Source organism: Enorma phocaeensis, from assembly GCF_016901575.1.
GTDB lineage: Bacteria > Actinomycetota > Coriobacteriia > Coriobacteriales > Coriobacteriaceae > Limicola > Limicola phocaeensis_A.
This window is the reverse complement of record NZ_JACJKQ010000006.1, coordinates 1-57513: the sequence shown is the minus strand read 5'-3', so window position 1 is coordinate 57513 and position 57513 is coordinate 1. Positions and strand designations below refer to the sequence as shown.

General features: G+C 64.7%; 51 protein-coding genes, 3 tRNA genes and 1 pseudogene (1 of these 55 only partly in view). 15 read left to right on the top strand and 40 right to left on the bottom strand.

The window, feature by feature from the left end:
* From H6A15_RS05495 to H6A15_RS05475, 5 genes are all read right to left on the bottom strand, one after another.
* On the bottom strand, window positions 1-83 hold the 5' portion of the coding sequence (locus H6A15_RS05495) for a twin-arginine translocase TatA/TatE family subunit (protein ID WP_204672748.1). It extends 565 nt beyond the left edge of the window; 83 of the gene's 648 nt are visible here — the first part of the coding sequence; its start codon is at window positions 81-83; its stop codon lies beyond the left edge, outside the window.
* A gap of 122 nt (window positions 84-205) precedes the next feature.
* Window positions 206-520: an STAS domain-containing protein gene (locus H6A15_RS05490; protein WP_204672747.1), complete on the bottom strand. Its 315-nt coding sequence runs from the start codon at window positions 518-520 to the stop codon at window positions 206-208.
* A 76-nt stretch (window positions 521-596) separates the two neighbouring features.
* Window positions 597-1304 (bottom strand): tetratricopeptide repeat protein, encoded by a 708-nt coding sequence (locus tag H6A15_RS05485; protein ID WP_204672746.1) that lies wholly within the window; start codon window positions 1302-1304, stop codon window positions 597-599.
* A gap of 8 nt (window positions 1305-1312) precedes the next feature.
* Complete coding sequence (locus H6A15_RS05480; protein WP_204672745.1) at window positions 1313-1816, bottom strand: hypothetical protein; 504 nt, start codon at window positions 1814-1816, stop codon at window positions 1313-1315.
* Window positions 1816-3102, bottom strand: coding sequence for an aminotransferase class I/II-fold pyridoxal phosphate-dependent enzyme (locus H6A15_RS05475; protein ID WP_204672744.1), 1287 nt, complete (start codon window positions 3100-3102; stop codon window positions 1816-1818). Before H6A15_RS05475 ends, H6A15_RS05480 begins: the two co-directional genes overlap by 1 nt.
* 321 nt (window positions 3103-3423) lie before the next feature.
* Here H6A15_RS05475 and H6A15_RS05470 point away from each other — a divergent pair, with 321 nt between their 5' ends.
* Entirely contained in the window at window positions 3424-3678 is a 255-nt protein-coding gene (locus H6A15_RS05470; protein WP_204672743.1) for a hypothetical protein, read from the top strand.
* A gap of 37 nt (window positions 3679-3715) precedes the next feature.
* Here the strand turns inward: H6A15_RS05470 and nhaA are convergent, their stop codons facing one another.
* The 5 genes from nhaA to brnQ all read right to left on the bottom strand — a co-directional run bounded on the left by nhaA (window position 3716) and on the right by brnQ (window position 10405).
* Window positions 3716-5002, bottom strand: coding sequence for a Na+/H+ antiporter NhaA (gene nhaA / locus H6A15_RS05465; RefSeq protein WP_428840694.1), 1287 nt, complete (start codon window positions 5000-5002; stop codon window positions 3716-3718).
* Window positions 5003-5154: 152 nt separating this feature from the next.
* Window positions 5155-6162: a calcium/sodium antiporter gene (locus H6A15_RS05460; protein ID WP_204672741.1), complete on the bottom strand. Its 1008-nt coding sequence runs from the start codon at window positions 6160-6162 to the stop codon at window positions 5155-5157.
* A gap of 509 nt (window positions 6163-6671) precedes the next feature.
* A complete protein-coding gene (locus H6A15_RS05455) occupies window positions 6672-7616 on the bottom strand; it encodes a DHH family phosphoesterase (protein WP_204672740.1) in 945 nt (314 codons plus the stop codon).
* A gap of 163 nt (window positions 7617-7779) precedes the next feature.
* Complete coding sequence (locus tag H6A15_RS05450; protein WP_204672739.1) at window positions 7780-8736, bottom strand: ROK family protein; 957 nt, start codon at window positions 8734-8736, stop codon at window positions 7780-7782.
* Window positions 8737-9064: 328 nt separating this feature from the next.
* The gene (gene brnQ, locus H6A15_RS05445; protein ID WP_204672738.1) at window positions 9065-10405 is read right to left on the bottom strand and encodes a branched-chain amino acid transport system II carrier protein; all 1341 of its coding nucleotides are present in this window, start codon (window positions 10403-10405) and stop codon (window positions 9065-9067) included.
* Here brnQ and H6A15_RS05440 point away from each other — a divergent pair.
* From H6A15_RS05440 to H6A15_RS05430, 3 genes are all read left to right on the top strand, one after another.
* On the top strand, window positions 10404-10571 hold the full coding sequence (locus H6A15_RS05440) for a hypothetical protein (protein ID WP_204672737.1): 168 nt from the start codon (window positions 10404-10406) through the stop codon (window positions 10569-10571). The genes brnQ and H6A15_RS05440 overlap by 2 nt on opposite strands.
* Before the next feature lie 307 nt (window positions 10572-10878).
* On the top strand, window positions 10879-11841 hold the full coding sequence (locus tag H6A15_RS05435) for an FHA domain-containing protein (protein WP_204672736.1): 963 nt from the start codon (window positions 10879-10881) through the stop codon (window positions 11839-11841).
* Window positions 11842-11918: 77 nt separating this feature from the next.
* On the top strand, window positions 11919-13916 hold the full coding sequence (locus H6A15_RS05430; protein WP_204672735.1) for a DUF6273 domain-containing protein: 1998 nt from the start codon (window positions 11919-11921) through the stop codon (window positions 13914-13916).
* A gap of 95 nt (window positions 13917-14011) precedes the next feature.
* Here the strand turns inward: H6A15_RS05430 and H6A15_RS05425 are convergent, their stop codons facing one another.
* From H6A15_RS05425 to H6A15_RS05400, 6 genes are all read right to left on the bottom strand, one after another.
* Entirely contained in the window at window positions 14012-14941 is a 930-nt protein-coding gene (locus H6A15_RS05425) for an ATP-binding protein (RefSeq protein WP_275060834.1), read from the bottom strand.
* 28 nt (window positions 14942-14969) lie between these two features.
* On the bottom strand, window positions 14970-17741 hold the full coding sequence (locus tag H6A15_RS05420; protein WP_239462379.1) for an ATP-dependent helicase: 2772 nt from the start codon (window positions 17739-17741) through the stop codon (window positions 14970-14972).
* Window positions 17742-17862: 121 nt separating this feature from the next.
* Window positions 17863-19065 carry a phosphopentomutase gene (locus H6A15_RS05415; RefSeq protein ID WP_239462378.1) on the bottom strand — a complete coding sequence of 401 codons (1203 nt, stop codon included), beginning with the start codon at window positions 19063-19065 and terminating at the stop codon, window positions 17863-17865.
* A gap of 421 nt (window positions 19066-19486) precedes the next feature.
* Entirely contained in the window at window positions 19487-20203 is a 717-nt protein-coding gene (deoD, locus tag H6A15_RS05410) for a purine-nucleoside phosphorylase (protein WP_204672732.1), read from the bottom strand.
* Window positions 20204-20454: 251 nt separating this feature from the next.
* The gene (gene deoC / locus H6A15_RS05405; RefSeq protein WP_204672731.1) at window positions 20455-21126 is read right to left on the bottom strand and encodes a deoxyribose-phosphate aldolase; all 672 of its coding nucleotides are present in this window, start codon (window positions 21124-21126) and stop codon (window positions 20455-20457) included.
* 111 nt (window positions 21127-21237) lie between these two features.
* Window positions 21238-21519: a hypothetical protein gene (locus H6A15_RS05400; protein ID WP_204672730.1), complete on the bottom strand. Its 282-nt coding sequence runs from the start codon at window positions 21517-21519 to the stop codon at window positions 21238-21240.
* Here H6A15_RS05400 and H6A15_RS05395 point away from each other — a divergent pair.
* Window positions 21499-21828, top strand: coding sequence for a hypothetical protein (locus H6A15_RS05395; RefSeq protein WP_239462377.1), 330 nt, complete (start codon window positions 21499-21501; stop codon window positions 21826-21828). The genes H6A15_RS05400 and H6A15_RS05395 overlap by 21 nt on opposite strands.
* Here the strand turns inward: H6A15_RS05395 and H6A15_RS05390 are convergent.
* Together H6A15_RS05390 and H6A15_RS05385 are read right to left on the bottom strand one after the other, a co-directional pair.
* Window positions 21807-22136 carry a hypothetical protein gene (locus H6A15_RS05390; protein ID WP_204672729.1) on the bottom strand — a complete coding sequence of 110 codons (330 nt, stop codon included), beginning with the start codon at window positions 22134-22136 and terminating at the stop codon, window positions 21807-21809. The genes H6A15_RS05395 and H6A15_RS05390 overlap by 22 nt on opposite strands.
* 51 nt (window positions 22137-22187) lie before the next feature.
* Window positions 22188-23159 (bottom strand): undecaprenyl-diphosphate phosphatase, encoded by a 972-nt coding sequence (locus H6A15_RS05385; protein WP_204672767.1) that lies wholly within the window; start codon window positions 23157-23159, stop codon window positions 22188-22190.
* Window positions 23160-23421: 262 nt separating this feature from the next.
* On the opposite strand from H6A15_RS05385, the gene H6A15_RS05380 reads away from it, so the two are divergent.
* Window positions 23422-23859 carry a universal stress protein gene (locus tag H6A15_RS05380; RefSeq protein WP_204672728.1) on the top strand — a complete coding sequence of 146 codons (438 nt, stop codon included), beginning with the start codon at window positions 23422-23424 and terminating at the stop codon, window positions 23857-23859.
* A 183-nt stretch (window positions 23860-24042) separates the two neighbouring features.
* On the opposite strand, the gene H6A15_RS05375 is transcribed toward H6A15_RS05380, so the two are convergent.
* The 5 genes and pseudogenes from H6A15_RS05375 to purH form a co-directional block, all read right to left on the bottom strand.
* A complete protein-coding gene (locus H6A15_RS05375; protein ID WP_204672727.1) occupies window positions 24043-25116 on the bottom strand; it encodes a sensor histidine kinase in 1074 nt (357 codons plus the stop codon).
* Window positions 25117-25123: 7 nt separating this feature from the next.
* On the bottom strand, window positions 25124-25789 hold the full coding sequence (locus H6A15_RS05370; protein WP_204672726.1) for a response regulator transcription factor: 666 nt from the start codon (window positions 25787-25789) through the stop codon (window positions 25124-25126).
* Between the two features lie 44 nt (window positions 25790-25833).
* Window positions 25834-26052 (bottom strand): fructose-bisphosphatase class III, encoded by a 219-nt coding sequence (locus H6A15_RS10730; RefSeq protein ID WP_239462383.1) that lies wholly within the window; start codon window positions 26050-26052, stop codon window positions 25834-25836.
* 10 nt (window positions 26053-26062) lie between these two features.
* Window positions 26063-26356: pseudogene (locus tag H6A15_RS10725) on the bottom strand (fructose-bisphosphatase class III); the annotation flags it as partial.
* 186 nt (window positions 26357-26542) lie between these two features.
* Complete coding sequence (purH, locus tag H6A15_RS05355) at window positions 26543-28177, bottom strand: bifunctional phosphoribosylaminoimidazolecarboxamide formyltransferase/IMP cyclohydrolase (RefSeq protein WP_204672725.1); 1635 nt, start codon at window positions 28175-28177, stop codon at window positions 26543-26545.
* A gap of 276 nt (window positions 28178-28453) precedes the next feature.
* On the opposite strand from purH, the gene H6A15_RS05350 reads away from it, so the two are divergent.
* Entirely contained in the window at window positions 28454-29107 is a 654-nt protein-coding gene (locus H6A15_RS05350; protein ID WP_204672724.1) for a GNAT family N-acetyltransferase, read from the top strand.
* Here H6A15_RS05350 and H6A15_RS05345 read toward each other — a convergent pair.
* Window positions 29104-31041 carry a DUF2207 domain-containing protein gene (locus H6A15_RS05345; protein ID WP_342635820.1) on the bottom strand — a complete coding sequence of 646 codons (1938 nt, stop codon included), beginning with the start codon at window positions 31039-31041 and terminating at the stop codon, window positions 29104-29106. The genes H6A15_RS05350 and H6A15_RS05345 overlap by 4 nt on opposite strands.
* A 440-nt stretch (window positions 31042-31481) precedes the next feature.
* Between H6A15_RS05345 and H6A15_RS05340 the strand changes: the two genes are divergently transcribed.
* Together H6A15_RS05340 and gluQRS are read left to right on the top strand one after the other, a co-directional pair.
* Window positions 31482-32000: a ferritin gene (locus tag H6A15_RS05340; protein WP_204672723.1), complete on the top strand. Its 519-nt coding sequence runs from the start codon at window positions 31482-31484 to the stop codon at window positions 31998-32000.
* Window positions 32001-32243: 243 nt separating this feature from the next.
* Window positions 32244-33245, top strand: a complete 1002-nt coding sequence (gluQRS, locus tag H6A15_RS05335; protein ID WP_342635819.1) for a tRNA glutamyl-Q(34) synthetase GluQRS — start codon at window positions 32244-32246, stop codon at window positions 33243-33245.
* Between the two features lie 313 nt (window positions 33246-33558).
* Here the strand turns inward: gluQRS and H6A15_RS05330 are convergent.
* The 4 genes from H6A15_RS05330 to H6A15_RS05315 form a co-directional block, all read right to left on the bottom strand.
* Window positions 33559-33649: transfer RNA gene (locus H6A15_RS05330), tRNA-Ser, on the bottom strand.
* A gap of 61 nt (window positions 33650-33710) precedes the next feature.
* Window positions 33711-36047, bottom strand: a complete 2337-nt coding sequence (locus H6A15_RS05325) for a tetratricopeptide repeat protein (RefSeq protein ID WP_204672721.1) — start codon at window positions 36045-36047, stop codon at window positions 33711-33713.
* A gap of 253 nt (window positions 36048-36300) precedes the next feature.
* Window positions 36301-36377: transfer RNA gene (locus tag H6A15_RS05320), tRNA-Arg, on the bottom strand.
* Window positions 36378-36505: 128 nt separating this feature from the next.
* Entirely contained in the window at window positions 36506-36901 is a 396-nt protein-coding gene (locus tag H6A15_RS05315) for a hypothetical protein (RefSeq protein ID WP_204672720.1), read from the bottom strand.
* Between the two features lie 98 nt (window positions 36902-36999).
* Here H6A15_RS05315 and H6A15_RS05310 point away from each other — a divergent pair, with 98 nt between their 5' ends.
* The gene (locus H6A15_RS05310; protein WP_204672719.1) at window positions 37000-38001 is read left to right on the top strand and encodes a dipeptidase; all 1002 of its coding nucleotides are present in this window, start codon (window positions 37000-37002) and stop codon (window positions 37999-38001) included.
* 122 nt (window positions 38002-38123) lie between these two features.
* On the opposite strand, the gene serS is transcribed toward H6A15_RS05310, so the two are convergent.
* Complete coding sequence (gene serS, locus H6A15_RS05305; protein ID WP_204672718.1) at window positions 38124-39413, bottom strand: serine--tRNA ligase; 1290 nt, start codon at window positions 39411-39413, stop codon at window positions 38124-38126.
* A 122-nt stretch (window positions 39414-39535) separates the two neighbouring features.
* Between serS and H6A15_RS05300 the strand changes: the two genes are divergently transcribed.
* Both H6A15_RS05300 and H6A15_RS05295 read left to right on the top strand, forming a co-directional pair.
* Complete coding sequence (locus H6A15_RS05300; protein ID WP_204672717.1) at window positions 39536-39709, top strand: DUF6724 family protein; 174 nt, start codon at window positions 39536-39538, stop codon at window positions 39707-39709.
* Window positions 39710-39813: 104 nt separating this feature from the next.
* Window positions 39814-40983 carry a hypothetical protein gene (locus H6A15_RS05295; protein ID WP_204672716.1) on the top strand — a complete coding sequence of 390 codons (1170 nt, stop codon included), beginning with the start codon at window positions 39814-39816 and terminating at the stop codon, window positions 40981-40983.
* A gap of 233 nt (window positions 40984-41216) precedes the next feature.
* Here H6A15_RS05295 and H6A15_RS05290 read toward each other — a convergent pair whose 3' ends face one another.
* The 3 genes from H6A15_RS05290 to H6A15_RS05280 form a co-directional block, all read right to left on the bottom strand.
* Window positions 41217-42182, bottom strand: a complete 966-nt coding sequence (locus H6A15_RS05290) for an SPFH domain-containing protein (protein WP_204672715.1) — start codon at window positions 42180-42182, stop codon at window positions 41217-41219.
* Between the two features lie 127 nt (window positions 42183-42309).
* The gene (glyA, locus tag H6A15_RS05285) at window positions 42310-43560 is read right to left on the bottom strand and encodes a serine hydroxymethyltransferase (protein WP_204672714.1); all 1251 of its coding nucleotides are present in this window, start codon (window positions 43558-43560) and stop codon (window positions 42310-42312) included.
* A gap of 159 nt (window positions 43561-43719) precedes the next feature.
* On the bottom strand, window positions 43720-43914 hold the full coding sequence (locus H6A15_RS05280) for a hypothetical protein (protein WP_204672713.1): 195 nt from the start codon (window positions 43912-43914) through the stop codon (window positions 43720-43722).
* Window positions 43915-44428: 514 nt separating this feature from the next.
* On the opposite strand from H6A15_RS05280, the gene H6A15_RS05275 reads away from it, so the two are divergent.
* Window positions 44429-44746, top strand: coding sequence for a YbjQ family protein (locus H6A15_RS05275; protein ID WP_239462376.1), 318 nt, complete (start codon window positions 44429-44431; stop codon window positions 44744-44746).
* Window positions 44747-45456: 710 nt separating this feature from the next.
* On the opposite strand, the gene H6A15_RS05270 is transcribed toward H6A15_RS05275, so the two are convergent.
* From H6A15_RS05270 to H6A15_RS05240, 7 genes are all read right to left on the bottom strand, one after another.
* Window positions 45457-45533, bottom strand: a tRNA-Met gene (locus tag H6A15_RS05270).
* 198 nt (window positions 45534-45731) lie between these two features.
* The gene (locus H6A15_RS05265) at window positions 45732-45926 is read right to left on the bottom strand and encodes a CcmD family protein (RefSeq protein WP_204672712.1); all 195 of its coding nucleotides are present in this window, start codon (window positions 45924-45926) and stop codon (window positions 45732-45734) included.
* A 2-nt stretch (window positions 45927-45928) separates the two neighbouring features.
* Window positions 45929-46954 (bottom strand): cytochrome c biogenesis protein, encoded by a 1026-nt coding sequence (locus H6A15_RS05260; protein WP_204672711.1) that lies wholly within the window; start codon window positions 46952-46954, stop codon window positions 45929-45931.
* Window positions 46955-47053: 99 nt separating this feature from the next.
* Entirely contained in the window at window positions 47054-47782 is a 729-nt protein-coding gene (locus H6A15_RS05255) for a heme exporter protein CcmB (protein ID WP_204672710.1), read from the bottom strand.
* Window positions 47783-48529 carry an ABC transporter ATP-binding protein gene (locus H6A15_RS05250; RefSeq protein WP_204672709.1) on the bottom strand — a complete coding sequence of 249 codons (747 nt, stop codon included), beginning with the start codon at window positions 48527-48529 and terminating at the stop codon, window positions 47783-47785.
* A 2-nt stretch (window positions 48530-48531) separates the two neighbouring features.
* Window positions 48532-50700 carry a heme lyase CcmF/NrfE family subunit gene (locus H6A15_RS05245; RefSeq protein ID WP_204672708.1) on the bottom strand — a complete coding sequence of 723 codons (2169 nt, stop codon included), beginning with the start codon at window positions 50698-50700 and terminating at the stop codon, window positions 48532-48534.
* Window positions 50701-50853: 153 nt separating this feature from the next.
* On the bottom strand, window positions 50854-51519 hold the full coding sequence (locus tag H6A15_RS05240; protein WP_204672707.1) for a cytochrome c maturation protein CcmE: 666 nt from the start codon (window positions 51517-51519) through the stop codon (window positions 50854-50856).
* Between the two features lie 132 nt (window positions 51520-51651).
* Between H6A15_RS05240 and H6A15_RS05235 the strand changes: the two genes are divergently transcribed.
* Window positions 51652-52422: a type III pantothenate kinase gene (locus tag H6A15_RS05235; protein WP_204672706.1), complete on the top strand. Its 771-nt coding sequence runs from the start codon at window positions 51652-51654 to the stop codon at window positions 52420-52422.
* Window positions 52423-52539: 117 nt separating this feature from the next.
* Here the strand turns inward: H6A15_RS05235 and folP are convergent, their stop codons facing one another.
* Window positions 52540-54345 (bottom strand): dihydropteroate synthase, encoded by a 1806-nt coding sequence (folP, locus tag H6A15_RS05230; protein ID WP_204672705.1) that lies wholly within the window; start codon window positions 54343-54345, stop codon window positions 52540-52542.
* Between the two features lie 267 nt (window positions 54346-54612).
* Between folP and H6A15_RS05225 the strand changes: the two genes are divergently transcribed.
* Window positions 54613-56727 carry a S8 family peptidase gene (locus H6A15_RS05225; protein WP_204672704.1) on the top strand — a complete coding sequence of 705 codons (2115 nt, stop codon included), beginning with the start codon at window positions 54613-54615 and terminating at the stop codon, window positions 56725-56727.
* The last annotated feature ends 786 nt before the right edge of the window (window positions 56728-57513 follow it).

The following is a 57513-nucleotide window of genomic DNA, read 5'->3' as shown; positions in this document are numbered from 1 at the left end:
ATCTGCGGGAGCTTGTCCGGTCCAAACAGAAGAAAGGCGAAGACCACGATGATCAGCAGCTCGCCCTCGCCGATTCCTAGCACGCGAAACCTCCAAGGGGATTCGTTTCTTGAGCCATGCGTACGGGGCCGCATGGCGATGATGAGCACATAACCGTATGAGTATACCGCCCAGCCCGAGGCCCGGGCGGCACGACGGGCAGTCTTTACAGGGCCGTGATGGAAATCTCCTGATCGACGCCCAGCAGCTGCGCCACCCTCATGACGCCGGGCTGAGCGTTGACCACCGCAAAACGAAGGCCGCGCTCCGCCGCATGGTGCGCCGCGCCCACCAGCACGCCGACGCCGGTCGAATCGATGTAGGCGACCTGCCCGAAGTCGAGGCAGACCTCCTCGGTGGGCTGCTCGAGCGCAAGGTCGATGGCGTCGCGAAGCTTGGTGGCGTTCGAGATGTCCACCTCGCCGACGACGGCGATGGTATAACGCTCGGGCGCGGGGTTCGTGGTGATCGTGAGTTCCATGGTCGCTCCTTCTCTATGGGATGGGGCGCGGCGTCCTGCGCGGCCCCGCTGGGATGACCCGGAGGCGGACGCGGGTCTAGTTGGACGCGTTCAGGGCGTCCAGGCGTTGCTGTGCGTAATCGACTACATTGTACGCGTCGTCGTCGCCCGCGACGTCAATCGCGCGCTGGTAGGCAGTCGCGGCGTCCTCGACGCGTCCGTCGTTCTCGTAGAACATGCCGAGGTTTGCCCAAGCGGGCGCAAAGGTGTCGTCCTCGGCGAGCAGGTCTTCGAGCGCCGAGATCGCCTCCTCGTGCTCGCCGGTGTAAAACACGCAGATGGCGCGATCGACTACGACCGACTTCGAATCGGGGTTGCCGTCGAGATACTCGTCGTAATACTCGATGGCGCGGGTAAAGATCTCGCGCGCATGCGCCTCGTCCTCGGTGCCGTTTGCGTGATTGAGCGCCGCGACGCCCCAGTCAAAGTAGCCGTTTGCCAGATTGAGCAGGGCAGAGGGGTTGGATGGGTCCGCCTCGTACTGGGTGCGAAGCGTCTGGGCAGCCGTGCCATACTGCGCATCGACCGTCTCCATGACGTCTTCGTCCTCAGCGGACGCCCCAGAGCCTACGTCCGACCCGGCAGCATCGGCCTGCGTCGCATCGGACGCAGCCTGCGACGATGTCCCGGGCTGCGGGGCGGCAAGCTGAAGCACGAGCACCACCACGATGACCGCCACCACGACAAGGGCGGCGATGACGATCGCGACGCGGGCGCGCCCCGTCTGTTGCGCGTTAAACGCCATGGCTCCTCCTATTCGGTCGAGGCGGCATCGGCGCTCGAAGCGTCGCTGGAGGCAGCGTCGCCGTCCACGTGCGCGGTGCCGTCCTCGTCAACGGTCACGTCGGGGTGCCCCTCGGGCAGCCCATACGATTCGTCGACGTCGCTCGTCCCCTCCGAGCTCTGGTATTGCGCCTGCTGCTGCTCGAGCGCCCCCAAGGTTGCGGAGGAGCCCAGCAGGTAGCCGATCACCACGCCCAGCACGAGCGCGATGGCGGCGATGGCGAGCACCATCCAAAAGGGCGGCGGGTCGCGTCGCTGCGGCCCCTCCCCCTCGGCGGGGCGGGCGCCTCCCTTCGAGGGCGACGCCTTGCCGCGCCTGCGCGGCCGGGAGCCCTCCGCGTTCCGCGCATCCTTGGCCGCGCGGGAGGAGCCCTCGCCAGAATCCGCAGACGAGTCCTGCTCGCGCAAAGACACGGAAGCGTCGACGGACGCCTCCATCAGCTCCTGCTCGTCGTCAAAGAACTCGTCGGCCATTACGCGCGCTCCTCGGCGGCGAGCTGAGCGCACACGAGCTTGGTCGCGAGCACCAGGATATCGAGCGCGGCGCCCAGCTCCTCAAGCGAAGGATAGGTGGGCGCGATGCGGATGTTGGTGTCCTCGGGATCGATGCCATAAGGCCAGGTGGCACCGGCGGGCGTGAGCTTCACGCCCATCTGGAGGCACAGCGCGACGATGCGCTTCGCCGAGCCCGGCTGGGAATCGAACGAGACGAAATAGCCGCCGTTGGGGTTCGTCCATGTAGCGCACCCGGTCTCCCCGAGGCCGTCACGCAGCTTCTCCTGCACGAGCGCGAAGCGCGGGCGCAAGAACTCGGCATGCTTTGCCATGTGGGCGTGCAGCGCATCCATGGTGGGAAGGAAGCGCGCGTGCGCAAGCTGGTTGAGCTTGTTGGCGCTGATGAGGCCCACCTGCAGGGTGCGCGAAACCTCGGCCATGTTGGCAAACGACGAGCCGAAGAAGGCGACGCCGGCACCCGGGAAGGTGATCTTCGAGGTGGAGGCAAACTCGAGGACGCGGTCCTCGTTGCCGGCCTCGAGCGCGACATCGTGGATGTTGAGCAGCTTGTCGCCATGATCGGTCAGGTCATGCACGCAATAGGCGTTGTCCCACACGATGCGGAAGTCGGGGGCGGCGCACTTCATGGTCGCCAGGCGGCGGACCGTCTCATCGGAATAGGTGATGCCGGTGGGGTTGGAATACTTAGGAACGCAGAACATGCCCTTGATGGAGCTGTCTTCAGCGACGAGGCGCTCGACCTCGTCCATGTCGGGGCCGGTGGGCGTCATGCGAACAGGGATGTTCTCGATGCCCAGGTCCTGGGTAAGACCGAAATGACGGTCGTAGCCAGGCACGGGGCACAGGAACTTCACGCTCTCAAGCTTGCGCCACGGGGTGTAGCCGGGCACGCCCTTCTCCCAGTAGTGCACGAGCACCGACTGCATGATGTTCAGGCTCGAGGAGCCCAGCACGATGGTCTGGCCGGCAGGCACGCCCAAGAAGGAGCCTGCGAGACGACGAGCCGAGGGGATGCCCTCGAAGCAGCCGTAGTTGCTGCAGTCAACGCCCTCGTCCATGAGGTCGGCAGAGCTGCTCAGCACGTCGAGCAACGGGCGGGAGATGGCCACTTGCTCCGGGCTCGGCTTGCCGCGCGCCATGTCGAGCTTGAGGCCCTTTGCCGTCACCTCGGCAACCTCTGCCTCGAGCGCGGCGATCGCCGCCGCGAGCTCCTCAGCTCCCATGCGCTGGTATATCGTCTCCATGTTGTTCCTCCCCATCACCATGACCGGGGCAGCGCCCTGCCGCGCTACGCTCCGGGCCCACGCCGGCATGCAGGAGCCAGCGGGACGGTACGTCAATCTCGCCTAGTATACCTGCCGCGCCGCTCGCGGCAGCGACGGAGTCGCGTCGCAACAGAACCTACGCCGAACAGATGCGGGCACCCATGCCCCGGTCGTACGACGCCGCGGGGGGGGACATGTCGGGCCCTGTGCTGGTAGCATAGGCGAGGACTGCACTTCACACTCAACCGACAGCCGGCGCGGGACACCGATGTCGACGCCGGCATCGATGGAGGGAGCCCCATGGATATGGATATGTTTCAGGCGGAAGCCTTCGGCGAGCTCCAGCGTCTGGTCGACAGCCTGTACCTCGGCAAGACTGCCGTCGACCGGCTGGACCTGGTCGTCCAGGCCGAGATTCTCGACCTCGACCGCGACCTGCAGGAAATCGTGGAGCTCGTGCCCCCTGGGGTCTACGAGCGACAGCGGCTATGCGACCAGCTGAACTCGGCGCTCGCCGCGCACGGCTGGAGCAGCGCCTACGGGACCGTGGAATAACGGGTGGGCTGCGCCTAGCGCGGGATATCCGCACCCCCTAGGCGCACTTCTTGCATGCGACCTGCATATATCCCAGGCCGATGAGCGCGGCGGATACCGAACCGGCAAGGATGGCGGTCTTCGCCGCGAGAAGCTCCGCTGGGATCTCCGTGAACGCCAGCCCCGAGATGAGGATCGACATCGTGAACCCGATGCCACCGAGAATGCCGACCCCCAGGATATGCTTCCACTGAACCCCCGTCGGTAGCTCGGCAAGACCGAACCTGACCAGAAGAAACGTCACGCCAAAGATGCCCGCGGGCTTTCCAAGCAGCATGCCAAAATAGGTGCCCAGCGCAACCGGGTCCACCACAAGTGCGCCCAAATCGACGCCCACGAGCCTTACCTGGGCATTCACAAAGGCGAACAAGGGCAGAATGACGAAGTTGACCGGCGTCGAGATATAGTGCTCAAGACGCTGCAGCGGAGGCGTCACCCGGTGCACGACACGCTCGACGCCGCGCACGGCATGGGTGAAGTCGTGCTGGCCGAGAATGTGCGCCTCGTCATCAAAGCGGTCGTCAAGCTCGGGAAGCTTGGACCCGAGCCACTCCACCAGGCTGCCCGCATGGATATCCGAGCGCGCGGGAATCGTAAACGCCAGGATCACGCCGGCGAGCGTCGCATGCACCCCCGACTGGTATAGGAAAAACCAAAGCACCAGGCCAAGCGCCAGGTATGGAGCGAGCCGGAAATGACGGCGTCGGTTCAGAAGAGCCAGCAGAGCCGTGGCCACCGCCGCCCCCGCGAGCCATCCCAGATGGGGAGCGTGTCCGTAGAACAGCGCGATGGCGGCGATGGCAAGCAGGTCGTCGGCGATGGCGAGCGTCGAGAAGAACACCTTGATCGCCGGGGGCACGCGGCTACCCACAAGCGACAGCACGCCAAGCGCAAAGGCGATGTCGGTCGCCATGGGAATCGCCCAGCCGTAGACGGCGCCGCCGCGGTTGACCACCGCATAGATCGTGGCTGGCATCACCACGCCGCCCACCGCGGCGAGCATGGGCAGCATCGCCTGGCGGGGCCGGCGCAGCTCGCCCACCGTCATCTCATACTTGAGCTCGATGCCCACCAGCAAGAAGAAGACCGCCATCAAAAAGTCGTTCACAAACAGCTCAAAGGTGAGCGAGAACTCCCAGCCACCGACCACGATCGCCACGGGCTGCATGGCCCAGTCATGGATCGCATAGAAGGCGTCGGTGTTGGCGCACACCACCGCAGCGGCTGCGGCGAGGATCATGACGCAAGCCGAGATGGTGCCGTTGCTCGTAACGTTCTCAAGCATGCTGCGGCGCTCGAGCCGGCGGCGCTGGTGCTCGCTGATGATCGACCTCGAGCCGCCGTCCTCCACCAGACCCGCCTTCGCCTGCAATGAATCGCGCCCTGCCATCGGATATGCCTCGCTCCCCTTGCCGTGCCCGAAAACTTCCCGCCATCCTATCGCAGCATCGATGCCACGATGTAGGAGACATACAAAAACGTGAACGCGATGCCGTCGATGCGGCCCACGCGGTTGCGCGGAGCGCGCCTCGCGCAGACAAGCAGCGCCACCGTGAAGATGAGCAGCAGGACGAAGTCGAAGTTGTACGCCGCATCGTAGGGCACGGGCGAGAAGAGCGCCGGCGCGCCGACCACGAGCAGCACGTTTGCCACATTCGAGCCGATTACGTTGCCCACGGCTATCTCGGTGTTGCCCTTGAGGGCGGCGACCACGCCGGTCACCAACTCGGGCAGGCAGGTGCCAAGCGCCACGACCGTGATCCCGACCACGCGCTCGCTTACGCCGAGCCCGCTCGCCACGACCACCGCGTTATCGACCACAAGGTCCGCGCCACATTTGAGCAGCACGACGCTTACCGCAATGACCAGAACATCGATGAGGATGTTCGGATGGCGGCCCGGCGCGGCCTTCTCAACGCTCAAAGCGGGCCGCTCCTCAACGGGGGCGCCCAGCGACTCGACGTCGTCCATGTCGACGGAGCGCTTTGCCCGCATGCCAACCATGCCGGAGCGGATCATGAACGCCGCGAACAGGACGAGCATCGCCGCGCCCTCGAGCACAGAGATCGACCCGCCCGTGTTCGCACATACCAGCAGCACGGCCACCGAGGCGATGCTTGCCGGAATCTCAAAGCGACGAGTGCTGCGCGCAAGCGGAATGGGGGCGATCAGCGCAGAGATGCCGAGGATGAGCAGGATGTTTGCAAGACAGCTGCCGACCACATTGCCAAAGACCATGTCGGCATGGCCGGCAACACCCGAGGTGACGCTCACCACGAGCTCGGGCAGAGACGTTCCCAGCGCGACGATGGTGAGGCCGATGACGCGCTCGGGCATGCCGAAACGCGCGGCGATGTTGCTCGCCGCCTCGACGAGCTTGTCGGCACCGACCACCAGCAGCACGAAGCCGACGAGAATGAGGAGAAATTCAACAAGATAGGGCATGGGCAACCTCCAAGGAGCCAAGCTAGGGCGATTGAGCTTACGGTAGGGCCAGCAGGCAGCGACCGGCGACTCGTCGCCGAACAGCTACCCTATGCCACAACCGCCTTGCGCTCGACCGCCTTTGCAGCCATACGCGCATCGCGGGCGCTACGCTTGCCGCTCGCCATCGTGATGCTCCTTGGAATTCCTCGAGTGCGCGGCGCCGGCAACCTTGCCGAGCAGCCTCGCCCTCCCCCATGACAAGGCGAAGCGCCCCCGGGCACCTCGCCGACTGTTTCTGTACTATCTTTGCCCAAATCGGCCCGTGTCTGCTGCGAGCGCCCCACGAATCCACAGCTCCTCCGCGACAGCAGGCATGGCGTCGCGATGGCGCCCCACCGCTCGAACGGGGCGCCGCGGCACCTGCCGCCACGTCCGGCATGTCGGCAACGCCTAGGTTTGCAGCGAGCCCGGGCCGCGCCATGCAAGCGCAAACCCGGGCTCGAATTCAAATGCTATATGTCAGGCGACTACTCGGCGGCCGCGATGATGGGAGCCGCGACCTGCTTCTTGCGCGAGAGCACGCCGGGGCACCAAACGCCCTCTGCCACGTCCTCGATCTTGAGGCCCTTCTGCGCGGCAGCGGTGTCGCCCTCGAGCAGCACCTGGGAGCCCTCCTCCATGATGTCCGTGATGCACAGCACGATGCCGTCGGCACCCTTCTTCTTCATGTAGGCGCCCATGGCCTTGCGGATCTCGGGGATCATGCCGAGCGCGCGCGACTTATCGACCGTCTCGTACTGACCGATGAGCAGCTTCTTGCCGCCGACCTCGAACAGCTTGATGTCGTTGCCGACCATCTGCTCGGGGGTGAAGGAGCCGGACGGACGCGACAGGAAGACCTCCATGCCGAACTTCACGGGGTCGACGCCGAGCTTGGCGCCCAGCTCCGCGGCGATGGCGCGGTCCACCTCGGTGGTGGTAGGGCTCTTGAGCATGAGGGTGTCGGTCATCATGGCCGAGAGCAGCAGCTTTGCCTGCGTCTCGGTGGGCTCGACGCCAAGAATGTCGAAGAGCCACGTGACGATCGTGCAGCTGGAGCCCCAAGGAAGCGCCACGATGTGCAGCGGGGCGGCGGTGGTGAGGCCGCCGAAGCGGTGATGGTCGACGATGCCGGCGATCTCGGCGTTCTCGAGTCCCTCGACCGACTGGCCGGCCTCGTTGTGGTCGGTGAGCACCACGCGCTGCGGAGCCTTGTTGCCTGCGAGCGCCTTGATGCCCTTGAGCAGGCGCGGCTTGTCGACGCCGTTGTCGGCAAGCAGCTTCGCAGACTCGGCAGGCAGCGGGCCGAGGCAGCGGGCCTCATAGGTGTCGCCGTTATAGTTGAGCTGATTCAGCAGCTGGGCCAGCACGACAGAAGACATGATGGCGTCGTTATCGGGATTCTGATGTCCAAAGACGAATACGGTGCTCATAGGGGCTCCCTTTCGCACGAAGAGGCAGGGCATATGTCCCGCCAACGGATTGAGCACACAGTATCGTAGCACGAACGAGCTGCGTCTTTCTTATTTGAGCGCCCTCGTGCATGAACGCGCCGCCCCGTCTTGCGCAGACGCGGGGCGGCGCGCTCCCATCTGCCTACTTCCCAGCGGCCTGAAGCGCCACGTAAGCGGCTCCGAAGATGCCGGCGTCGTTGCCCAGCGAGGCGACCTCGATGGGCGTCTCGGTGCACACGGCAAGCGCATAGCTCTTGTAGCGCTCTACCAGCCGGTCCATAAACATGTCGGACGAGTTGGAGGTGCCGCCGCCCAGCACGAACGCCTCCGGGTCGACGACGCTCGAGATGAGGGCGAGGGCGCGGCCGAGATAGTCGCACATGGTGTCGATCGCCGCCCATGCGGCCTCGTCCCCGTTCTTTGCCGCCTCGAAGACGGAGCGCGAGTCGCTCGTCCCCGTAAGCTCGACAGGCTCCACCCCGCGGGCGGCGCATTCCATCTTGTAACTCGTGACGATGCCCGTAGCGGAGGCATACTGCTCGAGATGGCCGCGGCCGCCGCAGCCGCACACACGCGTCTCGTCGGGATTCATGCTCATATGGCCGATCTCGCCGCCGGCGCCCACCACGCCAGAGACCACGCTGCCGTCAATGACCACGCCGCCGCCGACGCCCGTGCCCAGCGTGACGAACACAAAGCTGCGGTTGCCGCGGGCGCTGCCCGCCCACAGCTCGCCCATGGCGGCGGCGTTGGCGTCGTTTTCCACCTTCACCGTCGCGTTGCGACAGCGCGCCAGGAGCGCCTCGGAAAGGCCGGGGACATCGAGCTGGATATTGGCCTGGAGCTTGACGTTGCCGTCGGCGGGCACGGGGCACGGGATGGCGGCGCCGATGCCCTTCACGTCCAAAATGGCGACGCTCGCCTTGCCCACCAGCTGCTCGATGCCTCCGGTCACCGCGGCATATCCGGCGGCGTCGATCAGCGGGGGCGTGGGCACGCTGTGCTTTGCGAGAAGCTCGCCGTCCTCGGTAAACAGACCCATCTTGACCGATGTACCGCCCACATCGAGGCCCACGTAGTAGTTCTTCGTCTCAGGCATGATGTCCCCTTTCGCATAGGCTGCTTGGGCGGCCGCATATGCGGCCGCATCACGCGAGGAAGCATTTCCGCTGGGCGCCTTCCGACGTCCGGGCGAGCCCGGCCGCCGGCCACGCGAGAGTGCACCGCCGCGTTGGTATCCGAGCAGAGAGTATATGCCGTGCGAGAAGAGCCCACCACCACGACCGCGCGAGAGTCCCCGGCGCGTCGGTGAGCGCACAGGGCCCGGCAGGAAGGCCCGCTGACGAGCCGCCCGAATTCCTCGGACAGGCAAGCCGGGGCATGGGGCAACGGGACGCTCGGAGCAGGCGGATGCGGCCTTTCGGCCGCTACGCGTTCCCCGGATCGCGTTCGGCGTAGGCATGCGCCACGCCGATGACCGCCGCCACGATGGCGGGAATCACCCATCCGAGCCCCATGGACGCAAAGGGCAGCGCATCGAGAGGCATCCACGCGCCGGGTGCCAGCGCGTCGCGAAGGCTCGTGACAACGCTCACCACCCCCGTGACGCCCACCACCCACGGCCACACGTGCGGGACCGCGTCGCACGCCCGGTGCAACATGCCCATGACGACCATGACGATGGCCATGGGGTAGAGCGCCCCCAGAAGGGGCACGGAGAACGCCAGGATGGCATCGAGGCCAAAGTTCGAAATCGCGCATGAGAACGCGGCAAAGCCCGCCGCCCACACCCGATAGGAAGCCCGGGGAATCTCCTGCGCGAAATAGGTGCCGCAGCAGCTGATGAGGCCAATGCACACGTTGAGGCACGCCAGCAAGAAAATCGCCGCGACGACCACCGTTCCGGCGACACCAAAGTGGAGCGTCGCCGACGCGGTGAGCACCGTGGCGCCGTTTGTGGCGCCCGCAAGCGACGAGCACAGGCGAACGCCCACGACCGCGAGCCCGCCGTACAACAGCATCATGAGAGCGCCCGCGATGACGCCGGCACGACACACCTCGCGCATGACGCCGCCGGGCTCGGTGACCCCCATGCCACGAATGTTGGTCGCTATCACCAGGCCGAAGGTGAGCGACGCCAAAAGGTCCATGGTCTGATATCCGGTAAGGAAGCCCTGCACGGCAGCGTTGGCGTCGTAGGGCGCCTGCGCCGGCACGAGCGGCTCGCCCGCAGCGAAGAGCGCCGAGCCAACGACCGCCGCGATGAGCACGATGAGCGCCGGGCCCGTGATGCGCCCCAGCAGACGCGTGATGCGCCCAGGATGCATGGCGAGCACATAGGCGGCCACGAAGAAGCACACCGAGAATACAAGGCGCGCGACGTCGGCAGAGACGCCCTCGGGCAGCAGCGGGGCGAGCATCTCAAACGCAGTCGACGACGTGCGCGGAATCGCCAGGCAGGGGCCGATGGACAGGTATACGGCCGCCACGAAAATGCGTGAAAACAGGGGATGCACGCGCGCGGCGAGCTCGCGAACGGTGCCGGCGAGCGCCACCGCAACGATGCCGAGCACCGGGAGGCCGACACCGGTCACAAAGAACCCGACGATCGCCGCGGGGGTATCGGCCGCAGCCTGAACGCCCAAAAGCGGAGGCAGGATAAGGTTGCCCGCACCGAAAAACATCGAAAACAGCGCGATGCCCACCGATGCCAGCTGACGGGGCGAAAGGCTCGCGCGACCGCGCCCGGCATCGGCGCCCCTATTCATGATTTCTTCCACGTCTCCCCCCATCCCATGGCATATCGAGTTCATCCACCATAGCAGAAGACGAGAAGGGCGGCTCGTCGAGGCGCGCGTGTCTTTCGTCGATCGCGCCGAATGGGAGCTCGCCCGCGACGACATACTCGCCGGCTATCCGCCTGACCTTCGCTAAATCAACAACAGGAGGAGATCGCTTCCGGGAGGACGGCGGCCGGGACGCATCGCCACATGCAAGCTGTCGTGCATGGATCTGCCCATCGTGGCGCGCGGCATGCGTCCCGGCTCTCCCCCGACATGGCGGCGCTGACGCCGCCTGCCCACCCCCACGTTTCCAGCATGAAGCAGGCAGCGAGCTGAAAGTTGCGCAACTTCTACCGGCTCGCAGCATTCAGCGCCGTAACACATGCATCGCGCATGGCACGCAGGGCCAGCCCGTATGCTAAGGTTGATGGGGGCGACCAATTGCGGGGAGGGGGTGCATGATGGGCGAGACTCCGAGCTCGGCCATGTTCGGTGACCTGCGAAGGTTCTGCGGCATCGCCCATCGCGACGCCGCGCGCCTGCTGCTCAACCGCACCGCGCTCTACGGAGGCAAGTCGCTTCAGCAGCGCATCGACGACAAGACCTTCCTTTCTCGCGAGATTGTCCATGCGCAGCCCTTCGCCCTGCCGCACGAGCTCTTCGCCGACCTTGCCTCCAGCGCGCAAACCGTCGCCGCCCGCGCCATAGCGGCTCACGGAGGCGGCAGGGGCGGCTGCTCGGAGGTCATCGCGCACTATCGCGACACCGCGGCGCTCGCCATGCAAGAAGCGCTCGAGGCGAACGGCATCGACCCCATGCCTTACGCCAACGTGGTGCAGAAAATCATGTCCTTCACCATGAGACAGGAGAGCGATCGAGCGCTCTTGCTAGTCATGCAGTTCATCGCAACCGGCTGTCTCACCAGCCCCCAAGCCGCTGCCGAAAAAGTCGATGCCTTCGCCAGCTCCTCGCTCTCGTTGTCGCTTGACACCATGGTCGCCACCAACCCGTCGCCGCGGCAGGCGTCTTCGACCGCCAGCCCTCTGCCCCAGCTTGGTCTCATCCGTTTGGTGGACGGGGCCTTCCGCCCGCCCATCCACAAGCTGTCCTGCGAGGACACGGGAACCGTTCTGGGGTGCTTGCCCACAGGCACGTCGGCCATTGCCGACGTGGACCCCGACGTGTCGCGGCAGCACGCGCGCATCTGGCGCGACGGAGGGCGTTGGTACCTGGTCGATCTAGGCTCCACCAACGGCACGTGCGTCATTTCGGGAGCAAACAAGGCCATCTACCGGCTCCGCGATTCCGCCGATGAGGCCCCCGGCGACAACGCCGTATCGGAGCCGTTCGAAATACGCAACAGCGACATCATCTGCCTGGGCGCCACCACGCGCTTCTTGGTCATGAAGCTCGCCCCCTGAGGTTGCGCAACCACCACCGCAAAGCGCGGCATACAATGCCGATGCACCACCTCTGGCCCAGGTGAAAGGGTATCACCATGGAGCACTTCGACATACAGCCTTCGCAGCTCATAGAGCTCGCCTCGTTCGACGCAACCTTTGCCGTGGCGCCCGGGGAAGAGGAGGACGTCAAGCGACGCTACACCACCCTGCTTGCCGACGATGCCGGCACCAAGCGGCTGGGCACCTCCAGCACCGTCTATCGTGTGAGCAACACCGAATGCGAGACATTCGCCCTCAAAGTCCTCAAGGCAGACGACCTGGAGGGTGAGGAGCGCGGCCGCATGCTGCCCCTTCGTATCCAGACCTTCATCGAGGAGTACCGCACGCAGGCAGCCGTCTCGCGTCTGGCGGGCTTTCCCAAACTCTATGGCCTGGGCATGATCGATGATGTTCCCGCAATCCTCATGGAGTGGATCGAGGGCTTCACGCTCAAGGAGGCCGTCGCCCAGCTGCCCGCCGATGTGTACGGACGCGTCGGCGCGACGGCGGTAGCGGGCATCGGCATCGGCGTGCTCGAGGTGCTCGCGCGGGCAGGGGCGCTCGACGAACATTTTGTGCACCGCGACCTCTCGCCTAAAAACATCTTGCTGCGCTGCGACTGTGTCCCGCTTGAACGGCAGGCGGCCGAGAACATCTACGACGTCTGCCTCATCGACCTGGGCAGCGCCACCGTTGAGCCAGCAGATACCTCGCTCACCATGGTCTCCAACATTTGGCGCAACGGAACGCCCGATTACGCCCCGCCCGAGATGCTCGCAACCGACATGCCAGACATCGCACGGCTACGCACGTCGCGATCCATCGACGTCTATGCGCTCTGCAGCGTGCTCTACGAGCTCTACGCGCAAGCGACGCCTTTTGGCCACGGCATGACGCTCGCCGTGTCGCCTTATCGCATGAAGACGGAGCATGACCCCATGCCCCTCGTGCCGCGCTGCGATGCAGACGAGCCCCTTGTAGAGGCGATCATGGCCGGCATCCGACGCCAACAGGACGAGCGCATCGGCAACGAGGAGCTGCTCTCACGCCTGAAGAGCTGGGCCAAGGGACACGAGGCACCGCCCCGGCAGGCAAGCCCATGCGAATGCCCCCGCGCGAGCAACGCCGGCACCGCCCCGCAGCCAAGAAGATATTCCCGTCGCGCATTTGTCACCGGAATCGTCGCCGGTGCCGTCATGGGGGCGGGCGCGGTCGCGCTCGGCACCGCGGCGGTCGCCACCAAGGGATTCGGGCTTTTCGCCCCGCGCAGCCTCGACGACTACTCCTGGGACGAGCTGGCCGACCTCTCGGCACGCATCTCGGCCGCCGAGTCTGACGAGGAGGCGCTGGGCATCGCACGAGAGGCGGCGCTCGTCGACGGGGACGGGCACATCGATGGCAGCCGGCTGAAGCGCGTGACGTACAACGGCATCCCCGCGCACGTACGACTCGTGGGCATCGCGCACGACGACCTCGCCGATGGCACGGGCAAGGCGGGCCTCACATTCATGTTTGACGAGGTGGTGGCCACCAAGCCCATGAATGACAGCACGCTTGCAACGGGCGCCTGGAAAGACTCCGACATGCGGGCCTGGCTCGGCGGCTCCTTCATCGACCATCTAGACGCGGACCTCGCCGCCGTCATAAAGCCGGTGATCAAATACACCAACAACGTCGGCGGCAGCGAAGACCCCGCCTCGGTCACCACCACCGAAGACAGCGTGTGGCTTTTAAGCTATTGCGAGCTGGTGGGCGCGCGCGAACGCCTCTCGTTCTCAGACGGGTTCCGTTTTCTCGCCGACATCCTCAATACGGAAGGCAGGCAGTACGCCTACTTCCGCGAACAAGGGGTCATGCCCCAGTCCAACCATCCGGCGCTCATTCGCAATCAGGAGGACGAGCCAGATTACTGGTGGCTCCGTACGCCAAGCCCGGACGTATCGCTGTCGGAGGGCGCCGTGAACTTCAACCGCGTAGGCCCTAACGGCGACCCCTTCCATTTCGCCACCGCCGCCACCGATGAGGCGGGCGTGGTCCCAGGATTCTGCATCTAGGCGGACCGATTCGGGATGAATGGGGACGGGTTCGTTTCATCCATGTTCCGGATGAAACGAACCCGTCCCCTTCTATCCCATCTCGGCCGCCAATTCTACCGTCCGTACCGCGCGAGAATCCTATCCTTGTTCCTCTCGAGATATTCCTTCATACGCGGCATGGAAAACGCCACGTACCCCGGTGCAGTCGCTTCTATGATTTGGCGTGCAATAAGGATGCGACGATATGAGTTGGCGTCGGCGGTCGGCTTTCCCATGCGCCGAGCTATCTCTCCCGTCGATGAGGCGCCCTCGTCCACACACATTGACAGCAGGTACTGAACGCTCGGCAGGGTAAGGTCCGCTAGGGCCGTATCGAGCACGGCGCGCTCATACTCGTCACGCGCAACCTGCACGCCCTCCTTCACATCATGCTGAGAAATAATCAACGATGTCGCCGCATGTCGTCGCGCAACACGCCACACGCTGTGTCCCACGAGCTGCGTGAGATACGCATAGCCCTCAGTGGCACGGGCTGCGCAGGCAAGGGCCTCGTCTTCAATATGCAGCCCCGAGCGTTCAATACTCGCCTTGAGTGCAACAGCGACTTCATCAATGGGAATGCTCGCCGGCTCTTCGCGCTTCGTGTAACGGCGCACCTCGTACTCAAACACCTCGCGAAACGTCGCGTCGGCGGGCAGCTCCGCAACATCCACCTCCGCCGATACGAACGGCAGGTTGGCAGTGACCGCGGCACGCGCCACGTGCAACGACCTAAGCAGCTGGCGACGAATCGAATCGAGCACATCCTCGTCCGAAACAACGTTGACCACATTCCAGCCTTGCTGTGCGACGAGCTCGCCCAGCTCGGTGAGAAGAACCGTCTTGCCTGAGCCGCGCGGACCGGTTATGCGCATAAGACGGCCCATCTTTCCCCGACTATACGTTTGCAGAAGCTGCAGAATTTGCAGAAGCTGCAGAAAACGCAGAAGGGCTTTGAGGGGGGCAAATAAGGGCGAGACGAGATGAAACGGCCCCGTCCCCATCCGTCCATCGCCCGCCCCGCGGCGTCGGCTACTCGACCTTCACGATGGGGGCGAAGCCCTTCATGAGCTTCTTGGTCTGGCCGGTCTTCTCGAAGGTGACCTCGATCATGTCGCCCGCAACGCCGATGACCTCGCCGGCGCCGAACGTCTTGTGGCGCACCTTGTCGCCGACCGCAAATGCTTCGGCAGCCTTGGCGGCGTCTGGACGGCGGCGCTCGACAAGCGATCCGTTGCGCTCGCGCGCGGCCCGCGGCGCCCCGCTGCCAAAGGTCGCCGGCTTGCGACCTGCCTCAGGGCTGATGCCCGTGTGACGCGACACGCCGCCCGTGGAGCGCGTGTAAGACCCGAAGACGTTTCCACCGTACATGTCCGAACCCACGCCCGAGCCATAGGTTCCGCGACGGTCCCCGCGCTTCTCCCAGCCCGTGCCCTCAAAGCCGGCGGACCCCACACCCGAAAACTCGATGTCCTCGGCAGGAATCTCGCCCACAAAGCGGCTGCGCGGATTCGCCTGCGTGGAGCCGTAGGTTCGGCGTGTGGCGGCATAGGTGAGGAACAGCCGTTTGCGCGCACGCGTGATGGCGACATATGCCAGGCGACGCTCCTCTTCGAGCTTCGCGGGGTCGTCCGAGAAGCCGGCCACATGCGGGAAGATGCCCTCCTCGAGGCCCGCCACAAAGACCGCCGGGAACTCCAAGCCCTTTGCGGAGTGCACGGTCATCATGGTGATGGCGTGCGACTCGCCGGCAAGGGCGTCGAGGTCGCTTCGGAGCGCCAGCCACTCGAGCAGCGCGGGCAACGCCGCGCAGGCGAGTTTTCCGTAGGTGCGCTCGATCTCGACGGCCTCGATCGAGGCGCGCGACAGCTCGGTCGGCCCCGCCGCAAGACCCGGCTCGACATCGGTCAGGGGCTCCTCGACATCGAGGCCCGCCGCCCTCAGCTCCTCGAGGCTTTCGAGCGTTCCCTCGATGTCGTCGTGAGTCTCCTCGAACTCCGCCGCGACGCCCAAGAATTCTTGGATGTTCTCGGCGCGACTCTCTGCCTCCATGGTGCCCTCGGCACGAAACGCCTGGACAAGGCCCGTCTTGTCGACGATGGCGTCGACGACGTTTTTCAACTCGCCGTCTAGGCGGCGGCCGTCGCGCACGATCTGCACGAAGTCGGCAAGCGAGGCGCGCACCTTTGCCGAGAAGCGGCCGGTCTCGGCCGTCGCGATCTCGCACGCCTGGAAGAAGCTGCAGCGGTTCTCACGCGCGAGCTCTTCGATCTTGGCGATGGAGGTCGAGCCGATGCCGCGTCGCGGCGTGTTGATCACGCGCTTTACGCTCATCTCGTCCGCAGGGTTCACGATCATCTTGAGGTAGGCCATGACGTCGCGGATCTCGGCGCGGTCGAAGAAGCGCGTGCCGCCCACGATCTTGTAGGGCACGCCCGCACGCAGGAACATGTCTTCGAGGATGCGCGACTGGGCGTTCGTGCGGTAAAACACCGCGATGTCGTCGTAGCTCGTGCCTGCCGCACGCAGCTTTTCGATTTCGGCAGCAATCCAGCGTCCCTCGTCGCGCTCGTCGGACGCCTGATACGCCTGGATTTTCTCGCCATCGCCCATCGCGGTGAAGAGCCGCTTGTCCTTGCGCTGCGAATTGTGGCGCACCACGGCGTTTGCGGCGGACAGGATGTGGCCGGTCGAACGATAGTTCTGCTCGAGCTTGACCACCTTCGCCCGGGGAAAATCCTCCTCGAAGTCGAGGATGTTTGAGATGTCGGCGCCACGCCAGCTATAGATGGACTGGTCGTCGTCGCCCACCACCATGAGGTTCTGGTACTTCGCGGCAAGAAGGTTTGCGATCTCGTACTGGACATGGTTGGTGTCCTGGTACTCGTCCACGCTGATGTAGCGGAAGCGCTCCTGGTATTTCTCGAGCACCTCGGGGCGGCTTCGCAAGAGCTCGAGCGTGCGCACCAGCAGGTCGTCGAAGTCCATGGCGTTGGCGGCGCGCAGACGCCGTTCGAGCTCTTGGTAGACCTGGGCGGCCTTTTGCTCCTGCGGGGAGCTTGCCCGCGACTGGAACTCGTCGGGCCCCACCATGGCGTTCTTGGCCGTCGAGATCTTCGAGCGGATCATGTTGAGCGGATACTGCTTCTGCTCGATGCCAAGCGCCTGCATGATGTCGCGCACCATGCGGCGCGAGTCGTCGTCATCGTAGATGGTGAATTGGCCGGTATAGCCGAGAAGGTCGGCGTCTTCGCGCAGCATGCGCACGCACATGGCATGGAACGTGCACACCCACATGCCGCGGGTGCCGTCGGGCAGCAGGGCCTGCAGACGCTCGCGCATCTCAGCCGCCGCCTTGTTGGTAAAGGTGATGGCAAGCATCTGCCAGGGCCGAACGCCCAGGTCGGCGATCATGTGGGCGATGCGGAAGGTGAGTACGCGGGTCTTTCCCGAGCCGGCGCCCGCAAGAACAAGAAGCGGGCCCTCGGTGGTGAGGACCGCCTCTTTCTGGGCGGGATTCAGCCCGTCGATGTCAACGACCGGCTTGGCCGGGCGGGCGGGAGTCGGGGCGTCGTAGACATCGAGCGGAACCTGCTCGTATGCGGGGACAGCCGACGAGCTGGTCCAGGCAGCCGACGAGGATGCGACCGGTGCCGAGGCGGGGGCTCCCGAGAACGACGGCGTCGCCACCGATCCCGTGGCGCCAGACAGGCCCCTTGCAGGAGCGGACGATCCCGCGGGCCCGCTCGCCCCCGGAACGGCGCCCAGCCTCATATTCTTCTCCCACGGCAACTCTTGCGGCATACCTCAGCTCCCAGCGTCCCGCGCCCGCCCCGGCAGGCGTCATGATTTAGCCTGACCAGTATACCCGCCCGCACGGACGCAGGCTCCCCGCTCAAGCAATCGCCACGGAGGTTTGCAGCCGCTAGCTCACGGCTGCAAGGAAGCTCGTACCTTCGCCGTTTCCCTCGACGCCAAAGTTCTCAAGCACCGTTGCGCCAAGGTCCGAGCAGGTGGGACGCAGGCCCAAATCGCATCCGGGACGACTCATCGACGGCGACCACGCGAGCAGCGGCACGAGCTCGCGGGTGTGGTCGGTTCCCGTGTAGGTGGGATCGTTGCCGTGATCTGCGGTCACCATGAGCAGGTCGTCATCGCGCATGGATTCCATCACCCTGCCGAGACGCTCGTCAAACGCCTCGAGGGCCTCCCCATCGCCCTGCGCATTGCGCCGATGCCCGTAGACGGCATCGAAGTCGACCAGGTTGGTAAAGCACAGACCCTGCCAATCCTGTGCCATGACCTCGTCGACATGGTCCATGCCGTCCATGTTGCTCTCGTTGTGATAGTTGCAGTCGAAGCCCTGCCCGCAGAAAAGGTCCCAGGTCTTGCCGACCGAGATGACGTCATATCCGGCGTCGTGCAGCATGGTGAGCGCAGTGGGGCCCGTAGGCTCGAGGCCGTAGTCATGTCGATTCGCCGTGCGCGCAAAGTCCTCTTTGCAGGTGCCCACGTACGGCCGGGCGATCACGCGACCCATGGTGATTTCGGGGCCGTTGATGAGCGTGCGCGCGTATTCGCAGATGCGATAGAGCTCGTCGAGCGGAATGACCTCCTCGTGCGCGGCGATCTGAAGCACCGAATCGCCCGAGGTGTACACGATGAGCTCTCCGGTCTTGAGCTGCCGCTCGCCATAGTCATAGATGACCTGCGTGCCGGAATACGGCTTGTTGCATATAATGCCTCGACCGGAGAAGTCCTCCAGCTTTTTCAGCAGGTCAGGCGGAAAGCCCTCGGGGAAGTAATCCACGTGGAACCGTGCGGGGAGGCACATCATTTCCCAGTGGCCGTCCAGGGAGTCGTTTCCGAAGCTCGTGACCTGCATGCGGCCGAAGGCGCCCATAGGCCTCGCCGGCCCGTCGATGCCCGCGAGGCCGCCGGGATGCGTGCCGCAGATGCCAAGCTTGGTCATCGTTGGAATGTCCAGCGGACGCCCCAGGCTGTCTACGAAGAATTCCGCCATGTGACCCAAGGTGTCTGCGCCGGCGCTGTTGTACTTCGAGGCGTCTGGCGCACCCCCTACGCCGATCGAGTCGATCACGATGACCAGCATGCGACGATATCTCATGAGCATTCCTTTCTTTGCGCGAGGCACCCCTTTGACGTCACCGAGCCGCCTCCCCGGCCGGATAGGCGTCACGCCGTAATGACGGCGTTTTTCTGCGCACATGCCTAAAAATGTGCAAAAAGTCGAATTGTCGGTCAACAATCGCCGATATGCAGATTTGCATAAATGTTATGCATGACTCTGACCAGGCAAAGCGTGCATATGCGCGAATCGGATGTGCAAAAGTTCGTTTTGTCGGTCGCCTCAATCATCCCGAGGCGACCGACAAATCACTTTTTTGCACAGGAATAGGCCCTTCGGCAGAAAAACCATTGCCCACCGATCCGGAGCGTGCATATTATTGTGCGCGGACTCTTTTGTGCGCGGACTCGCCAGTCGGCCGGCACGCCGCTCGAAGACGCCGAGGACGCCTCGATGCGGCTTAGCAGGACAGAGCGGTCTCCAACGCCACCTCGAGCATCTGGTTGAAGCTTGTCTGACGCTCCTCGGCGGGCAGTCCAAGCCCACGCGAGGGGATGTCCGAGATGGTGAGCAGGCACAGGGCGCGCTTGCCAGCGGCGGCGGCGTTCATATACAGGGCAGCGGCCTCCATCTCTGTGGCAAGAACCCCCATGGGCTTCCAGGCGCGCTCGTTTGCCCCGCCGTCATAGAACACGTCGCTGGAGAGCACGTTGCCCACGCGGATCTTCACGCCCTGGCGCTTGGCGGCGGCCACGGCAGCAGAGAGCAGCTCGAAATCGGCGATGGGGGCAAACGTCCCGGGCAGGCCAAACTGGTTGGCATAGTTGCTGTCGGTGCAAGCGCCTTGGGCGGCGACCACATCGCGTAGCTCAAGGTCGTCGGCGTAGCCGCCGGCAGAGCCCACGCGGATGATCGTCTCCACCCCATAGTTGTGATACAGCTCATACGAGTAGATGCCGATGGAGGGCATGCCCATGCCATGCCCCATGACCGAGACGGGCTTGCCCTGATAGCTGCCCGTAAAGCCAAGCATGCCTCGCACGCCGGTCACCTGACGGGCGTCGTCGAGATACGTCTCGGCGATATACTTTGCCCGCAAGGGGTCTCCCGGCATGAGAACGACAGGGGCGAAATCCCCCTCGAGGGCGGCGTTGTGCGGCGTGGGCGTCTTAGGCATGGTCGGTCTCCTTCGTCTGGCAAACTACCTGATGACGGCTTCAGGCCGTGGACCGCATGAGGCGAGCCCCGCACGGACGCATCGCTTCAGCGACCCGCCCGAGGCATCCCCATCATCGCGCCGCGCGCTGTCGCCGCCATGATTTCCGTGTCTCCATTATGTTTCCCGCCCAGACCAAAGTCGCCCCCGTTTTCTGCCACATACATGGCAGAAAACGGGGGCGATGCTGCACGTCTCTCGGAGCACGGTCGCTAGGCGGGCAGCTCCTCCAGGATGCTCACCGCGGCGGACACGCCCAGGCGCGACGCGCCGGCGTCAATCATGGCCATGGCGTCGGCGAGGGTGCGGATGCCACCCGATGCCTTGACGCCCATGTCGGCCCCGACCGTCTCGCGCATGAGCCGCACGTCGTCTGAGGTGGCGCCTCCGGTCGAGAATCCGGTCGACGTCTTGACGAAGTCCGCACCGGCCTCCTTTGAGAGCACGCAGGCGCGGGCCTTTTCCTCGTCGGTCAGCAGGCACGTCTCGATAATCACCTTGAGCAGGGCACCTCCCTCGTGCGCGGCGTCCGCGACGGCAGCGATATCGCCACGAACGGCATCGTCCTCGCCGGCCTTGAGGCGGCCGATGTTGATGACCATGTCGACCTCGTTCGCGCCGGTGTCGACGGCCTCGCGCGCCTCGGCAACCTTGGCGGCGGTCGTGGTGGCGCCCAGGGGGAACCCGATAACGGTGCACGTCGCGACGCCGGAGCCCTCGAGCCCCTTCGAGACGCGCGAGACCCAGCAGGGGTTCACGCACACCGATGCGGTCCCAAATTGAAGCGCCTCCTCGACGACACGGTCGATGTCGGCCGCCGTCGCCTCGGGCTTAAGCAAGGTGTGATCCATGTAGGAGGCGAGCTGCTGACGAGAAATGTCCATGGCGATCCCTTCTTTGTTTGTCGAGCCAATGCGGCGGGCGCATGCGGATACAGCCCCATTGTGGCACAGGGCAAGAGCCTCGTTCGACCCCATCGACGTACAGCCTGGGCGCTAGGCGCGGCCGGACTGCCTGCGCTTCGCGTAGAACGCCACCACATTTGCCGCGACCGCGCCGGCTATCACCGCGGTCAGCAGCATGAACGCCATCTTGCCGCCGGCAGCCGTGCCGGCCTCCATGGACACGGCCCCCGCCTGGGCCGCACCCACCACCGCCGTCACGGCGCTCACGCCCACCGAGCCGCCGAGCTGCTGCAAGGTGTTAAAGACCGAGCTGCCGTCGGTGCGGAGCTCCTCCGGCAGGCAGGACAGACCGTGCGTCATGGAGGTGCTCATGCCAAAACCCTGGCCCACGCCGAAGAAGATGTAGAACGCCATCATGAGCTCAGGCGTCAGAACGTCGGCGAACAGCAGGTACAGAACGCAGGACTCGACCAGGCGATCCCCGGCTTCGCTTCGGCGGAGACCCTGCTCTATGCCCCCGAGCTCAAGTTCTACAGCAACCGCGTGCGCATGGACGAGCGCTTCACCACCAACGTCGCAGGCCTCCACTGCCTCGGCGACTCGAGCGGCTGGACGCGCGGCCTCATGATGGCGAGCGTCATGGGCCATCTCATGGGAGGCTACCTGGCGGAGGAGCTGTAAGGAAGCTGCCCGGCAGAAGAACTGTGGGCGCCCCGGCTTCTAGCACCCCTGCTCCGGGCGCCCACCAGCAAAATATGCATGCCCTGAATGGCCGCTTTGACGATTTTCCGGAAGAAGCCCCGCTTCTGTGCAAAAAATCGATTTGTCGGTCCCAATCCTCCGCCTGGTGAACCGACAAATCGATTATTTGAACGCCGGACATTGCGATGCAAGCATTTTCCCTGGTCAGCAACGTGCATAAAAAACAGGCATTCTGTATCAAAGCGATATTTGACCGACAAATCAACTTTTTGCACAGAAATCGGCATCTGTCGGAAAAAACGCCGCCGCCATCGATGCCGATGACGGCGGCGCCACGCTTACGCCACGTTGGTGGAGATGCCGAGGGCCGGCGCGATCACGAGGAAGAACGCCAGCACCGCGACGCCGAGCACGATGCGGTACACGCCGAAGGCCGAGAAGGTGTGCCGCTTCACAAACCCCATGAGCCACTTGATCGCGACAAGCGAGACGATAAAGGCAACCAGGCACCCCACGGCCATGATGGCGATCTCGTTGGTTCCAAAGGTGCCGCCGTCTATGAGCACATACTTCAGAAGGCGCAGGGCGCTCGCGCCAAACATGACGGGAATGGCGAGGAAGAACGTGAACTCCGCCGCAACCGAGCGGGTGGTGCCCAGAAGGAGGCCGCCGATGATGGTCGAGCCCGAGCGCGACGTTCCCGGAATGAGCGAGAGCACCTGGAAGACGCCGATGCCGAAGGCCACCTTCCACGGCAGGTCCTCAAGCGTGGTGATGGCGCCAAAATCGCCATCGGGCGTCGGCTCGGCGGCAGAGGCGGGCTTTGCAAAGTGCGCCCCCGCAGGGCGGCTGCCGGGAACAACCCCTTCGGCGGCGACGCGCGCGGCAAGCTTGCGAGCACGCCAGCGCTCGATCACGATGAAGGCGATGCCGTACACGATGAGCGCAGCCGCCACAACGGGCGCGTTGTAGAAATGCTGCTCCATGAAGTCGTCGAGTGGGATGCCGATCGCCGCAGCAGGAATGCATCCCAGAACGACCTTGCCCCACAGCTTCCAGGTGTTCCGACGACCCTCCTTGCCCTTGCTGGGGCTAAAGGGATTGAGCTTATGGAAGAACAGGACGCACACGGCGAGGATGGCACCCAGCTGGATGACCACCTGGAACATGTTCCAGAACTCCTCGCTCACGTTGAGCTGCATAAACTCGTTGACCAAGATCATGTGGCCCGTCGAGGAGATGGGCAGCCACTCGGTGATGCCCTCGACAAGGCCCAAGAAGGCCGATTTTAGAAGCTCGATGATATCCACGACGCCTCCCGTCGCCAGCGTGTCCGCCACGCCCCACCCTCGCAACCCGGCACAGAAGCGCTCGGCAGCCACGGGGAACGCGGCGGCGACATCTCAAAAGTCTGAAGCCCCATTATCGACCCGCCCCCAGCGACACCGCCTGACAATCAGCGCACGTTCACAGAATAATAAGGACGTGTGTGCATAGCGTAGGGTATAACCCGGTCAGGGAATGGATTCGCGGAGGCGCACGGAGTCTCTAGCATGACCCGAAGGAGGACCCATGAACGAAGGCTATTCCAAGGTATTCGTTGCGCTCGATGGTACCGACCAGCAGGACTTTGTCCTGGCGCGCGCGATAAAGGTTGCCGCCAACAACGGCGCGAAGCTGATCATCGGTCACGTTATCGACTCCACCGCCCTCGAGAGCGCCGGCGCCTATCCGGTCGACTTGGTCAACGGGCTCGAGGAGGCGTTCCGCAACTCCATCGCCACCCAGGTCGAGGAAGCGAAGGAAAACGCCGACATCCCCGAGGTCCAGATCATCATCCGCGCCGGCCGCATCCGCGAGACCCTCAAAGACGAGATGCTCGACGTCGTGCAGCCCGACCTGGTCATGTGCGGCGCCCGCGGCCTATCGTCCATCAAGTACGCGCTTCTCGGCTCGATTTCGACCTTCCTGCTACGCAGCACCGAGTGCGACATCCTCGTGGTGAAATAGCGCAAGGCGCGACAGAGAGGCTCCCGGCGCCCCGCCCTGCGGGGCGCCTGCCATATCAGGCCACGTCGAGTCCGTCTTGCACCATGTGGGCACCTACAAGGCGCCCCGAGCATGCGCCCGGCGCGCCCGCAGCCTCTCAAGCCGGGCTATCAGAAGGTCCCGAGGCCTTCCAGTGCAGAGTCCCTATCCTAGAGGACCCCCCCCCCGATCGATATAGTGGAACCTGTTGGTGGAGAACCGAAACATCACCGCGAAGCCTTCGCCCTCGCACGAGGCGGCCTCCACGCCGACGCCCATCTTGTCGCACAGGCGCTTGACCAGATAGAGCCCGATTCCGGTCGAACGCTTGCCCACGCGCCCGTTCTCGCCGGTAAAACCCTTCTCAAACACGCGAGGCAGGTCTGCGGCGCCCACGCCGCACCCATTGTCGCGCACCGTCAGCTCGACGCACTCATTGGCGCCGCCCTCGTTGAGAAGGCGGGCGGAAAACTCGATAAACGGATGGTCGGCCCCCGCGTACTTCACGCTGTTTTGAATGACCTGGCCCAAGATGAACTCGATCCACTTCTGGTCGGTGAACACCGAATAACCAAGGCCGCGGCGCACCGGAGCGATGTGGGCGGCGATGAGCGACGGGGCATTTGCCTTGATGGCGTCGGCGACCAAGGAGTCCAGGCTGTAGCTCCGAATGAGGTAGTCGCGTTCCACGGCCTCCGACCGGGCATAGAACAGCGCCTGCTCGACATAGCCCTCCACGCGGCGCAGCTCCTCGTCGAGGGCGTCGAGCTTGGGATACGCCCCGTCGAGCGAGGGGTCGGCCTGGAGGTTGTCCAGCATGAGGTGCGCCGCTGCCAGGGGCGACTTCGCCTCATGGACCCACGTCTCGATGTACTCGCGATAATCGACCGCCTGCCTGCGATACGACGCTACGTCATCGTTGGCGGCCTTTGCCACGGCGGCGAGCGCATCGTAGACGATCTCGCCCTCGACGAAGTCGGGGCGGTCGACGGCCTCGGTGATCCATAGCGGATGCTCCACCGTCGAGGCATAGCGATCGAGCGTGCGATAAAACGAGCGCCGGCGCAGGTACTCGACGGCAAAGGCCAAGACGAAGCCGGCGGCCACGATGCCGCAGGCCAGCAGCGACACCGCCGCGCCCGAGGCAGAGACCGCGAGCACGAAGCCGCACATGGCGATCGAAAACGTCGCGAGCGCGACGGCAGGCCAGGACGAGCGGAGATACGTAGCGAGGTTCATGGCCGCCTCACACCGAGTATCCGCGTCCGCGGTGCGTGGTGAGATACCCCGTCACGCCGATCTTCTCGAGCGTGGCGCGCAGGCGGTTGATGTTCACCGTCAAGGTGTTGTCATCGACGAAGGCATCGGAGTCCCACAGGTCGCGCATGATTGCCTCGCGCGAAACGATGGTGCCGGCCCGTGAAATGAGCAGCGCCAAGATGCGCATCTCGTTTTTGGTGAGCTCCACCTGCCGGCCGTTGGCAGACGCCGTGGAGCGCGAAAGGTCGAGCGTGACGCCGTTGTGCTCCACCACGCGCCGGTCCTGGGCTCCCGCCACACGACGCAGCAGCGCCTGGATGCGCGCCACGAGCACGCGTGCGCGATACGGCTTGGGCACGAAATCGTCGGCACCCATGGTCATGCTCATGACCTCGTCAATCTCGGTCACGCGCGAGGTGAGCACCATGATGGGGACCTCGGAGACCGCCCGCAGCTCGCGACATACAAACTGCCCGTCGGTTCCCGGCAGCGTGAGGTCAAGAAGCACGAGGTCTGGGCCTGCCGCCTGGATGTCTTCGACCACGCGGTCAAACGTCTCGCACCATGCGACCGCAAACCCGCTCCGCTCGAGCACCTGGACGAGCTCCCCGCGGATAGCGGCGTCGTCCTCGACTATATAGATCAGCGCCATACCGGCCCCTCTCGAAACGCCTCGCCCTCACGGACGCCCCTTCATTATGCCCCGCCTCCGGGCTCGATAGTTCCCGTGCGATAGGCGTCGAGCAGCAGGCGCAGGTCGCCGATCTGCTCGCGAATCGCCTCGCCCGTATCGGTGTCTGACACCATGATGCGGCGGCTCGGGGTCTCGAAGTGCGTGGTCACGCTTTGGATGTCGGCATTGTGGACCAGCGCCTCCTCGACGCTCTTGAACGCCTCGTGGGCCTTCAGGCGCATACCCCGCGAGCTCGCGCGGATAGTAGACCAGCGTGCAGAGGTCGCTCTTCTCTTCATCTGAGAGCGTGTCGCCGAAGTCCTCGTCCACATGCTCGCAAATAACGCCCGAGCAGTTGTTGAGGATGTGCAGGAACGCCTCGTACTCGCCGTGCAGGTCGCTCATGAAGTGCTCGGTGCCCTTGGGCAGGTTGAGAATCGCCTGCAGGTTGATGATCTCGGTGAAGACGGCCTGCTCGTTGGGAAACTCACGGGCGAGCAGCTTCAGGTACTTGATGGTCTGGTCTTGGCGGTCGCGCGCAGGCATGCAAGCCTCCCTATCAGACGGGGAGGAGGGCCGCACAAGCCCTCCTCCCAAAGACCCCGGCGGGGCCGCTGTGGATCTTCGTCGCCCGCGGCCGGCACGCCCGGCCGCCATGTCGGGGACAAAGGCCGGGGCCCGCTCCGAACGGGCCTCGGATGGGTCAAGACGTCGCCGTCCCCCAACGACCCATTAGTGACGGAAGTGGCGGGTGCCCGTGAAGATCATGGCGATGCCGTGGTCGTCGCAGGCCTTGATGGACTCGTCGTCACGCACGGAGCCGCCGGGCTGGATGATGGCCGTCACGCCGTGCTCGGCAAGCACGTCGACGTTGTCACGGAAGGGGAAGAACGCATCGGACGCCGCGACGAGGTTGTCGGCCGAGATCCCCATGCGCTCGCAGGCCTCCTCGGCGCGCTCGCAGGCCATGAGGGCGGAGTCCACGCGGTTTGGCTGCCCCGGCCCCATGCCGATGCCCGCCTCGTTCTTGGCGACGAGGATGGCGTTGGACTTGACCGTCTTGACCACGCGCCAGGCAAAGAGCAGGTCCGTCATCTCCTTGTCAGTGGGCTTGCGGATCGTGGGGCAGGTGAACTCGGTGGGATCCTCGTCGACGGTGTCGACGCACTGCACGAGCATGCCTCCGTCCACCGAGCGAAGCTCGAGCTTTGCATGGCCCTCGGCGCCGCCCGTGGCAAGCACGCGAAGGTTCGTGCGCTTCGCGAGGCGGTCGAGCGCGGCCTGGGTGTAGCCGGGGGCGATGAGCACCTCGACGAACTGCTTGTTCTGGTCGGCAAAATGCTCGACGAGCTCATAGGGCACCTCGCGGTTCACCGCGATGATGCCGCCGAAGGCGCTCTTGGGATCGCAGGCGAAGGCGCGGTCGTAGGCCTTGGTCACGTCGGAGGCAACGGCCGACCCGCAGGGGTTCTGGTGCTTCAGGATCACGCATGCCGGCTCGTCAAACTCGCGCACCGCGTTCCATGCGGCGTCTGCGTCGAGCAGGTTGTTGTACGAGAGCGGCTTGCCCTGGATCTGCGTGGCGCCAACGAGCGGGTTCGCCGAGGCGCCGAAGGGGGCGAAGTCCTCGCCGAACTGATAGACCGCCGCGGACTGATGCGGGTTCTCGCCGTAGCGAAGGTCCTGGACCTTGGTGAGATGCAGGCTGAACTCCGCAGGCGGCTCGAAGGCGTCGCCGCCCTCGACCGCGGCGTCCTGGCCTCCGAGGTAGTCATTGAGCCACAGGGAGATGGCGGTATCGTAGGCAGCGGTCGTGGTGTAGACCTTTGCCGCCAGGCGGCGGCGCGTGGCGAGCGTGGTGGAGCCGTCGTGGACGCGCATCTCCTCAAGGACCTTCTCGTAGTCCGCGGGGTCGCACACCACCGTGACCGAATCGTTGTTCTTCGCGGCGGAGCGCAGCATGCTGGGGCCGCCGATATCGATGTGCTCGATGGCGTCGGCAAAGGTGACGTCGGGCTTAGCGACGGTCTTCTCAAACTCGTAGAGGTTCACGCACACCAGGTCGATCATCTTGATGTCGTGCTCCGCAGCCTCAGCCATGTGCTGCTCCGAGTCGCGGCGCGCGAGCAGTCCGCCATGGACCTTGGGGTGCAGCGTCTTCACGCGCCCGTCCATCATCTCGGGGAAGCCCGTGAACTCCTCGATCGGCGTGACCGGTACGCCGCCCTCTACGAGAGCGCGCGCCGTGCCGCCGGTCGAGATCACCTCCACGCCATAGTCCTCCTGCAGCGCCTTCGCGAACTCGACGACCCCCGTCTTGTCGGTCACCGAGATCAGCGCGCGCTTGATCTTCACGTCCTGTGCCATGCGCCCCTCCTTGAACTGTAGCGCCCGCGCCGGCAAGCCGACCGGGTGCGCGGCATAACGTCTCTAATGTAGCGCATCGGCGACGGCCGGATGCGCGGCGAGGGCGGTTTTAGCGCAAACGCGAACAAGTGCCGGCAAGCGGCTGGCCGCGCACCCCGTTCTGGCGGCGAGGCGCAGGCGCCCGCCTGGCGGGATCCGCCGTGGCAAAATGTGGGCATCCGCCCGCGTCGCGACGCCCACGTGGGCATGACACGTGACAGAAAGCGAGCTCCGAGCATGCCTGAAATCTGCTATCGCCCGTTTGAGACGCCCGACTTCGATGCCCTCGCCGAGATCCTACAGCCGCTGTGGCACACCCGCTCCAGCATAGAGCGCTATAACTTCCTCGAAGCGTGCGACGACCTTGCGTACTGCCTTTCTGTATCGAATTTCACGCAGGTGGCGCTCGTAGACGGGGTGCCGGGCGGCGTGGTGCTCGCACGAGGCGGGTCGGTGGACCCCGCCCGGGCGGCGCGCTGGCAGGGCGCGGCGCGCGGCTATCTCGAGCAGATGGATGCCCTCGACGCGCATAGCGCAAGACGCTACCAGGCGCACATCGACCTGTCCTGCCGCATAGGCGACGAGCTGGTCGCCGCGTGCGGTGCGCCCGCAGAAAGCGAGGTCACCCTCCTCGCCGTGCACGGCGCCGCCAGGCGCCGCGGAATCGGCGCGACGCTCCTCGAGGCCGCAGCGGCGCATCTCGCCGCAAGCGGGCAGGCGAGGCTCTATCTCAGCACGGACACCGAATGCAACTGGGCGTTCTACGAGCGCCAGGGACTCACCCGCCTCGCCGCGCACCGCGCGAACGCAGACGAGCGGGGGCTGCTGCCGGAGGAGACCTACCTCTATGGGCTTGACCTTGCGCCCCGACAGCAAACGGCGACCCGCTAGAAGCTTCCGCCGCCGCCCCCGCCGACGCCGCCGCCTCCGCCACCGGAGAATCCGCCTCCAAAGCCGCCCGAAGAGCTGTCGAGGCTCGTGGCAAGCTCAGAGATGGTTGCCTGGTGCACGCCTTGCATCTCATGCGCCGGCGAGCCCAGGCCGACATGCGGATAGCACCACCAATACACGGGATAGTAGTAGCCGCCAAATTCGTCTTCGCGCAGGTCGCGAGGCACGGCATCTGCCAGCTTGCGCAAGACCTCGTCGGACACGCCCAGCGCGACGGCCATCACCAGGAGCTTGTTCCACAGGACAAGATCGTCTGGGACCGCTTCCGAGAGCCTCGTAAAGTCTTCGAGCCAGCGCTTGAGCGCCTCGCAACGCGCCTTGAGCTCCACGCCTTCGCGCGAGTAGCGACGGAAGGTAAAGGAGACGAAGATCGCCGCAAGGGCGAGCAGCATGGCAACAAGCGTGGCGGGCAGGGCGGCACCGTCCGTCGCAATCAGGAAAAACACGCCTCCGACCACGACCAGGGCACCGAGCCCCAACGTGGCTGCCTGGAATTCGCCTCCTCGCGACTGAATGAGCCCGCGCATCTCGAGGTGCGCCGACACCTCGGCCTTGAAGTCCTCGAGGCGCTTGGAGTAGTCCTTGGGGCTCCCCTTCGCCTCATCGCCCACGCTGCCAAACAGGACGCTCGCCCCCTGTGAGGCGCCATAGCCGAAGTACAGGTCGATCGCCGCCCGATCGATCGCCGAGGTGGCGCGCGCCGGGTCGGCGAGCGTCATGCGATAGTCGTTCTTCTCCTTGCTGCCCAAAAGCCCCCGCTTCTCGGTCGTCTCAAGCGACAGCTCGATGACGCGCTCGTCCGTCAGATGCATGAGCGTGGCGACGAAGGCGCTGTCGGGAACCGAGCCGCCCTCCATAAAGGCGGCGATGACGGCCGGATGGTCGGAAGAGGGCACGTCGCGGAAATAGGTGTCCTGGAACTGCGGCCGGGGCGAGCGGCCGCGGGTGAACTTGAAGGCGATCGCGGCAACGAGCACCAGGAAGCCCGCGCCGAGCAGCACGGCGGATCCGACGGCGGCAACCGTGCGGGCCTGTTCGCGGCGCGCGTTGGCCTCCTCTGCCCACTGCTGCTCCTCATCCAATATGGTCGGAAGCCGCTCGGATGCATCGGCTGAGAGCCCTGGCACCCAATCGACGGGAAACGCGATGCGCGCCTCGGCAAACTCGCCCGAACTGACCCTCGGCGCCGTGAAGGAAGCGCTCGGCTCGGTCAGGTCAATCGAGACGCTGCCATCGAGCGGCCCGTGGGCCCAGGCGCGCACGTCCTCTGCCGAAAGGCCTTCGGAAGCCGCTCCGTCCGCCGACCCGCCGTCCTGCTCGCCCGCGCCGGGCAGCGAGGCGTCCGGAAAGCTTACCTTGAGCGTCACGTCGTTCGAGTCGACTTCCCAGCCGGGCCCCACAAACTGCCAATACAGCTCCGCCGTGTCAGACCATGCCATAACGGCGCCCGTGAGGGTGTAGGAAAGGGAAAAGGTGACGATGTCGCCGCTCTCCTGCGGAGAGAACAGCTTGACCTCAAGCTCAGTCGAGTCGGCGATGGCGGTGAAGACGCCCGCGTCGCCGTTCTCGGCAAACTCTACCTGTGAGAACGATTGTCGCGAGCCATCTTCGCCTATGGCTTCGACGCGCCCGATGTTGTATGAGACGGTCGTTCCCTGCTGGTTTTGAGAGATGGGGAGGGTCCAAAAGACGCCGTTGACGTCGTCGTCAAACTCGAGCGTGCGCAGCTCGGTCACCTGCAGGTCGCCGTCGGGCAGCACCGCGGCAGAAATGTCGACGCGCGTCGTATCAAACGACTCGGCATGAGCACATGCCGGCGCTGCAAAAAGCGCCACCAAGGCCACCGCCACGCAGGCGATCAGTCGCGCAGCCACATGTCGGGGCACCCGCGGGCGATATGTGCGGGACGCCCCCGACGCACCGTCACGCCGCACGATGGGCATGCGCGCCTCCGACGAACAACAACGCGTATTCATGGCAAGCCCCTTCCCTCCAGGATATGCTGCCCCCATTGTACATGGCGTCCCCACGCGCCGCCCTGCCAAGCGGCCGGCGGCAGCCCCGCCCGCGAGCGCGCTCGGCGCAGTGCCCGCCGAGCCAGGCGCCGCATCTATGCCGCGCCCGCCCCGGCCTGGGAACCGCAGCGCGCCGCCGCCCCCAGGCTCCGCAGTCCCGGGTCCCGTGGCAAGTCATGAAGAATTCGCGACGAAGCGGGGCGCGGACGCCCCTCGGGAATGTGTCCGCACAGGTGGGTATAGTTCGTTATGTATACACGGGCGACCGCGCCCGTCGTCAACAGGAAGGGTTTTATCTCATGGCACTCAACGAGCAGGTCACATCGGTCCTGAACGACCAGATCAACAAGGAGCTGTATTCCAGCTACCTGTACCTCACCTTTGCCGACTACTACGAGGACCGCGGCCTCAAGGGCTTCGCCAACTGGTATGAAATTCAGGCTAAAGAGGAGATGGACCACGCTCTGGCCATTCGCCGCTACCTCCTGGACAACGATTTCACCCCCACGATGGAGGCCATCGCCAAGCCCGACAAGACCTTCGACAACGACCTCGCCCCACTCGAGGCCGGCCTTGAGCACGAAGAGTACGTGACGAGCCTCATCCATCATTGCTACGAGGTCGCACACGAGCTGCACGACGTGCGCACCATGAAGTTCTTGGACTGGTTCGTATCCGAGCAGGGCGAGGAGGAGACCAACGCCCGCGACATGATCACCAACATGAAGCTGTTCGGGTGCGACCCGAAGGGCCTCTATGACCTCGACCGCGAGTATCAGACTCGCGTCTATACCCAGATGACCGCTCTGCCGCTGTAGGCGGCTCTGCACGGCGGCGGCGCCCGACACACTCGACTCGGCTGTCGGGCCGCCGCATCGCCCGAACATCGCCCCCCTTTTCCAAGGAACCCCGGGTTCGCCCGGGGTTCCTTGTTGTATGTCCCACGCGCCAGGCCGCATCCGGTCTTTTCGACCTGAGGCGCGCGCATCTGACGCCACCGGGGCCGGCCCTCCGCTCGCACCGCTATACTAGCCTTCGGTGCAAGCATGAAGGGGGCCATCGTGTCTGAGCAACACATCGAGGCGAACGTCGCAGACTCCAAAGGCGCCCATGCGCCGGTGGGCAGATTCGCCCCCTCGCCATCGGGCCGCATGCATCTTGGCAATGTATTCGCCTCGCTTGTTGCCTGGCTTTCCGTGCGAAGCGCGTCAGGCAAGATCGTCCTGCGCATCGAGGACCTCGACCCGCGCACCCAACACGGCCCTTGGACGGAGCTGCTCATCGACGACCTTCGCTGGCTCGGCCTTGAATGGGACGAGGGCCCCGTGCACCAAAGCGACCGCATGGAGCTCTATCATGCCGCCATAGAGAGCCTGCGCGAGCAGGGGCTTCTCTATCCCTGCTTCTGCACGCGCGCGGAGCTTCACGCCGCATCCGCCCCGCACGCCAGCGACGGCACGCCCATCTACGCGGGCACATGCCGCGGCCTTAGCGCACAAGAGGTTGCCGAGCGCTCTCGGCGGCGACCTGCCGCCCTCCGCCTGCGCGTTCCAGCTGAAAACGATCGCGACGGCACGATTTCATTTGTCGACCGCGTCTTTGGGCTTCGCAGCGAAGTGCTCGAACGCGAATGCGGAGACTTCCTCGTGCGGCGCAGCGACGGAATCTACGCCTACCAGCTAGCAGTCGTTGTAGATGATGCCGAGATGGGCGTCACCGAGGTCGTGCGCGGGTGCGACCTTCTGGACTCCGTCCCCCGCCAGATGTACCTCCAGGACCTTTTGAGCCTCCCCCATCCCTCGTACGCCCACGTGCCGCTGCTCGTTGCCGCAGACGGACGCCGACTCTCGAAGCGCGACCGCGACCTTGACATGGAGGGCCTGAAGGACCGCTTTGGCTCTCCGGAGCGGCTGCTGGGATGGCTTGCCGGCATGACGGGGCTCGCGCCGGACACGAGCCCGCGAAGCGCCTCCCAGCTCGCCGAGATCTTCAGCTGGGACCTGGTGCGCGCGCATCGCGAGAACCACTGCCTGGACGCGCCCGAAGCCCAAGCCGGACGGTAAACGAAGACGGGCTGCAGCGCCCTCGGCGCAAGTGGCTGCGCAAGCGCTGCAGGCAATACGCCGTTGCTACAACGTTATCGAGCTTTGAGGGGGCAACATTTCACCAAAGCTCGGTATTATTTCGAAATACGCCCCGATTTTGTAAAAAGACCGAGCTTTGGCGAGGATGGCGGCGAAGCAGAAGCCCGCGCGCGTGCCGCGCTCCTGTCGGGATCCGCGCGCTTGCTGCGTGCCGCGCCCCATCGGGGCTCGAGCCCCGCCCTTCACAGCAAAAAGCCCGCCTCCCTGATGGGAAGCGGGCTTTAGCGTCAACTGGCGGAGAGCTGGGGATTCGAACCCCAGATTCCCTTGTGGGGAATACTCGCTTAGCAGGCGAGCACCTTCGGCCTCTCGGTCAGCTCTCCGTAGCAAGGTCATATATTAGCGTACACCGGCACCAAAGCACAAGGACGCTGCACGAAGTCTTTAGAATCTTGGCTCCGGCAAGAGCGAACGGCTCACAACGCCCAGCTCGTCATGGCCCATGATGTGCCACATGCCGCGAACGCAGCGATTCGACAGATGGAAGAACCCGTTGTCGGCAAGGAGCACGGCAGCGTCTGAAATCTGGTCCACCACCGCCTGGTCGGGGGGCATGGCAAGGCCGGCAGAGCGCACCACGGCCGCAACCTCTTCGATGCCCGGACGCTCCGTCCGGTCCATCTCTGCCATAAGAGGCTGCATTTCGGCCTGTGCAAGCTCGCCTAGATGGCCTCCATGGGGAATCAGGCAGTAGAGGGCGAGCGCCGTCTCGCGCTCTCCCAGCGCCCAGAAGGCGAAGGCGCCGCGGTAGTACAGATATGCGAGCGACTCGCGGTCATAGGACACGCGCGCGCCATGCCGCACCACCTCGGCCACCTCCTGAAAGCGTTCCATGCGCGCCAGCACGTTCACCATCATGAAGTGGGCCTGCATCGAGGTCGCCGCCATGTCGAGCAGCTTGCGCGCCTCCACGAGCGCTCGGTCGAGGTCGCCTGCGCGGAAGTAGGCGTCGCCGAGCTCGTATTGGGCGAAGAAGAGGGCGTCGGGCACCCGATGGATACGCGTCTCCGGGTCGTCGACGGTCAGCGGCACCACGATGCGTCCGAGATAGCTTTCGCAAAACTCGCTGCGCATGGGGCGGTCGCTGAGAAGCTCCGCCGCGGCGCACGACGCCTCAAGCTCACCCACCAACTCGATGAACCCCGCCACGGCGCCGTCGCGGTCCTGCGGCATGCGCTCGCGCAGCTCGTGCAGCCGCGCCATATAGGGATCGTCGGGAGCCTCCATGACCTCGAGTTCGGACGCCGTGTCGGCGAGCAGCAGGCGTTGCAGCCCGGGCGGCAATCTACGCCCGTCATCGCGCGGCGAGACGAAGCACGCCTCGTCGCACACGGGGCGAACGGCGGGGCCTTTACAGGCATACTGCGACAATGCCCGCCGCGCGGCCCCGGAGCGAAGCTGCTGATCGCAGAGACGCTCGGCGAGCGGGACCACGTCTGCCGTAAAGGAGGTGCGCTCAAAAAAGAATGCGCGGCGGGGCTCGCGGGTCACGGCATCTCGGCACACCACCGCGCACGAGCTCACCATTAGGCTCGACGCAAACGCCGCCGCAGCGGCCACGAGCGACATGCGGCAGGCGTACTCATCGGCAAGAAGCGAGCGGCCCTCCTCGTCAAGCCTTCGCCAGGCTCGCATCTCTTGATCGTATGCCTCGGCAGGCATGGCGTCGGACGAGGGCTCGACAAACTCAACCGTGAAGCCACGCGAGGCGGAGGAGCACTGGAATCCATATTCAAAGCGCACGATGAGGTTGAGGCTCTCGCAGAGCGACGCAAAGCGCGTGCGCATATCCCACTCGCCGCCCGGCTTGGCCGCAAGCGACCCGGGCTGTATCCACGGATTGGGCGCGACGGCTCGTGACAGGAGCTTTTCGACATGCCCCGTCACCTCTCTGAACGAATGCTGGTCCAAAACGGAGCAGGCCTCTTCCGAGGGCGACGAGGTCGCCGGTGCCAGGCCAAACCCAAGCGCCGCGAGCACGCGGTATACACGGTTTATCGCCGCCTCGGCAGCGAGAACAAAGCGCTCCTCATCCGCGTCGAGCTCGCCGCGGTCAAACACCAGATAGAAACCGTCCATGCGGTCGATGCGAACCAGCGAGACCGGGCTCTTGGCCACGATGGAGCGCAGGCGCTCCAGATCGATCGACGAGAGCACGCGGCGCGCAAACAGCTCGATGCCGGAGGGGTCGCGCTGCTCGGCAATGCGATAGAGCACAGCATCGATCGCGTCGGGCAGAGGCGTCGACGAGAAGTCCGCGAACAGCGACACCTTGCGGCCGAGCGCGCGCGGAGCGGCATCGACGGCGGCGCCATCCAGGTCGGGACGCGGAGACGAGGCGCCGTCGATGACGCATAGCCGCAGATACACCGACGCCATGAAGGGGCGGTACCCGAGGCTTCGCTGCGTGTTCCACGTCTCGGTGTCGCCCACCTCGCGCATGAGGCCCGAAAATGCGCCATGGTAGCGCCCATGAGGCTGAAGCGCGGCATGGGCGTCTTTGACATAGAGCGTGCCCTCGTGGCCGTTGGAATCGGGCACGGCGGCAAGATCGGGCTCTCCCGCGGGGGCAAGCGTGATGGGATGGTCGACATGAAACACGCCGCCTCGATTGTCCACATAGGCAAGGATCGAAACGGTCGACGCGGACTCGAAGCGCACCACATAGCACGAGCCGCGCTCGGGAATGGGGCAAGCGTCCCAGATAACGCCGTATTGCACGCCTTTTTGCTGCCCAGGCAACGCGGGGAGCTTCTTACGTCCCGCCAAGAGCGGCAACTTAAACGATGAATCGGACACGGACGCACCCCCTCGTATGGGTCGCGGCGACACGGACGGGGCCGCCTTCGCCTGCCCCCATTGTGCCCGCCGCCCATGTTCCGAAGCCGGACTATTCCGCCTGCGGCCGTATCGCTCGCCGAACGTGAGGAGATACGAAAAAGGGCACTCCGGAGAGTGCCCTTTCAAGTTCGGCTGGTGCGGCGTATAGGATTCGAACCTATGACGTTCTGATTCGTAGTCAGACCCTCTATCCAGCTGAGGTAACGCCGCGGCGCAGTGAATATAATGGCATCGTCCCCCCTATCCGTCAAGCACTTTTTTGAAAAAAATTTGCCCGGTTTTGCATCAAGGCCTCTACCTGCGAAGATGCTCTGCATATTTCTTTGCGCCACCCTCCTCTATGTCTCGTCGCCAACCAGGGTGTAGGAAAGTTTTTTCTCGTCCAGATGCCGCTGCACCTCGCTGAGGCACGCGAACCCCGTATATCGAACAGCCAGGACGCAGGCGAGCTGTCCGGCGCCAGCCGCTCCCCACTCCCGGCACAGCCGCTCGACCGTCGGCACCGGCATCACAAGGCGCCGCCGGTGGCTCTCGGAGCCATAGCACCACCGTGTCCAGGGGCCCCGGCTCGCCTCGCAGAGCCCCAGGCTTCCATCTGGACCGTGCGCGCACGCCACCCTGAAGCGCTCCCCGTCCTGCTGGAAGCTGAATAGCACGACTTCGCTCGCCACCTCGATCATCTCCCCCTCCACCTGCGCCTGCTTCTTATTCCAGTCTATTTGAAATAAGAACATATGTTCGTGGAACTTTTGTTCCCATTCCTAACGCGTGTCCGGGCGAGAGGCTATACTGAATGGGTCTTTATACCTGCGTGCGAAGGGCAGCTGAATCCATGGCCTATCCCGTATTCGACCTTCACTGCGACACCGCCGATCGCCTCTCATGGCAGTCGCTTCCAGAAGACCTCAAGGCGACGCTCGGCTCCGATGCATATGGCCCGGGGGACGAGGAGCATCTCGACGAGATCCGCGACATCAAGACGAATCGCGGCCACCTCTCGCTTGAGCGCGTCGGCTCCACGCCGTGGGTCCAGTGTTTTGCTTGCTATATTCCCGATGCGCTTTCGCCTCAGGATTCCGTGCGATTCTACGAGCATGTCAGCGCGAATCTCGATGAGCAGGCGGGCCGGCACGCCGAGGCGTTCTCGCTTGTCGCCAGCGCGCAGGACATTCCCGAGCAGCCCGAGGCCGGGCGCTTGCTAGGGGTTCGCACCATCGAGAACGCCCGCCTCTTCGCGGCAGACCTTGCCCATATCGACGCCCTCAGGCGCGCAGGAGTGCTCATGGCGTCACTCAGCTGGAACGCCGCGGGACCTCTTGCAAGCGGGCATGACGACGAGTCGGCAGGCCTCACAGATGTCGGGCGCGAGGCGCTGCGCCGCATGGAGGACGCCCGCATGGTCCTGGATGTGTCCCATCTCAACGACCGCTGCTTTGATGAGGTCGCCCGCCTCGCGACGCGCCCCTTCGTGGCAAGCCACTCCAACAGCCGCGCCGTATGCGGGCATCCACGCAACCTCACCGACGCGCAGTTCTGCGAGATCCGCGACCGCGGCGGCATCGTCGGGCTCAACTATGCCGACATATTCATCAGCTCCGAGGGCGTCCCCACCTTCGACGACCTGTCTCGCCATATCGATCGCTGGCTCGAGCTCGGCGGCGAGCGCACCGTGGCCCTCGGCAGCGATTTTGACGGATGCGACACCCCGCCGTGCATCGCCACCGCAGACGACATGCCGCACTTCCAAAAGCAGCTTGTCGCGCGCTTCGGCGCAGACGTCACGCGCAAACTCTGTTTCGACAACGCGCACGCCTTCTTTGCCCGCTGGTCCTAGGGACACGAAAGCAATCAGCCCCTGTCGGAGCGGGCGACAGGCGTCGCGCCGTTCCGAACAGGGGCTGAAATGGAAAGAGAGTACGGAAGGCGGCTGACAGCTACCCCCTCCCTGTAAGGCATCTAGTCGATGGAGATCTTTTCCATGCCGCCCATGTAGGGGCGCAGGACCTCGGGCACCGTGATGGTGCCGTCAGGATTCTGATAGTTCTCCATGATGGCGGCCATGGTGCGCCCCGTAGGCAGGCCCGAGCCGTTGAGCGTGTGCACGAAGCGCGTTCCCTTGAAGTTCTCCGGGTCGCGATACTTGATGTTGGCACGGCGCGCCTGGAAGTCGCCGCAGTTGGAGCACGACGAGATCTCCTTGTAGCTGTTGTAGCTCGGCAGCCACACCTCGATATCGTAGGTCTGGCGCGCCGAGAAGCCCAGGTCGCCGGTGCACAGGCTGATCACGCGATACGGCAGCCCGAGCTGCTGGAGGATGTACTCGGCCTCGGCGGTCATGCTCTCAAGCTCGGCGTCGGACTCCTCGGGCTTGGCGAACTTGACCATCTCCACCTTGGTGAACTGATGCTGGCGAATGATGCCGCGCGTGTCACGGCCTGCAGAGCCCGCCTCCTCGCGGAAGCACGGGGTGCCGGCGGTGTAGCGCAGCGGCAAGTCGGCGGCATCGAGCACCTCGCCGGCATGCAGGTTGGTGAGCACGACCTCGGCCGTGGGGATGAGGAACTGGTCGTCGCCCACGTGATAGGCGTCGTCCTCAAACTTGGGCAGCTGGCCCGTGCCGAACATGATCTCGCGGTTTACCACCACGGGCGGAATGAACTCTTTGAAGCCGCGGGAGATGTGGGTGTTCAGGAAGAAGTTCTCGAGCGCGCGGTCGAGCATGGCGCCGGCGCCGGCAAGCACCGTGAAGCGCCCGCCGGAAAGCTTGGAGCCGCGCTCAAAATCGAGGATGCCCAGGTCGGTACCCAGATCCCAGTGCGGCTTGGGCTCGAAGCCCTCCGCCGCGAAGTCGCGCGGGGTGCCCCAGCGGCGACGCTCGGGGTTCTCGGTCTCGTCCTTTCCGACGGGCGTCGCCTCGTACGGCAGGTTGGGCAGATGCGCCATAAAGTCGGCCAGCTCGCCTTCGAGCTCGGAACGGCGCGCGGCAAGCCCCTCGATCTTCTCGTTGACCTCGCGCACGGCCTCCTTGGCCGCCTCGGCCTCGTCGCGCTTGCCCTCGCGCATCAGAACGCCGATCTTCTTGGACTCGGCGTTGCGCGTCGCCTGCAGCTCTTCGACCTCGGTGATGACGGAGCGACGCTCCTCGTCCAGTGCAAAGAACCGCTCGCGGTCCCATGTGGTCTGACGATTCGCCATGGCGACGTCGATGGCGTCCGGATTCTCGCGAACAAACTTGATATCGAGCATGATCCCCTCCGGGTTAGATATGCGTCTCGATTGCAAAGGCTTTACACACCGCCTCGTGGCAGCGCTTCCGCAAGTATATACTTATTACGTCATGTCCCGCACCGAGAAGACAAGTTGGCAAGATGGACGAGATTTTCACCTTTTTGTTTGGGACGCGAGAGGGCTTTGCCGTGCTCTTCTTCGCAGGCGTCGTCATCACCGCCATCGTGGCCTTCGTGCTCGAGCGCCGCACGCACAAGCTGTACGTGGACCGCGGGCCCAAGCAGGGCGACGATGAGGACGACTGGACGCTTTAGCCACACCGGGTGTCCGGCGCAGCCGGGCACCTACCCGCCCGCCATTCGCGCGGCACCTCCGGCCATGAGGCACCGCGCACATGTTCTCATGACGAGGTGAAGCCATGAGCTGGAACCAGCGCCCCCGCACCGAAGAACCCCAAATCGACCCCTTCAACGCACCAGACCCCATAATGCCGAGCGGCGACCAGGTGATGGATTCTGGCGACGTAGAGCCATCGGAGGAGCGGGCGCCTCGAGGCGCTGGACGGCCCAGGAGTTTTGACAGGCCCCACAAACGCAGGCAGCGGCCCAAATCGGATCCATCTTCCACACGCCGCCGTTCGACGAAAAGCGACGACGGCTATCGCGCCCCCACCGAACTTCCCGACGCCTACGAGGCGCCCTCGACCGATGGTACGCCGGGCACCGTAGCGGCAGAGCGCGCCCGCGCATCAATCAAGCTCGCCCGCCAGGCAGCCCGAGAGGCCAAACGCGCCCAACAAAGCGCCCGCGGAGGCAAGCGCAACAAAGGATGCATCACCATCATCGTCGTCCTTTTCCTCTTCAGCGGCGGCGTCGGTCTGCTTGAGGCCGCCTGCTCCGCCACCGTCGACACGATCGACCAGGCCTTCTTCACCGATCACTACAGTGTCTCGTATTCCTATGACTACAGCGACGACGCCGGCGATGACAACACCTATGGCAACGGACTCACCTACAGCGAAATTGAGCAGCTCGAAGACGACGTCGCGCAAGACGCGCAAGACCAGACCCAGGCGGACCTCGAGGCGCTCGTCGCCGACGCCGACGGGACGCTCGTCAAGCGCATAGGCGACGACTTCGCCGAGTCCTTCAACTCGTATTGCGGAACGAGCGCGGAAAACGCCGGCGTCGACAGCTACGAGGTGGCGAGGTGGATACTCGACACCATGACGTTCGAGATCACCGATGCCTACTCCTACCTTGATTCCTACGACGGCTTCAGCGCCACGGCGACCGTGTATTTCGACGCGACCGTGCCCAATGCGGGCGACATCGCCTACTACGTGAGCTCGTTCATCTTCAGCGAGTATTCGGACATATATCGTACCGACATGGTGTTTGATGACGACCAGCGCGCCCAAATTGCCCAGGCGCTCGAGGACGCCAAGGAGCGCGCCCTGGACGAAGCCGAGTCGCGCGACTACTTCCTGCAGGACTACGCCGCCGACGCCTCGACCTCCCCGGCGACGCTCACGCGCGACAGCGAGGACTGGGAGGGGAACATCCAAAGCCTCTTCAGGCTCTGGTAACGCCGCCGCCCGCGCTCTTGCAGGCCGCCCCCGCCGCGGGCACGGCCCCACCCCTGCCTTGCGGCAAGCCCGCCGTGCAAAGACGCCCTCGCTGCATCCGACGGTGCGACGGGTCCCTCTCATAGCATGACTGAGGCCGCCTCCCTCGGGGAGACGGCCCCATCAAAACCCCTATGACTTCTGCTCTCAGCAGAATGGCCGCCGAGACGCTGCGCGCCGCTCAGGCCAGATGGCTACTCTTTTGGCATCGACGCCGGAGCGCCCGCTTGCTCATGGGTCTCCGTCGCCGCGACCATCTGCTCGAACATCGAGGCGGTCTGCGTGAAGTCCGCCGGAAGCACCACGGTGGAGCTCTTGCCGGTGCGTGCGAACTCCGTCATCATCTCCGCCCACTGCGTGAACATGAACAGCTGGTTGGCCTCGTCGTTGCCCACGCCGGTCTCCTGGATGGTCTCGAGCGAGTCCTTGATGCCGATGGCGATGGCCTTGCGCTGGTTGGCGATGCCCTCGCCCGCCTTCTCCATGGCCTCAGCCTCGGCCTTTGCCTCGGTGACGCGACGGATTCGGTCCGCCTCGGCGAGATCCTGCGCGGCAGCCTTGGTACGCTGCGCGGCGTTGATCTGGTTCATGGAGTCCTCGACCTCGGCGGGCAGCGCGATGCGCGTGATGAGGGTCGACACGAGCGTGAAGCCGTAGGCGGCCATCTGCTCGGACACGGTGGCGTTCACGTCTTTGGCGATGTCATCCTTTTTTGCAAAGACCTCGTCGAGGGTGTAGACCGGAATGGAGGAGCGCAGGGCGTCGGTGATGAAATCGCGCATCTGGGCAACCGGCTGCTGCAGCATGTAGTAGCTCTTGTAGACGCCGGAATCCGCGGGGCCCGATCCCATCTCGTAGCTCACGTGATACTGGGCCGACACCTCGAGGCCGATCGTCACGTTGTCTTCGGTCTTGGCATCGATGTCGAACCCGTTCTTCATGGTACGCAGGCTCACCGTCGCCGCCTTGCGGTCGATGATGGGAATCTTCGCGTGGATTCCCGCGCCCACGATTCGGTTGAACTTGCCTAGGCGCTCGATGATGACCGCGTGCTGCTGCTTGACCACGAACAGCGTGTTCAAGAGGATGATCACGACCAGCACAACGAGCACAATCAGGCCGAACAGGCCACCAAGCAGATTGCCGATGGAGTAGAACATGGTTGCTCCTTCAATCGGGAACGGTTGAGGACAGCATACCCGATTCATGGCATGCCGATATCAGGGGCGCATCAAATCTCGCGCCCATCGCCAGACGGCGCAACGCAGGCGGCGGGCGGAGACCGCGCTAGAGCTCAGGATAGAGCGGATGGGCGGCGAGCAGCTCGCGCACGCGGACGCGCACCTCGCCGAGCCCGTTCTCGTCCCCCGCGTGGAAGACGGAACGGGCCACGAGCGCGCCGATCTCGTAGAACTCCTGCTCGGTGAAGCCGCGCGTGGTTCCTGCGGCAGACCCCACGCGAATGCCGCTCGTCACGAACGGCGATCGGGGCTCTCCCGGAATCGCATTCTTGTTCACCGTGAGCCCGACGCCATCGAGCAGCTGCTCGGCCTCCTTGCCCGTCACGCCCGAAGCCGTCAGGTCGACCAGACACAGATGGTTGTCGGTTCCGCCGGAAACCAGGCGAAGGCCGCCGTCGACCAGCCCTTCGCCCATCGCGTGGCAGTTTTTCACCACGCGCTCGATGTATGAAGCGAACTCCGGCGTCAGGGCCTCGCCAAACGCCACCGCCTTGCCGGCGATGACATGCATGAGGGGACCTCCCTGCGTCCCGGGAAACACCGCCTTGTCGACCGCGCGGGCGAGCTCGTCGTCGTTGGTTAGGATGAATCCGCCGCGAGGACCACGCAGGGTCTTGTGGCTGGTCGAGGTCACCACATCGGCATAGGGCACGGGCGAGGGATGCACGCCTGCTGCGACGAGACCTGCGATATGGGCCATGTCGACCATGAGCCGCGCACCCACCCCGTGCGCGATTGAGGCGAGGCGCTCGAAATCGATCGTTCGCGGATACGCCGATGCGCCGCCGACGATAAGCCTGGGGCGCTCGCGCCGGGCAAGGTCCTCAAGACCGTCGTAGTCGATGGTCTCGGTCTTGGGATCGAGGCCGTAAGACAGAAAGCGATAGAGGCGTCCCGAATAGTTGACCGGAGAACCATGGGTGAGATGCCCTCCCTGGTCAAGGCGCATGCCGATGACCGTGTCACCAGGCTCGAGCAGCGCCGCATACGCCGCCAGGTTGGCGTTGGCGCCCGAATGGGGCTGGACGTTGGCATGCCGGCACCCAAAGAGCCGGCATGCACGCTCGCGAGCGATGTCCTCCACCACGTCCACCGCCTCGCAGCCGCCGTAGTAGCGACGGCGCGGATAGCCCTCTGCATACTTATTGGTAAGGATGCTTCCCACCGCCTCGAGAACGGCGGGGGACACGATGTTCTCCGAAGCGATAAGCTCTATGGTGTCGCGTTCGCGGGCAAGCTCGCGGCCGATAGCAGACGCGACCTCGGGATCCTCCTGCGCAAGAATCGAATACGCCATGGACGCTCCTCTCGATAGGGATGGTCCGGCCGCGGGACGGCTTGCCCGCGGGCGGCGGAACCTTCACGATACCCCTCGCAACGGTGCGTGCAAAGCGCTTTGCCGGGAACGGCGACGTCCCCTCGGAGAGGGGCGGGCGTCGCAGAAGACGGAGCCCTCCTAGTCATCATCCCGCTTCTTGCCATGTACGACGGTGATCCTCACCTTGCCTATCAAGACGGCGATAAGCAGCGCTATAAAAACGATGGGCAGCAGACGCAGCGCCCCCACCAAGAGAATCCCCAAGAATGAAAAGACCAACGAGATGACGGCTGCGATCACGAGCACGGCGATGATCAAATAGATGTAGGGCATGCGAACCTCCCGGAGCGTTTCCCACAGCATACCCGAATCCTTCCCACGCTTTCGCGTCGCCCTAGCCTTGCGCCCCAATCCAGCCGCCCCTGCCCGACGCGGGGCGTGCGGAGGGCGGCCGCCATGGCTGACGCCGAAATGCGACCTTCCCCGACAACGCCCGGCATCGCCCCCGGCGTGATCCGGCCATCCGCCCGGCTCGGCCCTGCCACATGGCCGGGCCTTTGGACACATGCGGCCTGCGTCCCATAAGACCCACCATAGGTCCTGCTGCGGACCTCTTTCTACCACCCGCCAGTCTTTAGGCTTCCTTGAGACCTTCTTTACCGCCGCCACCGTATACTGGGGCTAATCGGACGAGGACATCCGGCTGCGCCAAGCGCCCGCCCTGTTACATTGCACAAGGACGGCCGCGCAAGAGCCCCCGATGCGTCGCGTCCTCCTGTCACAGCAAGGAACGTGCAAGCACCGCCCGCCCCTATGCCAAGTCCTTATCTCGCGAAAGGAGCGAATCATGATCGTAACCACCACACCCGACATCTCTGGATATCAGGTCACCGAATACCTCGGAATCGTCGCCGGAGAGGCCGTCATGGGCGTCAATATGTTCCGCGACCTGGGCGCAAGCCTCCGCAACGTGTTTGGCGGCCGCTCCGCAGGCTATGAAGACGAGATGCAGCGTGCGCGTGAAGAGGTCATCTCTGAGATGATGCAACGCGCCGAGGAACTTGGAGCAAACGCGGTGGTCGGCGCCTCGCTGGGCTATGAAACGTTCGAAGGCATGATCATGACCGTTGCCTCGGGGACCGCCGTCCGCATTCGCCGCGCCTAGCAAACAATCCGACCTGCCGCCTTTTCCTGCCGCGGCAGGGGGGCGGGCCGTCGCAACGCCCTCTTCAGCCCTCCCTCTGCTTGCAAGCCGCTTGCGGGTCCTGTCTCCAAGATTTGGAGCAGGGCCCGCTCCGTGGACACGCTACATGACTGCGCGCTCGCCGTCATCTTACGCAGGAGCCGCCAATCTGCCCTCCAGACGCTCATACAACTTGATACACCTTGAACGCATGGGCACGCTTTTTTCGTTCGTTTTTGATTATTTGGCCGTTTTTGCCAGATACGAACGATTAAACAACAGCTGCGACCCCACCCTCCGTCATCCGATGGGTCGGCATACAGTAATATGCATTAATCACATCAAGTTTGCCAATTATATTCATTAGATTTCTGCTGTTTTGTCCTCGCTCCGCGAGGAGCCGTTCTGCAGGCAGGCGCAATCGTTCGTATCTGGCAAAAACGGCCATATTCTTCCGCTTCCAACGTGAAAAGCCCTTGTTTTTATCTCCGAAAACGAATCCGAACCCCACACCAACGCTTAACACACCGGGGTCGCCATGCATACAAATCGAGTCGTCCGCCTTCCGATGGCTACAGGGCAGTATGGGAGAGCTTTCTCGTCGCTGCGACCATGAGAGATTGCCGGCGAACTGTCAGGTAGGTGCACATGCAAAAACCCGAAGGCCATAAGACCTCCGGGCTGCGAATTCTTGGTCGCGGGGGCAGGATTTGAACCTACGACCTCCGGGTTATGAGCCCGGCGAGCTACCAGACTGCTCCACCCCGCAATGTCTGGCTGCGCCTCAGCGCAGAAAGATATATTACGATGGACGGCCCCTGATGGCAAGCACGCGGTTCACATAACAAGATGCTCCACATTTCCGTCAAATATGTCCCCGCAATATGCCACCGTAAAGGCGGCGGCAGGCACGAAACCCCACGCCGCAGACATCGGCGGGAGATCATCGACGTCCCGGTGCGCGCCCCTACTCCTTGAGCCTGTCTTCGCGGGACTTGAGCGCCTCGCGAAGCGCGTCGATGTCCTCGCGCGTGCGCTTGGCACGACGCGACAGCACGAACACATAGGCAAACAACGCGATCCAAATGCCAACATAGGCTGCGATTACAAACGGGGCGGCGGGAAGTACGGTGGAGTACACCTCGGCAAGAATGGGATCCATGGCTATGCCTCCTGGGAGCTATCAAGGTGGGTGTCGGGCGATTCGGAATCGGCGGGTGCCACCTCGGCATGTGCCGTCGTGGAGACCCCCGCCCCATCGGCGGCAGCGCCTGTAGCGGCGCCCGTCGTCGACGCGTCCGGAGAATCTGCGCGGGCCGGCGCCTCGTCAGCCGCGACGGCTTCCCTCGCTCCAGCGCGAAGGCGCTCGAACGCGGCGTCGGCAGCGGCGCGAGACTTCCATGCATCCTGCTCTTCCAGACGCTCCTTCAGGTCCTCGACTTCCTGGGCATCGGCATTGATGCGCAGGGCAAGCCTGGTAAGCGCAAACGCAATGAACAGCATGCCGAACAGCCCCAACAAAAACGGTATCAGCATCATGGGCGGCAAGCCGCTGTCGGTGCGAAAGACCACCGGATGAATCGATGACGGCACCAGGCGGGTGATCATGAATGAAATCGGTGCATCGATGAACGCGACCACGCAGAAGACGGCGCAAAAGCGTGCGCGCCGCTCCGGGTCGTCGAGCGCATTGCGCAAAATAAAGTACCCGATCACCAGCAGCATGAGGATGAAGTAGGTCGTGAGCCGCGGCTCCCAGACCCACCACACGCCCCACTCGAAGCGCGTCCACAAATCGCCCGAGATCATGGTCGCGACGATAAAGGCGAGCGTGACCTCCATGGCGGTCTTCGAGCGAAGGTCAAACGCACGGTCCTTGGTCATAAGAAAGCGCACCGCCCACAGCGCAGCGAAAAACATGACCACAAACGACGCAACCGCCACCGGAACATGCAGGTAGAAAATCTTCTGGCTGAGCAGCAGCTTGGTTGTGACCTGCGTTCCTCCGATGATGGCAGGCTCCGAGAGCTCTGCCCCCTGGACCATGGGTGCGAGCGTAAACGTCCACACCACATCGATGGCGGTCAGCAGCACGCCCAGCACCAGCGCCGCGAATGTCAGGCGATCGATGAGGCCACCGCGCGCGGGCGAGCCGCCAGAAGATGCCCGGACAGGAGAATCCGCTGCCATAGCGCCCTCCCTTCCCTTAAGAGTTACCATTGTGAAACACTCGCATTATACAGCGCCCCCTAGTCTACTAGAGGGCGCGTCCACGGACGAGTCCGACGCTCAGGCGTCCACGACGAACTCGTAGAGGCCCCATGCCGCGGCGATCATGATCACGTCGTAGGCGCCTGCCAGCGCAAGCGAGGTCCAAAACGTGCCGAAGGTTCCCTCGACCCCCATGAGCGCAACGCTGGTGGCCGACACGCACGCATACAGCAGCGGGAACACCACGGGGATGAACAGGATCGCCAGCAGCACATCGCGGCCCCTGGTATCGATGGTCATGGTGGATAGCAGCGTGCCCACGCCGGCAACGCCGATCGTCCCCACGACCAGCGGCAGGAGCATCATGGGCGTCGTGGATGCAAGCTCCGCGCCCGACAGGAAAAAGAGGAAGAACAGCGGCACGGTGATGAGCTCCACCAACGCCAAGAAGATGAGGTTTGACGTCGCCTTGGCCAAAAACACCACGGCGCGATCCACCGGGGCCAACAGGATGCCCTCAAGGCAGCCTGACTCGGTCTCATGCGAGAAGCTGCGGTTGAGACCGAGCAAGCTCGTGAAGATGATGAGCGCCCACAGCAGGCCTCCAGCAAACGACACCACCTCGACGCGGTCACCCACCTGCGCGAGCGCCGCGCCATAGATGGTGAGCACGAGCAGCGCGTAGACCACCATGGAGGTGAGCATCTCACGCGTGCGCACCTCTTGCCTCAAGTCTTTGAGCAAGAGCGCCCGATACTGCCGCCAGCTCGAGACGCGCATCGTGCCGGGCTTCGAGTCTTGCGCCATCTACGCCACCCCCATCCCGACGGTCGCCAGATAGAGCTCGCGAAACGCCGCCCGGTCGATGCCCGCCTTATCGGCACAGACGACGACTTGCCCGCGCGCCATGATGAGCGCATGCGTGCACAGATCGAAGCCCTTCTCGAGGTCATGGCTCACCATGATGAAGGTGCGCCCCTCGCGAACACGGGCGATGAGCTCGTCGAAGAGCTCGGCAGCGTGCGGGTCGAGGCCGGAATACGGCTCATCGAGCAAAACGAGGTCGGGGTCGTTCACCAGGGCGCGAGCGATGGAGAGGCGCTGCTGCATGCCGCGCGAGTAGGTGCGCACCGCGTCATGGCGACGGTGGTCGAGCTCCACGAGCTCGAGTAGCTCGCGAATGCGCCCGCGATCGGGCTCGCCACGATAGAGCGCCGAAAAGAACTCCAGGTTCTCTTGGGCAGACAGGTCTCCATAGAGCATGGAACGATGGCTGATGAGGCCGATGCGGGCACGCAGCTCGTCGGGCTCGTCAAGCGCGTCGACGCCCATAAGGGCGAGCGAGCCGCGCGTCGGACGCGACAGCAAGGCCAGCGTGCGCAGCAGCGTGGTCTTGCCGGCGCCGTTCGGTCCAAAGATCGAAAGAAACGCGCCCTCGGGAACAGAGAGGTCGACCCCGTCGAGCGCACGACGGGGCCCAAACTGCTTCACGAGCCCGTGGGCATAGACCGCAGGCGCCCCGCTTCGGCGCGACACGCTCTTCTCGGGAGCCATGCCTAGGCCCGCTTTCGCTCGTCAGCGGCGATGAGCGGCGTGGCCCGCCGCGGCACGAAGGCCAGGACGATACCCGCCACCACGATGCCGCCGCCGACCCAGTTGCACAGGATAAGAGGGTTCACCTTGACGCTTACCGACAGAGAGCCGTCGGCATTCGTGCCTTGGAACGCCACGAAGAGGTCTTCGGTGGGGAACGTGAGCACGCCCGCGTGCAGCGTCTGCTGCTGGGTGACGGCAGAGACCTCCATCGACGGCGTCAGCTCGCCGATGACCTCGCCCAGGCTGTTTGAATCCTCAAGGGCGGAGACGTCGTCGACGGCGCGCGAAACCGTGAGGTGCAGGCGCATGATTCGGCTGTCCGCCTCATCGAAATAGTCGTCCACGCCCGTGAGGATAAGCTGGTAGCCGCCCACCGACTCGGACGCGTAGACATAGTCGCCCTCGCTCGCGTCCGGCGACAGGGTGATGGTGTGCTCCTGCACATACATCCCCGACCCGACCAGGCCCACCAGCGCAATCGCGCAACCAAGATGGGCGAGGTATCCGCCCGCCTGCGCCGGAGAGCGACGGAAGAGGTTCACGACCGCCAGCGCCGGATTCTCCCCCTTGGAGCGCATGCGGCCGCGCACGCCGCGGCCCAGCAGGTACGCGGACGAGGCGAGCAGCAGCGCCGCGGCAAGAAACGACACCACCGTGAGCGCGAAGTAGTACCAGCGCGGCCCCTGCTCGGCAAGGGTGGCGGCGGGATCCCCGCCCGCCGCGATCACCGCGTCGTATGCGGGGACCAGCGCCGTCACAAAATAGGCCATGAGGACGACGAAGAACGCCGCGCCCAAAACCGCGGGGACGCGCATGTTGCGTGCGAAGGCGGCGCCATCGGTGCGGCGCCAGCCCAGCATGGGGCAAACGGCCATGAGCAGGCCGAAGAGCGCCGTCGCAGGACGCGCGACCGCGTTGTAGACGCCCGCCGAGACCACCTGGCCGCCGAGCGGCATCCACGTGGGCAGCGAGCTCGAGACCGTGAGGTAGGCCACAAGCACCGCGCCCACGATACACACCAGATTGGTGAGGTAGTACGAGCCTCCCTTTGATGCAAGCGACTCGATCTCCTCGGCATCGTCGAGCGTGCCGTGGCGATATACCAGAAGAACGAGGAAGGAGAGCGCGGCGAGCACCATGATCGCCAGGAAGAAATAGGTGGAGACGGGGTCCTCGGCAAAGGCATGCACGGACTGGACGAGGCCCGAACGCGTGATAAACGTGCCCAGCACGACGAAGATGAAGGTGATGACCGCGGCGAACATGCTCCAGCGCTTGAAGCAGCCGCGCTTGCGGTACATCGTGAAGCTATGGATCATGGCGACGGCGGACAGCCAGGAGAACAGGCTCGCGTTCTCGACGGCGTCCCACGCCCAAAAGCCGCCCCAGCCCAGCACCACGTACGCCCAGACGGCGCCGAGCGCCATGCCGATGGTGAGGAAGATGAACGAGAAGATGGCCACGCGGTCGCTCAGCTCGACCCAGCGGGCGCTCACGTCGCCGGTGATGAGGGCCGCCATGGCATAGGCGAACGGGATGGCGCAGCCGGCATAGCCGATGAAGGTCGCCGGCGGGTGCAGGACCATCGCCCAATGGAGCAGCAGCGGGTTCATGCCGCCCGCCGACGACACGAGGGTGCCGTCTTCGTTGAGATACTGCGCCGCGGTGGCGATGAAGGGATTGTTGGACTCGGAGAACACGAGGGTCGCGCAGAAGAGCGCCACGACCACCTCCGACACGGCAAGCGCCACCGAGGAAAGGTCGTCGGTCACGCGCATGCGTCGCCATGCGACCATCGCAGAGAACACCGAGATGAGCCAGGTCCAGAACAAAAGCGACCCCTGGCGTCCCGCCCAGACGCCGGCGACCTGGTAGAGCGGCAGCAGCGGGCTGTCCGTCTGCGGGAAGTTCGACGCGACGTAGGCTAGGCTGAAGTTTCTCGTCAAAAAGCACAGCAGGATGATGGCCACGCACGCGGTGAGCGCCACCGCGTTGCCAAACACCAGCAGATAGCCGGCGTTGACGGCCCCTTCGCGGCGCGTCTTCACGCCCACGGCAAGAGAGGCGGCGGCGACCAGGGCCACCAGCATCGCCAGCACCTGCAGCACGTTTCCCAACGTGGAAATCATATGGTTCTATCCCCTCTTATATCATCTTGTCGGCATGATGCCGGCAGCGGCGCGCGACCCTGTCGCCCTCCGCCGGGCACCGCCCCGCGAGCCGCCCGGCGCCAAGCCCTAAGACCCCGCCCGGCAGCGGTCGTGACGGCGCGGCGGACGCCCCTAGGCCACCGACTCGTCGATCGCCGGCTGCTCGGAGGCCACGAAGGAGCCGTCGGAGCCGAGCGACCCCTTGATCACCACCGCGGTGCCGTCGGCCACGGCCTCGTCCATGCCGCCGTCCCATTTCACCTCTATGGTCTCGCCCTGCGACTCCAGCACGAAACGATAGTCGGCGTCTACCGAGTTGACCTGGCCGGACACGTAGCCGCACACCGACACCTCGTCCCCGCCGAGGGAATCCGCCTGATCGAGCAGGCCCTTGACGGTCAGCGAGCCCTCGGCGCTCTCATATTTGGACGGGCACTTGGTCACGAGCTCAGAGCAGGCGAGCGTACCGTCCTCGACGGTCCCCGTGCAAATGGCGACCACGCCCGCGCCAAACGTGGCGGGCAGCGCCCCGTCATAGGACACCTGCAGGGTCTCTGAGCCATCGCTCTCCTCGGGCGTGATGGCAAAGGTGGCAGACGTGCCCTCGCTCGTGATGGAATCGGCGACCACCGAGCCCGAAACCTGCACCTTTTTGCTTTCGTACTGACCGGTAAGGACGTCGCCCACCGTCAAAGAGGTCGCCGAGCCGCCCGCGCCCGCGATGGCAACGATGACCAGCATGGCAATGACCACGATGCCGCCCACAACCATGAGACGGCGCTTCGCCTTTTTGTTCATGCGCGCTCCACATGCTCAATCGGTCCACAGAGAACGCAGTAAGTATACAATGAGCGCAGAAATGCAGCCCATATTGCTGCAAAACACGACGAACCGCGGGCCGAGCGCACGCATGCGAGACCGGAGGAGCCAATGCTGCTTGCCATCGACATGGGCAACACCCAGACCGCTTTGGGGCTTTTTGACGGCGGCGAGCTGGTGCGCTCCTGGCGCATGCCGACCGACCGCTCCTTTACCGCCGACGAGCTGCACGTTCGACTGCTGGGATACTTTCGCATGTATGACCTTGCGCTCTCGGACGTCGACGCGGTCGCCTTCGCCGGCGTGGTCCCCCAGCTGTCGCGCGCCTGGCGCTCCGTCGCCCGCCGCCTGTCGGCAGACGCCGTGGTCATCGGCGCAGACACCGCCGAAGTCACCAAGGTGCACGCCCCCAACCCCTCCGAGGTGGGAGCGGACCGCATCGCCAACGCCGTGGCCGCCGAGACCTTCTACGGCGCGCCCGCCATCGTGGTGGATTTTGGAACGGCGACCAATATCGACGTGATCGACGCCGACGGCTACTACATCGGAGGCGCCATCGCGCCCGGCCTGCGCATCTCGATGGAGGCGCTCACCGCCCGCGCCGCAAGGCTCGCGAGCGTGCCCCTGGAGGCCCCTGCGCACGCGATCGGCTCCACCACCGTCGAGGCGGTCCAGAGCGGCGCCGTGATAGGCGCCGCCGCCATGGCCCAGGGCATGGTCGCCCGCATCAAGGCCGAGCTCGGGGCGCCGGATGCCCGCGTGATCGCCACGGGCGGACTGGCTGGCGTGGTGGCCGGCTCCACCGACGCCTTCGACGAGGTGGACGGCCAGCTCACCCTGAAGGGCATCTGCGAGATCTACCGCCGCATGTGCAACCGCTAGGGCACGCCTCGTACACCCCCGGCATACGCGGCGCAAAAGCCCCCTGATACCGCATGCGCCCGGCCGCCCACCACGAGCAGCCAGGCGCATCGTAGACGCATGGGGTCCGAATCGCGCTTAGAGCGCGCCGAGCTCGCCGGTCACATGTCCGACGCGCTCCTCGGGCTCGAGCACCTTCACGCCCTCGTAGCGGAAGAACCTCGCCGGGTCATGCATGAGGTCCTCGAGCGGCACGAGCACGAAGTCGCGCTCGCCCAGCTTTGGGTGCGGAAGGCGCAGCTTGTTGCCACCGTGGACCTCGCCATCCATCCAGATGAGGTCGCAGTCGATGGTGCGGGGGCCGTTCTCGCGGGCAGACGCCGTGCGGTTGCGCCCCAGCTTGTTCTCGACCTTCATGAGCTCGTCGAGCAGCACGAGCGGAGAGAGCTCGGTGCGCACCTCGATGACGGCGTTGGCGAAGGAGTCCTGGCGCGTCTCGTAGGCGGGCTCGGTCTCGTAGATGCGCGAGCAGCTCGACACGCAGGTGAGCGGAATCTCGGCAATGAGGTCGCGCGCCGCACGGATGTTGTCCATGCGCTTGCCCAGGTTGGAGCCGAGCGCCACGAAGGCGCGGCGGGGCTGGGGGCGCGCGACGGCCCAGAAGCCGTTCAGGAACTGGGCGAATCCCGCAACGTCGTGCACGCGCACGATGTTCGCGCCCGCCTGGATGGCGCCGAGGCACACGCCGAAGGTCGCGGCGTCGCGATCGGCCGCCTCGGGCACGCCGGCGACGGTGCCGATAAAGCGCTTGCGCGACACGGCGCACAGCAGCGGATAGCCGAGCGAAGCCATCTTCGCCGTCTCGCGCTGGATGATGATGTCCTCGTTGGTGCTCTTGCCAAACCCGGCGCCCGGATCGATGCAGATGCGGTCGCGTGACACGCCGGCGTGGATGAGCGCACGGGCCTGATCGGAGAGGAAGCCCATGACGCGACGCATGACGGGCGCGGAGTCGGGCAGCGTGAAGCGGCGGCGCTGGGAGGTGCTCACGTAAGCCTCCTCGCGGCGGGCCGAGCGGCGCATGATGGCGGCGAGGCGGTCCTCGGGAGCAGGCGCCTCGGAATCCTTGCCCTCATCCTTCTTGGCGTCCTTGTCGTCTTGCTGGGCGGCGGCGCGCTTGGCCTCGGCGGTCTTTGCCACCGTTGCCGCCGCGATGGCGTCGAGCTTGCGCTTCTTCTCTTCCTCGGCCTGCTTCTTGGGATCGGTCTGGGCGTTCGCCGCGGACCCGTTGGGCACGTCGCCAAACGGAAGCGGCGGCTGGATGACTCCGCCGCCCAGGCGCGTCCCGCCGAGCAGCTTGCCGCGTCCGCCCTTTTGGGCCTTGGACGCGCTCTTCTGCTGCTCCTCTGCGGCTGCCGCCGCGGCTCGCGCCTTCTCGGCGACAAAGGCCGCCGCCGACGTGTCCAGCTGCACCGGCGTATGGGCGCGCGCAGGCTCTGCGACCTCTCCTGCATGGGCGATGATCACGCCGCACTGGCTTGAGGTGATGAACTCGACCATCTTGGGATCGGTGAAGCCGGTGACGTCGTTCACGATGGACGCGCCGACGCGAACCGCCGCCTTGGCGACTTCGACGTGGCGGGTATCGATGGACACGATGGCCCCGTGCGACGCGAGCGCGCGGACGACGGGGAGGACGCGCTTGGCCTCCTCGTCGGCGCTCACCGGGGTAAAGCCCGGGCGCGTGGACTCCCCGCCCACGTCAATGATGTCGGCGCCGGCGTCGAGCATCTCCAAGCCGCGCTTGATGGCGACGTCATGATCGAAGTTCTCTCCGCCGTCGCTGAAGGAGTCCGGCGTAACATTGAGCACACCCATGATGCGCGGGCGGTCGAAGGTGAGGTTGAACTTCCCGCACCGCCAGGTTTTCTTGTCGTATGCCATGCGTATCCTTTCGCCTTGCCGGCCCGTCCGGACGGACGGCGCGCAAGCGGTCTGGTCGTATCCTCCTATTGTATCCAGAACGCACGCCCGGACGGGACGCCCGAAGGCTGGATGCAAGAAAAGTGCAGCGACATGCCCGGCAGCGGCAGGCTTGAGGCGCCGCGCGCTACAATGGACCCACCGACAGGCGCTCCCCCACCGCAGAATCCGGCCGCCGAAACCCGCGCGGCGCACCGGGGCGCCGGTTTCCCCATGCTAGGAGGCCCTATGAAACGCTTACGACACGCGCTCGGACCGGCCGTCGCATCCGCGGCGCTCGTGTGCGGCCTGGTGGCGACCCCCATCGCCGTGGCAGCGACGCCCGCGTCTTCCAGCCCCGCCCACACCCCCTCCCCTGACGCCACCGACGGCATCATCATCACCCTCGAAGACGAGGCGGGCCAGGACGTCCGCTCGCGCGAGGCCCGCGGAGGCATCTCGACGCTCGCGGACGCTCCCGTGGTGAGCGACCTCGCAGACGCCGGGGTCGAGGTGACCGACACGCTCGACACCGCCAACGACATGTTGCTCCAGGCAGAACCGGCAGACGGCCAGACCGACGCCGAGGCGCTTGCCGCCGCGCAGGCGGTCGACGGCGTGGCGAGCGTGCAGTACAACTTCCGCTACGACCTCATCGGCGCCGTCGAGGGGGATGCCGAGGCCGACGATGCGTCCGATGCATCCAGCGCGTCCGGCATCGACGCGCTCGCCATGAGCGACCCTCCCACAAACGACCCCTTCGCCGCACAGGACAGCCCCAGCACCGATGTGGGCAACCAGTACTGGCTGTATGACACCGGCCTTGTGGACGCCTGGGACCAGGTCAAGGCCCAGGGCGCGGTGACCGTGGCCGTGGTGGACTCCGGCTGCGACCTTGACCACCCCGACGTGGCCTCCAACGTCTTGGCCGACCTTGCTTACGACGCCGACGGCTCGCACATGCTGGCGGGCTCTGCCGTCGAAGACTCGCAGGGACACGGCACCGCGGTCACGAGCGTCATCGCCGGCGTGACCAACAACGGGGTCGGGCTCGCGGGCGCCTCGTATGACGCCAAGGTGCTGCCTATCAAGGTGTTCGACGACAAAGGCGGCGGATGCTACACCGACGACCTCGTGCGCGCGTACCAGAAGATCTTTGAGTACATCGACGGCGATCTGGTGGAGAACCTGCATGTGATCAACATGAGCCTTGGCGCCCATGACTCCTCGGAGGTGCCGGCAGGATCGGAGATCGGCGTCGACGGCATGCGCGACGAGGTGCTCGAGGGGCTCATCTCCACCGCACGCGACCGCTACGACATCGCCACGGTGTGCGCCGGCGGCAACGGCCACCCGAGCGGCGTGAGCGCATGCACCTATGCCAACTATCCCAGCGACTTCGAGGACTGCATCGCCGTGACCGCGCTCGCGACCGACGGCAGCAGCCTTAACTACTCGGATTACAACCGATATAAGGACATCAGCACCTACGGCGAGGACATCTGGGCGGCCTGGAGGGGCTCGAGCAGCAACAGTTCCCCGTATGTATATCGCAGCGGCACCTCGCTGGCGGCACCCATCGTGTCGGGGACCATCGCCCTCATGTTTGCCGAGCGGCCCGCCGCCACGGTGGATGACGTCTGCGAGGCGCTCTACGAGACGGCGACAGCCATCTCCTATGACATGAGCGACCCCGTTGACGCCGAGCGCGCCGCGACGACCGGCAGCCACGGCGCCCTGGACGCCGACGCCGCCGTCGCCTATATCGCCGACCACGTAGCCGCAGGCCCGGATATCGAACCCGTGCCGTTTGACGACGTGCAGCAAGGCGACTGGTTCTACGGCGCGGTGAGCTTTGTGTATTCGAACGGGATCATGCGGGGGTATCAGGACGAGGGTCGCCTGGGCACCTTTGGCCCCGATGACGCAACCTCCCGTTCACAACTGGCGCAAATACTCTACAACCTTGCCGACGCCCCCGAAACCGATGCGTCTTATACAGACAACTATGTCGACTGCGTGCCAGGTGCTTGGTATATGTCGGCTATCTCATGGGCAACCCAACAGGGGCTCATGAGCGGGTATGACGATGGCACCAACCGCTTTGACCCAGACGCCGCGCTTACACGCGAACAGCTTGCCGTAGTGCTATGGCGAGCCGCTGGAAAACCATCTACAAGCGAAAGCCTTGAAAATTTCTCCGACAGTGCTCAAACCAGCTCCTGGGCAGTTGAGGCCATGGAGTGGGCCGTTTCTGTCGGCCTGTTCCAAGGCTATGACAACACCGACATACTTAACCCAAGCGGAGTTCTAACCCGAGCTCAAATGGCAATGGTCCTCTACCGCCAAAATCAGATGTCTTAACAAGAATCAAAATGTCCACCCCAGCACGCCACTATCACGTGACGCGTGCTGGGGCCCTATCGCAGCGCTCGCTATTGCTAGTCGGCAACCGTCAGCCCAGCGAGATGGTTATCTGCCATGACACGCAATAGCCCGCCCATTTTCTTGCACTTCTAGCTATATGACAGAGCCCCTTCCCGATCATCACCCGGGAAGGGGCTCTACCAAATGACAGCCTTCTGCACGACAGCTTGCAAGAAACGAAAGGCTTGTCGAACCCCACACCACGCAGGTTCGGCAGGCCTGCTGTCAGGAGGACAGACCTCTCCCGACTATAATAACACCGTTGCCGCGCCAAAGGAGCCGAACAACCAAGGATATTCTGTTCTTTTAGCGGGCATTTTTGAGGCAAGCAGGCAGACGGCCGACAACAATGCAAAAGCCAGCGCAGAGCCAAGCTATACGAGTAAAAGGCCGGCTGTATCTTGCTGTCGAACATGGGCAAGCTTACATACAAGACGCAGAGACCCTGAAATCGGCTATTGGACGCTTTCCCTGGTATCCCCCACGCTGTCTTTTGCCGAAAGCAGCTACATGAAAATGTCTTGATTAAATCCCATATACATGGTTATCCACTCGTTTTTCTCTTCTATTTTATAGCCTTTTACCTGCGTCTTTACCAATAGGAAGGATAACTGGCGATTATCTGTTCCTTATGGAAGGAGAAAGACGTATGACAGCTTGCGTCAACAAGAAGCACACGAGGAGGGTCGCGCTCGCCATCTCCGCCTCGCTCGTGGGGGCCCT

Coding starts and splice junctions, on each gene's coding strand:
- H6A15_RS05490 (WP_204672747.1), bottom strand. CDS start 520: ATGGAACTCACGATCACCACGAACCCCGCGCCCGAGCGTTATACCATC.
- H6A15_RS05485 (WP_204672746.1), bottom strand. CDS start 1,304: ATGGCGTTTAACGCGCAACAGACGGGGCGCGCCCGCGTCGCGATCGTC.
- H6A15_RS05480 (WP_204672745.1), bottom strand. CDS start 1,816: ATGGCCGACGAGTTCTTTGACGACGAGCAGGAGCTGATGGAGGCGTCC.
- H6A15_RS05475 (WP_204672744.1), bottom strand. CDS start 3,102: ATGGAGACGATATACCAGCGCATGGGAGCTGAGGAGCTCGCGGCGGCG.
- H6A15_RS05470 (WP_204672743.1), top strand. CDS start 3,424: ATGGATATGGATATGTTTCAGGCGGAAGCCTTCGGCGAGCTCCAGCGT.
- nhaA (WP_428840694.1), bottom strand. CDS start 5,002: ATGCTTGAGAACGTTACGAGCAACGGCACCATCTCGGCTTGCGTCATG.
- H6A15_RS05460 (WP_204672741.1), bottom strand. CDS start 6,162: ATGCCCTATCTTGTTGAATTTCTCCTCATTCTCGTCGGCTTCGTGCTG.
- H6A15_RS05455 (WP_204672740.1), bottom strand. CDS start 7,616: ATGAGCACCGTATTCGTCTTTGGACATCAGAATCCCGATAACGACGCC.
- H6A15_RS05450 (WP_204672739.1), bottom strand. CDS start 8,736: ATGCCTGAGACGAAGAACTACTACGTGGGCCTCGATGTGGGCGGTACA.
- H6A15_RS05440 (WP_204672737.1), top strand. CDS start 10,404: ATGATTTCTTCCACGTCTCCCCCCATCCCATGGCATATCGAGTTCATC.
- brnQ (WP_204672738.1), bottom strand. CDS start 10,405: ATGAATAGGGGCGCCGATGCCGGGCGCGGTCGCGCGAGCCTTTCGCCC.
- H6A15_RS05435 (WP_204672736.1), top strand. CDS start 10,879: ATGATGGGCGAGACTCCGAGCTCGGCCATGTTCGGTGACCTGCGAAGG.
- H6A15_RS05430 (WP_204672735.1), top strand. CDS start 11,919: ATGGAGCACTTCGACATACAGCCTTCGCAGCTCATAGAGCTCGCCTCG.
- H6A15_RS05425 (WP_275060834.1), bottom strand. CDS start 14,941: ATGGGGACGGGGCCGTTTCATCTCGTCTCGCCCTTATTTGCCCCCCTC.
- H6A15_RS05420 (WP_239462379.1), bottom strand. CDS start 17,741: ATGCCGCAAGAGTTGCCGTGGGAGAAGAATATGAGGCTGGGCGCCGTT.
- H6A15_RS05415 (WP_239462378.1), bottom strand. CDS start 19,065: ATGAGATATCGTCGCATGCTGGTCATCGTGATCGACTCGATCGGCGTA.
- deoD (WP_204672732.1), bottom strand. CDS start 20,203: ATGCCTAAGACGCCCACGCCGCACAACGCCGCCCTCGAGGGGGATTTC.
- deoC (WP_204672731.1), bottom strand. CDS start 21,126: ATGGACATTTCTCGTCAGCAGCTCGCCTCCTACATGGATCACACCTTG.
- H6A15_RS05400 (WP_204672730.1), bottom strand. CDS start 21,519: ATGAGCACCTCCATGACGCACGGTCTGTCCTGCCTGCCGGAGGAGCTC.
- H6A15_RS05390 (WP_204672729.1), bottom strand. CDS start 22,136: ATGCCGATTTCTGTGCAAAAAGTTGATTTGTCGGTCAAATATCGCTTT.
- H6A15_RS05380 (WP_204672728.1), top strand. CDS start 23,422: ATGAACGAAGGCTATTCCAAGGTATTCGTTGCGCTCGATGGTACCGAC.
- H6A15_RS05375 (WP_204672727.1), bottom strand. CDS start 25,116: ATGAACCTCGCTACGTATCTCCGCTCGTCCTGGCCTGCCGTCGCGCTC.
- H6A15_RS05370 (WP_204672726.1), bottom strand. CDS start 25,789: ATGGCGCTGATCTATATAGTCGAGGACGACGCCGCTATCCGCGGGGAG.
- H6A15_RS10730 (WP_239462383.1), bottom strand. CDS start 26,052: ATGCGCCTGAAGGCCCACGAGGCGTTCAAGAGCGTCGAGGAGGCGCTG.
- purH (WP_204672725.1), bottom strand. CDS start 28,177: ATGGCACAGGACGTGAAGATCAAGCGCGCGCTGATCTCGGTGACCGAC.
- H6A15_RS05350 (WP_204672724.1), top strand. CDS start 28,454: ATGCCTGAAATCTGCTATCGCCCGTTTGAGACGCCCGACTTCGATGCC.
- H6A15_RS05340 (WP_204672723.1), top strand. CDS start 31,482: ATGGCACTCAACGAGCAGGTCACATCGGTCCTGAACGACCAGATCAAC.
- H6A15_RS05315 (WP_204672720.1), bottom strand. CDS start 36,901: ATGTTCTTATTTCAAATAGACTGGAATAAGAAGCAGGCGCAGGTGGAG.
- H6A15_RS05310 (WP_204672719.1), top strand. CDS start 37,000: ATGGCCTATCCCGTATTCGACCTTCACTGCGACACCGCCGATCGCCTC.
- serS (WP_204672718.1), bottom strand. CDS start 39,413: ATGCTCGATATCAAGTTTGTTCGCGAGAATCCGGACGCCATCGACGTC.
- H6A15_RS05300 (WP_204672717.1), top strand. CDS start 39,536: ATGGACGAGATTTTCACCTTTTTGTTTGGGACGCGAGAGGGCTTTGCC.
- H6A15_RS05295 (WP_204672716.1), top strand. CDS start 39,814: ATGAGCTGGAACCAGCGCCCCCGCACCGAAGAACCCCAAATCGACCCC.
- H6A15_RS05290 (WP_204672715.1), bottom strand. CDS start 42,182: ATGTTCTACTCCATCGGCAATCTGCTTGGTGGCCTGTTCGGCCTGATT.
- glyA (WP_204672714.1), bottom strand. CDS start 43,560: ATGGCGTATTCGATTCTTGCGCAGGAGGATCCCGAGGTCGCGTCTGCT.
- H6A15_RS05280 (WP_204672713.1), bottom strand. CDS start 43,914: ATGCCCTACATCTATTTGATCATCGCCGTGCTCGTGATCGCAGCCGTC.
- H6A15_RS05275 (WP_239462376.1), top strand. CDS start 44,429: ATGATCGTAACCACCACACCCGACATCTCTGGATATCAGGTCACCGAA.
- H6A15_RS05265 (WP_204672712.1), bottom strand. CDS start 45,926: ATGGATCCCATTCTTGCCGAGGTGTACTCCACCGTACTTCCCGCCGCC.
- H6A15_RS05260 (WP_204672711.1), bottom strand. CDS start 46,954: ATGGCAGCGGATTCTCCTGTCCGGGCATCTTCTGGCGGCTCGCCCGCG.
- H6A15_RS05255 (WP_204672710.1), bottom strand. CDS start 47,782: ATGGCGCAAGACTCGAAGCCCGGCACGATGCGCGTCTCGAGCTGGCGG.
- H6A15_RS05250 (WP_204672709.1), bottom strand. CDS start 48,529: ATGGCTCCCGAGAAGAGCGTGTCGCGCCGAAGCGGGGCGCCTGCGGTC.
- H6A15_RS05245 (WP_204672708.1), bottom strand. CDS start 50,700: ATGATTTCCACGTTGGGAAACGTGCTGCAGGTGCTGGCGATGCTGGTG.
- H6A15_RS05240 (WP_204672707.1), bottom strand. CDS start 51,519: ATGAACAAAAAGGCGAAGCGCCGTCTCATGGTTGTGGGCGGCATCGTG.
- H6A15_RS05235 (WP_204672706.1), top strand. CDS start 51,652: ATGCTGCTTGCCATCGACATGGGCAACACCCAGACCGCTTTGGGGCTT.
- folP (WP_204672705.1), bottom strand. CDS start 54,345: ATGGCATACGACAAGAAAACCTGGCGGTGCGGGAAGTTCAACCTCACC.
- H6A15_RS05225 (WP_204672704.1), top strand. CDS start 54,613: ATGAAACGCTTACGACACGCGCTCGGACCGGCCGTCGCATCCGCGGCG.